The sequence below is a fragment of the Polaribacter sp. genome (assembly GCF_965660385.1).
Lineage (GTDB): Bacteria > Bacteroidota > Bacteroidia > Flavobacteriales > Flavobacteriaceae > Polaribacter.
On sequence record NZ_CBFHZT010000007.1, the window covers coordinates 57672 to 103119 of the forward strand.

Annotated in this window: 54 protein-coding genes (1 of these 54 running past the window's edge); 23 read left to right on the forward strand and 31 right to left on the reverse strand. The window is 29.6% G+C overall.

The genetic code is table 11. The features are described from left to right. Together ACTG3V_RS03805 and aspS are read right to left on the reverse strand one after the other, a co-directional pair. Positions 1-198, reverse strand: the 5' portion of a protein-coding gene (locus ACTG3V_RS03805) for a DUF6503 family protein (RefSeq protein WP_439130806.1). It extends 510 nt beyond the left edge of the window; 198 of the gene's 708 nt are visible here — the first part of the coding sequence; the start codon lies at positions 196-198; its stop codon lies off the left edge, out of view. Positions 199-283: 85 nt separating this feature from the next. Then, positions 284-2038 (reverse strand): aspartate--tRNA ligase, encoded by a 1755-nt coding sequence (gene aspS / locus ACTG3V_RS03810; RefSeq protein WP_439130807.1) that lies wholly within the window; start codon positions 2036-2038, stop codon positions 284-286. 166 nt (positions 2039-2204) lie between these two features. Here aspS and ACTG3V_RS03815 point away from each other — a divergent pair, with 166 nt between their 5' ends. The 3 genes from ACTG3V_RS03815 (at position 2205) to ACTG3V_RS03825 (ending at position 3832) form a co-directional block, all read left to right on the forward strand. Continuing rightward, positions 2205-2564, forward strand: a complete 360-nt coding sequence (locus ACTG3V_RS03815; protein WP_439130808.1) for a cupin domain-containing protein — start codon at positions 2205-2207, stop codon at positions 2562-2564. A 91-nt stretch (positions 2565-2655) separates the two neighbouring features. After that, entirely contained in the window at positions 2656-3327 is a 672-nt protein-coding gene (gene rsmI, locus ACTG3V_RS03820) for a 16S rRNA (cytidine(1402)-2'-O)-methyltransferase (protein WP_439130809.1), read from the forward strand. Positions 3328-3358: 31 nt separating this feature from the next. Then, positions 3359-3832: a regulatory protein RecX gene (locus ACTG3V_RS03825; RefSeq protein WP_439130810.1), complete on the forward strand. Its 474-nt coding sequence runs from the start codon at positions 3359-3361 to the stop codon at positions 3830-3832. A gap of 17 nt (positions 3833-3849) precedes the next feature. Here the strand turns inward: ACTG3V_RS03825 and ACTG3V_RS03830 are convergent, their stop codons facing one another. Continuing rightward, positions 3850-4554, reverse strand: coding sequence for a TIGR04283 family arsenosugar biosynthesis glycosyltransferase (locus ACTG3V_RS03830; protein ID WP_439130811.1), 705 nt, complete (start codon positions 4552-4554; stop codon positions 3850-3852). A 22-nt stretch (positions 4555-4576) separates the two neighbouring features. Here ACTG3V_RS03830 and ACTG3V_RS03835 point away from each other — a divergent pair, with 22 nt between their 5' ends. Then, positions 4577-5341, forward strand: a complete 765-nt coding sequence (locus tag ACTG3V_RS03835) for a DUF547 domain-containing protein (RefSeq protein ID WP_439130812.1) — start codon at positions 4577-4579, stop codon at positions 5339-5341. Between the two features lies 1 nt (position 5342). On the opposite strand, the gene ACTG3V_RS03840 is transcribed toward ACTG3V_RS03835, so the two are convergent. The 3 genes from ACTG3V_RS03840 to ACTG3V_RS03850 are packed head-to-tail and all read right to left on the reverse strand — an operon-like array spanning position 5343 to position 8310. Beyond that, positions 5343-6611: an MFS transporter gene (locus ACTG3V_RS03840; RefSeq protein ID WP_439130813.1), complete on the reverse strand. Its 1269-nt coding sequence runs from the start codon at positions 6609-6611 to the stop codon at positions 5343-5345. Further along, complete coding sequence (locus tag ACTG3V_RS03845; RefSeq protein ID WP_439130814.1) at positions 6612-7271, reverse strand: hypothetical protein; 660 nt, start codon at positions 7269-7271, stop codon at positions 6612-6614. A 43-nt stretch (positions 7272-7314) separates the two neighbouring features. Further along, positions 7315-8310 (reverse strand): NAD(P)H-dependent glycerol-3-phosphate dehydrogenase, encoded by a 996-nt coding sequence (locus tag ACTG3V_RS03850; protein WP_439130815.1) that lies wholly within the window; start codon positions 8308-8310, stop codon positions 7315-7317. 94 nt (positions 8311-8404) lie between these two features. On the opposite strand from ACTG3V_RS03850, the gene ACTG3V_RS03855 reads away from it, so the two are divergent. The 4 genes from ACTG3V_RS03855 to ACTG3V_RS03870 are packed head-to-tail and all read left to right on the forward strand — an operon-like array spanning position 8405 to position 10252. After that, positions 8405-9280: an alpha/beta hydrolase gene (locus ACTG3V_RS03855; protein WP_439130816.1), complete on the forward strand. Its 876-nt coding sequence runs from the start codon at positions 8405-8407 to the stop codon at positions 9278-9280. Continuing rightward, positions 9277-9708 carry a dUTP diphosphatase gene (gene dut / locus ACTG3V_RS03860; RefSeq protein WP_439130817.1) on the forward strand — a complete coding sequence of 144 codons (432 nt, stop codon included), beginning with the start codon at positions 9277-9279 and terminating at the stop codon, positions 9706-9708. Before ACTG3V_RS03855 ends, dut begins: the two co-directional genes overlap by 4 nt. Positions 9709-9710: 2 nt before the next feature. Then, the gene (locus tag ACTG3V_RS03865; protein ID WP_439130818.1) at positions 9711-10076 is read left to right on the forward strand and encodes a hypothetical protein; all 366 of its coding nucleotides are present in this window, start codon (positions 9711-9713) and stop codon (positions 10074-10076) included. Positions 10077-10099: 23 nt separating this feature from the next. After that, a complete protein-coding gene (locus ACTG3V_RS03870) occupies positions 10100-10252 on the forward strand; it encodes a PspC domain-containing protein (protein ID WP_439130819.1) in 153 nt (50 codons plus the stop codon). 1 nt (position 10253) lies between these two features. Here ACTG3V_RS03870 and ACTG3V_RS03875 read toward each other — a convergent pair whose 3' ends face one another. Then, positions 10254-10793 (reverse strand): GNAT family N-acetyltransferase, encoded by a 540-nt coding sequence (locus tag ACTG3V_RS03875; RefSeq protein WP_439130820.1) that lies wholly within the window; start codon positions 10791-10793, stop codon positions 10254-10256. Between the two features lie 72 nt (positions 10794-10865). Then, positions 10866-11873: a recombinase RecA gene (recA, locus tag ACTG3V_RS03880; RefSeq protein ID WP_439130821.1), complete on the reverse strand. Its 1008-nt coding sequence runs from the start codon at positions 11871-11873 to the stop codon at positions 10866-10868. A gap of 114 nt (positions 11874-11987) precedes the next feature. Between recA and ACTG3V_RS03885 the strand changes: the two genes are divergently transcribed. From ACTG3V_RS03885 to ACTG3V_RS03895, 3 genes are read left to right on the forward strand one after another with little or no spacing between them, the layout of a single operon-like run. Beyond that, complete coding sequence (locus ACTG3V_RS03885) at positions 11988-12779, forward strand: aldose 1-epimerase (protein WP_439130822.1); 792 nt, start codon at positions 11988-11990, stop codon at positions 12777-12779. A 2-nt stretch (positions 12780-12781) separates the two neighbouring features. Then, the gene (locus tag ACTG3V_RS03890) at positions 12782-13354 is read left to right on the forward strand and encodes a pseudouridine synthase (protein WP_439130823.1); all 573 of its coding nucleotides are present in this window, start codon (positions 12782-12784) and stop codon (positions 13352-13354) included. Between the two features lie 29 nt (positions 13355-13383). Beyond that, the gene (locus tag ACTG3V_RS03895; RefSeq protein WP_439130824.1) at positions 13384-13737 is read left to right on the forward strand and encodes a hypothetical protein; all 354 of its coding nucleotides are present in this window, start codon (positions 13384-13386) and stop codon (positions 13735-13737) included. A gap of 160 nt (positions 13738-13897) precedes the next feature. Here the strand turns inward: ACTG3V_RS03895 and ACTG3V_RS03900 are convergent, their stop codons facing one another. The 4 genes from ACTG3V_RS03900 to ACTG3V_RS03915 all read right to left on the reverse strand — a co-directional run bounded on the left by ACTG3V_RS03900 (position 13898) and on the right by ACTG3V_RS03915 (position 16690). Further along, entirely contained in the window at positions 13898-14338 is a 441-nt protein-coding gene (locus ACTG3V_RS03900) for a GNAT family N-acetyltransferase (RefSeq protein WP_439130825.1), read from the reverse strand. A gap of 73 nt (positions 14339-14411) precedes the next feature. Further along, positions 14412-14846: a ribose 5-phosphate isomerase B gene (gene rpiB / locus ACTG3V_RS03905; RefSeq protein ID WP_439130826.1), complete on the reverse strand. Its 435-nt coding sequence runs from the start codon at positions 14844-14846 to the stop codon at positions 14412-14414. Between the two features lie 660 nt (positions 14847-15506). Then, positions 15507-15686: a hypothetical protein gene (locus ACTG3V_RS03910; protein WP_439130827.1), complete on the reverse strand. Its 180-nt coding sequence runs from the start codon at positions 15684-15686 to the stop codon at positions 15507-15509. 71 nt (positions 15687-15757) lie between these two features. Further along, on the reverse strand, positions 15758-16690 hold the full coding sequence (locus ACTG3V_RS03915) for a diacylglycerol/lipid kinase family protein (RefSeq protein ID WP_439130828.1): 933 nt from the start codon (positions 16688-16690) through the stop codon (positions 15758-15760). A gap of 112 nt (positions 16691-16802) precedes the next feature. On the opposite strand from ACTG3V_RS03915, the gene ACTG3V_RS03920 reads away from it, so the two are divergent. The 4 genes from ACTG3V_RS03920 (at position 16803) to ACTG3V_RS03935 (ending at position 20634) form a co-directional block, all read left to right on the forward strand. Continuing rightward, entirely contained in the window at positions 16803-19118 is a 2316-nt protein-coding gene (locus tag ACTG3V_RS03920) for a ribonuclease R family protein (RefSeq protein ID WP_439130829.1), read from the forward strand. A 137-nt stretch (positions 19119-19255) separates the two neighbouring features. Next, entirely contained in the window at positions 19256-19579 is a 324-nt protein-coding gene (locus tag ACTG3V_RS03925) for a YbjQ family protein (protein WP_439130830.1), read from the forward strand. 129 nt (positions 19580-19708) lie between these two features. Next, a complete protein-coding gene (locus ACTG3V_RS03930) occupies positions 19709-20398 on the forward strand; it encodes a head GIN domain-containing protein (RefSeq protein WP_439130831.1) in 690 nt (229 codons plus the stop codon). A gap of 44 nt (positions 20399-20442) precedes the next feature. Next, complete coding sequence (locus ACTG3V_RS03935; RefSeq protein ID WP_439130832.1) at positions 20443-20634, forward strand: Sec-independent protein translocase subunit TatA/TatB; 192 nt, start codon at positions 20443-20445, stop codon at positions 20632-20634. A gap of 206 nt (positions 20635-20840) precedes the next feature. Here the strand turns inward: ACTG3V_RS03935 and ACTG3V_RS03940 are convergent, their stop codons facing one another. The 5 genes from ACTG3V_RS03940 to ACTG3V_RS03960 all read right to left on the reverse strand — a co-directional run bounded on the left by ACTG3V_RS03940 (position 20841) and on the right by ACTG3V_RS03960 (position 26000). Further along, complete coding sequence (locus ACTG3V_RS03940; protein ID WP_439130833.1) at positions 20841-21722, reverse strand: LytR/AlgR family response regulator transcription factor; 882 nt, start codon at positions 21720-21722, stop codon at positions 20841-20843. Positions 21723-21859: 137 nt separating this feature from the next. Then, positions 21860-22780 (reverse strand): SPFH domain-containing protein, encoded by a 921-nt coding sequence (locus tag ACTG3V_RS03945; RefSeq protein ID WP_439130834.1) that lies wholly within the window; start codon positions 22778-22780, stop codon positions 21860-21862. Positions 22781-22917: 137 nt separating this feature from the next. Then, positions 22918-23469 (reverse strand): hypothetical protein, encoded by a 552-nt coding sequence (locus ACTG3V_RS03950; RefSeq protein ID WP_439130835.1) that lies wholly within the window; start codon positions 23467-23469, stop codon positions 22918-22920. Positions 23470-23473: 4 nt separating this feature from the next. Next, positions 23474-24994: a glutamate--tRNA ligase gene (gene gltX / locus ACTG3V_RS03955; protein ID WP_439130861.1), complete on the reverse strand. Its 1521-nt coding sequence runs from the start codon at positions 24992-24994 to the stop codon at positions 23474-23476. A 163-nt stretch (positions 24995-25157) separates the two neighbouring features. Further along, entirely contained in the window at positions 25158-26000 is an 843-nt protein-coding gene (locus tag ACTG3V_RS03960; protein WP_439130836.1) for a transporter, read from the reverse strand. Positions 26001-26110: 110 nt separating this feature from the next. Here ACTG3V_RS03960 and ACTG3V_RS03965 point away from each other — a divergent pair, with 110 nt between their 5' ends. The 4 genes from ACTG3V_RS03965 to ACTG3V_RS03980 all read left to right on the forward strand — a co-directional run bounded on the left by ACTG3V_RS03965 (position 26111) and on the right by ACTG3V_RS03980 (position 32773). Next, on the forward strand, positions 26111-29476 hold the full coding sequence (locus tag ACTG3V_RS03965) for a DUF4175 family protein (protein ID WP_439130837.1): 3366 nt from the start codon (positions 26111-26113) through the stop codon (positions 29474-29476). Beyond that, positions 29477-29890: an rRNA maturation RNase YbeY gene (gene ybeY / locus ACTG3V_RS03970; RefSeq protein WP_439130838.1), complete on the forward strand. Its 414-nt coding sequence runs from the start codon at positions 29477-29479 to the stop codon at positions 29888-29890. 36 nt (positions 29891-29926) lie between these two features. Then, positions 29927-31804 (forward strand): tRNA uridine-5-carboxymethylaminomethyl(34) synthesis enzyme MnmG, encoded by a 1878-nt coding sequence (gene mnmG, locus ACTG3V_RS03975; RefSeq protein ID WP_439130839.1) that lies wholly within the window; start codon positions 29927-29929, stop codon positions 31802-31804. 111 nt (positions 31805-31915) lie between these two features. Then, positions 31916-32773: a class I SAM-dependent methyltransferase gene (locus ACTG3V_RS03980; RefSeq protein WP_439130840.1), complete on the forward strand. Its 858-nt coding sequence runs from the start codon at positions 31916-31918 to the stop codon at positions 32771-32773. Between the two features lie 144 nt (positions 32774-32917). Here the strand turns inward: ACTG3V_RS03980 and ACTG3V_RS03985 are convergent, their stop codons facing one another. The 6 genes from ACTG3V_RS03985 to panB all read right to left on the reverse strand — a co-directional run bounded on the left by ACTG3V_RS03985 (position 32918) and on the right by panB (position 36509). Beyond that, positions 32918-33316 (reverse strand): DoxX family protein, encoded by a 399-nt coding sequence (locus tag ACTG3V_RS03985; protein ID WP_439130841.1) that lies wholly within the window; start codon positions 33314-33316, stop codon positions 32918-32920. An 8-nt stretch (positions 33317-33324) separates the two neighbouring features. Further along, positions 33325-33711 (reverse strand): VOC family protein, encoded by a 387-nt coding sequence (locus tag ACTG3V_RS03990; RefSeq protein ID WP_439130842.1) that lies wholly within the window; start codon positions 33709-33711, stop codon positions 33325-33327. 4 nt (positions 33712-33715) lie between these two features. Next, on the reverse strand, positions 33716-34174 hold the full coding sequence (locus ACTG3V_RS03995; protein ID WP_439130843.1) for a DUF1801 domain-containing protein: 459 nt from the start codon (positions 34172-34174) through the stop codon (positions 33716-33718). 32 nt (positions 34175-34206) lie between these two features. Continuing rightward, on the reverse strand, positions 34207-35163 hold the full coding sequence (locus tag ACTG3V_RS04000; protein WP_439130844.1) for a 2-hydroxyacid dehydrogenase: 957 nt from the start codon (positions 35161-35163) through the stop codon (positions 34207-34209). A gap of 65 nt (positions 35164-35228) precedes the next feature. Further along, on the reverse strand, positions 35229-35582 hold the full coding sequence (locus tag ACTG3V_RS04005; RefSeq protein WP_439130845.1) for a four helix bundle protein: 354 nt from the start codon (positions 35580-35582) through the stop codon (positions 35229-35231). 108 nt (positions 35583-35690) lie between these two features. Further along, positions 35691-36509 (reverse strand): 3-methyl-2-oxobutanoate hydroxymethyltransferase, encoded by an 819-nt coding sequence (gene panB, locus ACTG3V_RS04010; RefSeq protein ID WP_439130846.1) that lies wholly within the window; start codon positions 36507-36509, stop codon positions 35691-35693. Between the two features lie 139 nt (positions 36510-36648). Here panB and ACTG3V_RS04015 point away from each other — a divergent pair, with 139 nt between their 5' ends. The 4 genes from ACTG3V_RS04015 to ACTG3V_RS04030 all read left to right on the forward strand — a co-directional run bounded on the left by ACTG3V_RS04015 (position 36649) and on the right by ACTG3V_RS04030 (position 38810). Next, positions 36649-37128, forward strand: coding sequence for a nuclear transport factor 2 family protein (locus ACTG3V_RS04015; RefSeq protein WP_439130847.1), 480 nt, complete (start codon positions 36649-36651; stop codon positions 37126-37128). A gap of 28 nt (positions 37129-37156) precedes the next feature. Further along, a complete protein-coding gene (locus tag ACTG3V_RS04020; RefSeq protein WP_439130848.1) occupies positions 37157-37723 on the forward strand; it encodes a sigma-70 family RNA polymerase sigma factor in 567 nt (188 codons plus the stop codon). Between the two features lie 3 nt (positions 37724-37726). Next, on the forward strand, positions 37727-37990 hold the full coding sequence (locus ACTG3V_RS04025; protein ID WP_439130849.1) for a hypothetical protein: 264 nt from the start codon (positions 37727-37729) through the stop codon (positions 37988-37990). A 178-nt stretch (positions 37991-38168) separates the two neighbouring features. Further along, on the forward strand, positions 38169-38810 hold the full coding sequence (locus ACTG3V_RS04030; protein WP_439130850.1) for an O-methyltransferase: 642 nt from the start codon (positions 38169-38171) through the stop codon (positions 38808-38810). 59 nt (positions 38811-38869) lie between these two features. Here ACTG3V_RS04030 and ACTG3V_RS04035 read toward each other — a convergent pair whose 3' ends face one another. The 8 genes from ACTG3V_RS04035 to ACTG3V_RS04070 form a co-directional block, all read right to left on the reverse strand. Beyond that, the gene (locus tag ACTG3V_RS04035) at positions 38870-39925 is read right to left on the reverse strand and encodes an NAD(P)/FAD-dependent oxidoreductase (RefSeq protein WP_439130851.1); all 1056 of its coding nucleotides are present in this window, start codon (positions 39923-39925) and stop codon (positions 38870-38872) included. 68 nt (positions 39926-39993) lie between these two features. After that, entirely contained in the window at positions 39994-40230 is a 237-nt protein-coding gene (locus ACTG3V_RS04040; RefSeq protein ID WP_397444856.1) for a NifU family protein, read from the reverse strand. A gap of 60 nt (positions 40231-40290) precedes the next feature. Beyond that, positions 40291-41430, reverse strand: coding sequence for an Mrp/NBP35 family ATP-binding protein (locus ACTG3V_RS04045; protein WP_439130852.1), 1140 nt, complete (start codon positions 41428-41430; stop codon positions 40291-40293). Positions 41431-41659: 229 nt separating this feature from the next. After that, positions 41660-42523: a hypothetical protein gene (locus ACTG3V_RS04050; protein ID WP_439130853.1), complete on the reverse strand. Its 864-nt coding sequence runs from the start codon at positions 42521-42523 to the stop codon at positions 41660-41662. 19 nt (positions 42524-42542) lie between these two features. Continuing rightward, the gene (locus ACTG3V_RS04055; RefSeq protein ID WP_439130854.1) at positions 42543-42884 is read right to left on the reverse strand and encodes an MGMT family protein; all 342 of its coding nucleotides are present in this window, start codon (positions 42882-42884) and stop codon (positions 42543-42545) included. A 5-nt stretch (positions 42885-42889) separates the two neighbouring features. Next, complete coding sequence (locus ACTG3V_RS04060) at positions 42890-44617, reverse strand: M28 family peptidase (protein WP_439130855.1); 1728 nt, start codon at positions 44615-44617, stop codon at positions 42890-42892. Then, a complete protein-coding gene (locus ACTG3V_RS04065) occupies positions 44610-44957 on the reverse strand; it encodes a HopJ type III effector protein (RefSeq protein WP_439130856.1) in 348 nt (115 codons plus the stop codon). Before ACTG3V_RS04065 ends, ACTG3V_RS04060 begins: the two co-directional genes overlap by 8 nt. Before the next feature lie 35 nt (positions 44958-44992). After that, the coding region (locus ACTG3V_RS04070; RefSeq protein WP_439130857.1) for an aldo/keto reductase at positions 44993-45448 on the reverse strand (456 nt) is incomplete at its 5' end.

The window sequence follows — 45448 nt, forward strand, 5'->3', positions numbered from 1 at the left end:
ATTAATTTTGATAGTACTTACCCTATTTGCACTTTTGGGCGTTTCCATAGTTACCAAAAGTTCTCCTTTAAAAGTTGCCCAATTTCCATTAGGATCGTGAAATTGTATGGCTTTTTCTAATAATTGATTTCCTGTTAATTCTTGTGAAAATGAAGATATTGATATAAATAATAATAGAAACGAGAGTAAGTTTTTCATAGTTTAAATGTAAGAAAAATTGTTATACAAAAAGACCTCACAGGTTTTAAAAACCTGTGAGGTCTGAATATTATATTAAACTCATTTACTCTCGAATATCAAGTTTTAAACTCAATTCTTTTAATTGGTCATCATCTATAAATGCAGGTGCATCTATCATAACGTCTCTACCAGAATTATTTTTTGGAAAAGCAATAAAATCACGAATAGTTTCTTGACCTCCTAAAATAGCAACCAATCTATCTAAACCAAAAGCCAAACCTCCATGAGGTGGTGCTCCATATTCAAAAGCATCCATTAAAAAACCAAATTGTGCTTTAGCTTCTTCTTCAGAAAAACCTAAATGTTTTAACATTGTAGCTTGCGTAGCTTTATCGTGAATTCTTATAGAACCTCCACCAATTTCATTTCCGTTCAACACTAAATCGTAAGCATTTGCTTTTACTTCTCCTGGTTTAGAATCTAACAATTCTAATTGACCAGGTTTTGGTGATGTAAAAGGATGATGCATTGCATGATAATGCCCAGTTTCTTCATCTAATTCTAATAATGGAAAATCAATTACCCAAAGTGGCGCAAATTCGTTTGGCTTACGTAAACCTAACTCTTCTGCTAAATGCATCCTTAAAGCAGATAATTGTGCTCTTACTTTATTGGTTTCACCAGATAAAATACAGATTAAATCTCCTGGTTTTGCATGGGTAACCTCTGCCCATTTTGCTAAATCTTCTTGGTCGTAAAATTTGTCTACAGAAGATTTAAAAGTACCATCTTCATTAACTCTACAATAAACCATACCCAAAGCACCCACTTGAGGACGTTTTACCCATTTTATGAGGTTATCAATTTGTTTTCTCGTGTAAGAATTTCCACCAGGCACTGCAATACCCACTACTAATTCTGAGTTGTTAAAAACACCAAAATCTTTGTGTTGCGCAACTTCATTTAACTCGCCAAACTCCATTCCAAAACGAATGTCTGGTTTGTCATTTCCATACAAACGCATGGCATCATCAAACAACATTCTTGGAAATTTATCAACCTCTACTCCATTAATTTCTTTTAATAAATGACGCGTTAATCCTTCAAAAATATTTAAAATATCTTCTTGCTCTACAAACGCCATTTCACAATCTATTTGTGTAAATTCGGGTTGCCTATCTGCACGTAAATCCTCGTCTCTAAAACATTTTACAATCTGAAAATATTTATCCATTCCACCAACCATTAACAATTGTTTAAAGGTTTGAGGAGATTGTGGTAGTGCATAAAATTGCCCTTCATTCATTCTACTTGGCACCACAAAATCTCTTGCGCCTTCTGGCGTAGATTTTATTAAATATGGCGTTTCTACTTCAATAAATTCTTGGTCAGACAAGTATTTACGAACTTCCATAGTTACTTTATGACGGAAAATTAAACTGTCTTTTACAGGATTTCTTCTGATATCAAGATATCGATATTTCATTCTAATATCTTCTCCACCATCAGTTTTATCTTCAATGGTAAAAGGTGGTAGTTTCGATTCGTTTAAAATTTCTAATTCAGAAACCAACACTTCGATTTCACCTGTAGCCATATTTTTATTTTTAGACTCGCGCTCAATAACGGTTCCTGTAACTTGAATTACAAATTCGCGTCCTAAAGATTTTGCTTTTTCCATCATAGCTTTAGGTGTGCGCTCTTCATCAAAAATAAGTTGCGTAATTCCATATCTGTCGCGTAAATCGACCCAAATCATAAAACCTTTATCACGACTTTTCTGCACCCAACCTGCTAAGGTTACTTTTGTATTGATGTGTGATGCTTGTAACTCACCACAAGAATGACTTCTGTACATTGTAAATTTAAATTTACAATTCTGAATATTTTTCAGAATCTTTGTTATATATGTTATGCTTCTGAACTTGTTTCAGAATAAGACCACAAATTTAATCATTTCGTAAGAAAAACATCAGGTTTTATAATTTCATTTATTCCCAGAAAAACTTTGTAAATTTGGGGCTATGAGCGTTGTAAATATTCAAGAAAAATTCAATTTGTTTGAAGACCAATGGTCGCCTAAAAAAATAGGAGAATTAAATGGACAACAAATTTTATTGGCAAAAATTAAAGGAGAATTTGTTTTTCATAAACATGACAATGAAGACGAGCTTTTTATGGTAAAAAAAGGTGTTTTAGAAATGCATTTGCGCAATGAAATCATCACCATAAACGAAGGCGAATTTTATATTGTACCAAAAGGTGTTGAGCATAAGCCTGTTGCCAAAGAAGAGGTTTATATTTTGTTGTTTGAGCCACTTTCTACCAAACATACAGGAGATGTAAAAGCTGATATTACTGTAGAAAATTATGAAGAAATTTAAAAATGGTTGTTGGTTTTTGGTTTATGGTTATTGATCAAATCAGTACTAAATTAACAAAAAACAATCAACCAAAAACTAAAAACCAATATAAATGAGTAAACTTTATTTAGTACCCACACCAATTGGTAATTTAGAAGACATTACATTTAGAGCCATTCGTGTTTTAAAAGAAGTCGATTTTATTTTGGCGGAAGACACACGAACAAGTGGAAAATTGCTAAAACATTTTGAAATTTCTACGCAAATGCATAGCCATCATATGCACAACGAACACAAATCTATTGAAGGTATTTTACAACGTATAAAAAGCGGTGAAACTTGTGCCGTAATTTCGGATGCTGGAACTCCTGCGATTTCTGATCCTGGATTTTTATTGACCAGAGCATGTGTTGAAAATGATATTGAAGTAGAATGTTTGCCTGGTGCAACTGCTTTTGTACCAGCTTTGGTAAATTCTGGTTTGCCAAATGATAAATTTGTTTTTGAAGGTTTTTTACCGGTAAAAAAAGGAAGACAAACACGTTTAAAGATATTAGCTGAAGAAACTAGAACTATGATTTTTTATGAATCGCCTCATAAATTATTAAAGACTTTAGGGCATTTTGCAGCATATTTTGGTGCTGATAGAAAAGTATCCGTTTCAAGAGAATTAACAAAACTCTTTGAAGAAACTGTAAGAGGAACTGCTACTGAAGTTTTAACGTATTACACCAATAAACCCCCAAAAGGCGAAATAGTTATTGTTGTTGAAGGGAAGAAATAATCTGAATAAAACTATTTTAGAGTATAATTTGATGCAAAAAAAAGTCTTTACAGTTGATGAAATTAAGCGTAAGTTAGAGCAATATTGCGTTTACCAAGATCGATGTCATAAAGAAGTAGAACAGAAAATGCGAGAGTTTAACTTAATTCCTGAAGCAAAAGAGATGATTTTATTAAGCCTAATGCAAAATAATTTTTTAAATGAAGAACGTTTTGCTAAAAGTTTTGCCAGAGGAAAATTTAGAATAAAAAACTGGGGAAAACAACGAATTACTAGAGAGTTAAAATTTAAAAATATTTCTGCTTATAATATTAAAACTGCACTAAAGGAAATTGATGAAGAAGACTATATAAAAACCGTTTACAAAATTACAGAAAACAGAAATGCTGTAATTTATGAGCCCAACAACTACAAAAGAAAACAAAAACTTACCGGTTTTTTACTGCGAAAAGGGTTTGAAAACGAACTCATTTATAAAGTGATTGATGAAGTTGTATCGTCATAAAAATTACTTTTTTACATTTAAACAGATTCTCTTAACAAACTTTTATAGGTTTTTCTTAATTTAATAGGATGCACACCTAACTTGTATTTTAAAAAAACGTATCCATTAATTAAATTTACTTTTAACCAAGAATTTTTCTCGTACTTCCTTGCGCTTACTGTTGCTTTAGAGGGTATAATCGTAAAAGGTATTTTTTGTTTTCTAATTCTATCCATCATTTCAAAATCTTCCATGATACAAAAGTTTTCATTGTATCCTTTTAATTGTACAAAGGTTTCTTTTTCAAAAAAATGGCATTGATCTCCTCCTCCTGCAAAAAAACCATCTTTAGTAGTAAACCTACTATTAAAAGTTAAAAGCAGTGAATTTTTATCAAACTGATAGGCAAAAAAACCAAATTTTACGCCTTCTTGAGATGCTTTTGTAATTTGTGTATAAAAATCATTAGGTAAAATTACATCAGCATGTAAAAACAAAAGGAGTTCACCCTTAGCAACTTTAGCCCCAGCATTCATTTGAGCAGCTCTGCCTTTTGTTTTGCAATTTAAAAACGTAACTTTAGCAAATTGATGGCAAACTTTTGGCGTTTCGTCTGAAGTTTCAGGAGAATTTGCTACAATAATTTCTAAAGGGAATTTGTTAGCTTGTTCACATAAAGTCGACAAAGACTTTGCAAGATTTTCTTGTTCGTTATAAACAGGGATAATTATACTTATTAACATAGTTAAACATACGAAATTATATATGAAACAGTTTTTTTTAATGCTATTTTTTTTATCAGCTTTGGTATTAAATTCTCAAAATTCTATCAACTACAGTGAAGTTGCTCAAGATTTACTTGAAAATATTATGCATAAAAAAGCCTATGACAAAGAAGTTAAAATCTTAGCAGAAAGTAGTTTAAATAATTTAATTTCTGAGCTACAAACTGACCAAGAAAAAATTGCATTTTGGGTAAATGTTTACAATGCTTTTATTCAAATTTCTTTAACCGAAAACCCAAAGGAATATGAAAACAGAGGAGATTTTTTTAAAAAAGAACGTGTAAAAATTGCAGGAGAAATGTTGTCTTTTGATGATATTGAGCATGGCATCATTAGAAAATCTAGAATGAAAATTAGCTTGGGATATCTCAGAAAATGGTTTAGGCCAAAATGGGAACGTAAATTACGAATTGATGGTGATATTGATTGGAGAATACATTTTGCTTTAAATTGTGGTGCAAAAAGCTGTCCTCCAGTTGCCATTTACTCAGCCAAAAACTTGGATAAAGAATTCGATTTTATGACAAAAAAGTATTTAACTGAACAAACAACTTACCAAAAAGAAACAAAAACCGCCAAAACTGTAGCATTATTTTCTTGGTTTAGAGGCGATTTTGGTGGTAAATGTGGTGCACGAAAAATACTTTTTAACTACAAAATAACTCCTGAAAAACCTAAAAAATTAGACTTTAAAAATTATGATTGGACCTTAAGTTTGGGTAATTTTAGAACTATACCTAAGTAAATTAAACCTCTTTTTCGTTCTCTTCAATATCTTGGGTTAAGTCTAAATTTCTAACTGTAGGGCTTACAGCAGCAGTTGTAATAACTGTTACAATAGTCATTGTTCCTCCAAAAACTACAGCAGCAACAGGCCCAATTAATTTTGCAGCCAAACCGCTTTCAAAAGCACCCAACTCGTTAGATGAACCTACAAACATAGAGTTAACAGAAGACACTCTTCCACGCATATCATCTGGTGTTTTTAATTGTAAAATGGTTTGCCTTATTACCATAGAAATACCATCTGCAGCACCACTTACAAATAACGCCAATAAACTTACCCAAAAGATATTTGATAAACCAAAAGCAATTATACTTAACCCAAAAACAAATACAGAAATCAACATTTTTTTACCCGTATTTTTGTTGATAGGAATATAAGTAGTTAACAACATTGTTACAATACTACCAATAGAAATAGATGCATTTAGTAAGCCAAAACCTTCTGGGCCAACTTTTAAAATATCTTGTGCAAAAACTGATAGAATAGCAACTGTACCACCAAATAAAACTGCAATCATATCTAACGTTAAAGCTCCTAAAATGGCTTTATTTTGAAAAACAAATTTTACCCCTGCTTTTAAACTTTCTGTTACTGGTTCTCCTATTTTTTTATTTAAAATAGGTTTCCTTTTAATGAAAAATGTACATAGTAAAGACAATATCACCAAAATAAAAACAAGTAATAGAGTGTTATCAACATCAATTAAACCAATTAAAAAACCGCCAAAAAGAGCTCCTGTAACTGATGCAGTTTTCCAAGTACTTGTACTCCATGTTGCAGCATTATGGTATATTTTTTTTGGAACCAAAAGTGCCACCAAAGAAAATATTGTTGGCCCAAAAAAGGAACGTAAAAAACCGCCAAAAAAGACTAATCCATAAATGCAATACAGTACTGAATTTGTGTGCCAATCTGCAATTATTGTTTCCGAAGTTAATAAGTACAAGCCTAAACTAATCAAAGAAAAGGCAGCTGTGCATAAAGCTAGTAAGTTTCTTTTTTCTTTTTGATCTACAATATGACCTGCAAATAATGCCATTGAAAAGGCAGGAATAATTTCCATTAAACCTATAATACCTAAAGAAAGTGGATTTTTTGTGATGGAATACACTTGCCATTCAATAACTATAAATTGCATAGACCAACCAAAAACTAAAAGAAATCTTACAAATAAGAAAATATTAAACTCTCTTATTCTTAGTGCTGCATAAGGATCCTGTTTTGGCATTTAGCTTAGTTTCATATCCATTAAAATGGCAAAAGTTTGGTTAATATCATGTTCTTTAACTACTATAGTCATTTCATTCGTTGTAGAAATAATTTCTTGTAGTGGAATATCTGCCCAAGCCAATTGCTTTAAAATAAAATAATAAATACCTGATTGTTCTAAGTTTTCTTTAGGTAGTTTTATAGTGATTGATGCTAATTCTAACATACTGTGTGTTAGTGTTTCATGTTCAAATATTTCTTGTACAAAAGGTCTTAAATTTTTACTTGTAACAATATTAGTTTCAAAAATACCTTGAGAAACCGTTAAAAAATAATCGGAATTTTCCGCAGATTTTGTTAAAATTTTTGCAATTTCTTTTAATAAAGAAGGTGTGTTTTTAAAGGTAAAATCACATAAGTCTGAACGTACAATTACATCACCTAAATTTAAAGCTAACCGTTTTATATTTTTTCTGATTCTTAATTCGCTTGCGGGTGAAAGCCTATTAATTGCCATCATTACTGCACCTACTTTTACCTCTTTCTTTAAAACTGTAGATACTTCTGGCAATATAATTCTAGCTAAAGAAGATACATTAATTAGTTTTTCATTTAATGCTTCTTCAACAAATGGAGTTTTTCTTATGGTACTTTCTACAACTTCCTGTATTGTTTTCATTTTAAAAGTTTAAAAATATAAATAATTGTTCAAAATTAAACAATTAATCTAATTTATTGGTCAACTTTTGAAATTCTTTTTTAGGATTTTTATTATCGTACAAAATATCATACACTGTTTTTATAATTGGTGTTTTTGCTCCATTTTCTTGAGTTATTTTGTAGGCACTTTTGGTTGCATAGTACCCCTCTGCAATCATACTCATTTCATGTTGTGCAGATCTTACAGTATACCCTTTGCCAATCATATTACCAAACATTCTGTTTCTACTAAAAGTAGAATAGCCTGTTACTAATAAATCACCCAAATATGCTGAGTTGTTAATGTTTCGTTTCATTTTGTGCACTTTTTTAATAAAGCGTTTCATTTCACGAATTGCATTACTCATTAATACCGACTGAAAATTATCTCCATATCCCAAACCATGTGCAATACCTGCAGCCACTGCGTAAATATTTTTTAACATTGCAGCATATTCTGTACCAATAATATCGTCAGAAATTTTAACATTGATGTACCAACTTTGAATTGCATTTGCCATATTTTGAGCTTTTACTTCATCAATACATGCAATTGTTAAATACGATAAACGTTCCATAGCCACTTCTTCTGCATGGCATGGGCCTGTAATAACTCCTATATTTTCTAGAGGTATATTATATTGTTGATTAAAATGCTCACCAACAATTAAACCTGTTTCAGGAACAATACCTTTTATTGCAGAAAAAATAATTTTATTTTTTAAAGATGTATTGAGTTTATCTAACTCTATCGTTAAAAATGCAGATGGTATTGCAAAAATTAAAATGTCGTATTTTTTAACAATGGTATTAATATCACTCGATAAATCTAACAAAGTGGCATCTAATTCTGCAGATCGTAAATAGTTTGGGTTATGGTCGTTTTCTAAAATATGTTCAATAGCTTGCTCATCTCTCAAATACCAACCAATGGTATCTAAATTTTCCATCAATATTTTTACAATGGCAGTTGCCCAACTTCCTCCTCCTAAAACTGCTATTTTTTGATGTTTATCCATTTTACTCTATTTTGGTTTCAAAAGTAAGAAAACTATTATCTTATTATGAAAGCATATCTTAATTATTATATTTGTGGTACTTCAAATTCATACTATGAAAGTTTCTATTTTACTTTTTTTGGGTTTTTTTCTTTTAATGATTTCGTGTACCCATAAAACAACCAAAAAAGTAAATCAAAAACCATTATCAACAGAAAAACAAAGTACGAAAGCAGATAATGTTGATATTTTAGAGAAAGAGTTTGTAATTAAGGGTTTGAATGCTATTTCTCACAAAATTTGGTTGTATTTGCCACCAAATTATAGAACCTCTAAAGAAAAATATCCTGTAATTTATATGCATGATGCTCAAAATTTGTTTGATGATTCAACTTCTTTTGTTGGAGAATGGGGTATTGACGAAACCTTAAATAAGCTTTATAAAAAAACTGGTAAAAGCTTTATTGTAGTTGGTATAGAAAATGGTGGACAAAAGAGAATTGAAGAATATACACCTTGGAAACACCAAAAATATGGTGGTGGAAAAGGGGCAATTTATATTGATTTTTTAGTTGATGAGCTTAAACCTTATATTGATACTAATTACAGAACTAAGCCTGAAGCAAAACACACCTCAATCATTGGAAGTTCTTTAGGTGGTTTAATTTCTTTTTATGGTGGTTTAAAATACCCTAAAGTATTTGGTAATATTGGTGCACTCTCTACATCTTTTTGGTTTTCTGATAAAGTTATTGATTTTGCTAAAGAAAATGGAAACCTAAAAAGCACAAAGTTGTATTTTTTGGTTGGTGGTAAAGAAGGCGATACTATGATACCTGATACTGAAAATATGACAAAACTACTGTTAAAAAAAGGGTTTCCAAATCAAAATATAAAAACTAAAATTGTTGCAGACGGAAAACATACAGAATCTTTTTGGAAATCAGAATTTTTAGAGGTAATTACTTTTTTATATCATATAGAACAATGAATGTACAAATCATAAATAAATCGAAACACGCTACACCAAATTACGAAACTGAAGGTGCTGCAGGAATGGATTTAAGAGCAAATATAGATACAGCAATCACATTAAAACCTTTAGAAAGAGCTATTGTTAAAACAGGTTTATTTATTGCTTTACCTATTGGTTTTGAGGCTCAAGTAAGACCAAGAAGTGGTTTAGCAGCTAAGAAAGGTATTACAGTTTTAAATAGCCCAGGAACCGTAGATGCTGATTATCGTGGAGAAATTGGTGTAATTTTAGTAAACCTTTCTAATGAAGATTTTATTATAAATGATGGTGAAAGAATTGCACAATTGGTGATAGCAAAACATGAAAGAGTTACTTGGAAAGTAGTTGAAGTTTTAAACGAAACTGAACGTGGTTCTGGAGGCTTTGGAAGCACAGGTGTTTAAAAATGGAAGCATCTAAATTACAGCCTTTAAGAATTACTGCTGGATGGCATGTAGAATGGAATCTTTTTTATGAAGTAAATCCATCAGAAAAAAATATGACGTATTTAGATTCTAGCTCACTGTTACACTTGAACAATCATCAGTTAAAGAGAGCAATAAATTTAGATTTTAGACCAGAAAACGATGTGAAGGGTTACTTTTACTTAAGAGTTATTAATTTAACAAAAGTAGAAAAACCTAAAACTAAAAGTTTTGACTATGTTGATGACTGGGAAAATTTATATTATGAGTTTACCTCTAAAAACAGGCTTGAAATAGTGGAAGAAATAGAGCGTTTGGTAATTCAAATTCCTCCATTTAAAAACTAATAAATTAACTTAAAAATAAAAATATGATTTTAGGCGTATGTGAATGGTTGGCAACAAAAACAAATTTTACAGCAAAAAACTATAGGATTTTATTTGTTTTAATGGTATTGTTGGCTGGTTTTGGTATTGGTGCTTATTTAATTCTTTGGTTAGTTAAACTAATATCAAAAGAATAGTTTAATTTATATTTTTATACAATTGGCTCATTTTTCTTACCTGATTATGCAATAATTTAAAAGTTAAAAAAGTATGAGAATAATAGTTGTAACCAAGTTTTTTATAAAATTGAAATGCCTGTGGTTGTGAATCCATAGCATCTAACCAAATTACTTTATATCCTTTTTCTTTGGCTGTCTTTTCTAACCAAATCATTAATTGTTTACCAACTCCTTTGCCATGTATTTTTTTATGCAAATAAACTCTGTGTAATTTTACTTGTTTTTGTACTGGTAAACCTTTCAATTTTTCATCCCAAATAATTCTAAAATTTCCCAAAATTTCATCATTATAAAGTATAAAATAATAATCTGTCTTTTCTTGAGATAATTCTCTTATAACATTTTCTTTTGCATATTGTGTATTTACATACCAGATACCAGCATCGCTCCAAAAATGATTATAGGCAAGCGGATAAATTTCGCTCATTAAATTATAAAGTGTATTATAATCTGAAATAGAAATCTCTTGTAATTTTATGTTTTTGGCTATTTTAATCATAGTATAAAATAAAAAACTGCTATTGGTTGATTACTCCAATAGCAGTTTAATAATAGTTAGAACTTTTAATACTTAATCTTGGTTTTCAATAGCTTCTTTTATTTTACTTTCTAACTCATCCATTAATTCTGGATTATCTTTTATAAGTCCTTTTACAGTATCTCTACCTTGCCCAAGTTTAGTATCTCCATAACTAAACCAAGAGCCACTTTTCTTAACTATACCTAATTCTACACCAATATCTAAAACTTCTCCAACTTTAGATATTCCTTGGCCATACATAATATCAAACTCAGCAACTTGAAATGGTGGTGCTACTTTATTCTTTACCACTTTAACTTTGGTGCTGTTTCCAATAACTCTATCTCCATCTTTAATTTGTGTACGTCTTCTAATATCCAAACGAACAGAAGCATAAAATTTTAATGCATTACCACCCGTTGTTGTTTCTGGATTTCCAAACATTACCCCAATTTTTTCACGTAATTGGTTAATAAAAATAACCGTACAATTTGTTTTAGAAATGGTACCTGTTAATTTACGTAAAGCCTGACTCATTAAACGAGCATGAAGCCCCATTTTAGAATCACCCATTTCACCTTCAATTTCAGATTTTGGTGTTAATGCTGCCACAGAGTCAATAACTACAATATCTATGGCTCCAGATCTTATTAAATTATCTGCAATTTCTAACGCTTGCTCTCCATGATCTGGTTGAGAAATGATTAAATTATCAATATCAACACCTAAATTTTCTGCATAAAATTTATCGAAAGCATGTTCTGCATCAATAAATGCGGCAATACCTCCTGCTTTTTGTGCTTCTGCAATTGCATGAATCGTTAATGTTGTTTTACCTGATGATTCTGGACCATAAATTTCAATAACTCTACCTCTTGGATAACCACCAACACCTAAAGCTAAATCTAAACCCAAAGAACCAGATGATATAGCATCTACATCTTCTGTAACTACATCACCCAATTTCATCACAGAACCTTTACCATACGTCTTATCTAACTTATCTAAAGTAAGTTGTAACGCTTTCAGTTTTGCTGCTTTTTCTTTATCTGCTGCCATATGTTTTTTATAAATTCCTTATTTTTAACGGTTGCACAAGTTACAAAAAACTAACATTATTTTCCTAATGTTTTAATTTCAATTTTATACTATTTTTACATAAATATTAAAGAAATGAATCCTAAAATTTTAATTAGTAATCTAAATTCTTCAGCTAGCATAGAAAATGGAGAATTGGTAAGTTTTGTAAATAATAACGAGGAGTATATCCATCAAAAAGGGAATAAAGGTTGGCGAAAATCTGATGATGAAATGTTCCCTGTAATTGGCCCAACTTCTAAAAATAATTTTAGAGTACACACCAAAAATGGAGATGCTATTCAAGACCAACATGGTTTGTTGCGTGAATTGAATTATGATTTGGTTTCTTATGATGAAAACAGTGCTAATTTTATTAAAAAATATAAAAAAGGAACTGCAATTAAGAATAGTAAATTTCCAGAAAAATCGTCTGAAGAATTTTTATATTGGACTTATGATTTTACTTTCGAAAAGAAATTTTTATTAAAAGATGATGTATTAACTATTGATTTTATCATCGATTCTGAAAAAAATATGCCTTTTATGTTGGGGTATCATCCTGCATTTTTATTGTCAAATACGGGTAAAGAAACTTTTGTTGCAAATGATAAAACATACAATTTAGATGATGTTTATAAAGCTGGTTCTAATGCTTTTCCGGTATTAAATTCAAATAAAATCATCTTGAAAAATATTGATAAAAACAACCTAGAAATTACAACTAAAGGTTTTGATAATTTTATGCTTTGGACAGAGGTAGATAATATGGTTTGTATAGAACCCATTACACAATATACTTCGTATACTGACCAAATATTTTCGGAAGAAAATATGCATTTATCTAAAGGAAAAAACTCTTTTTCTGTGGCCATAAAACCAATGTAGGCTTGAAAGAAAAACATCGTCATTTCATTATTCATAAACCTTGGGGATTTTTATCGCAATTTGTAAATAATCAAACCAAAAGAAAGAAAAAATTATTAGGTGAGTTGTATGATTTTCCTGAAGGAATTATGGCAATTGGTCGTTTAGATTATGCATCTGAAGGCTTGCTTTTTTTAACAACAGATGGCAAAGTATCTCAAGAAATTAGAAGTAGTAAATTTGAAAAAGAATACTATGTACAAGTAGATGGAATTATCACACAAAAAGAAATAGAACTCCTAAAAACCGGCGTAGAAATTGGTTTTGAAGGTAAAAAATACATTACAAAACCTGGTAAAGCCGCTATTATTGAAGATCCTAAATTTCCGTTAAGAAGTCAAAAAATTAGAGATGAAAGACATGGTCCAACAAGTTGGATTTCTATTTGTATTAGAGAAGGTAAATTTAGGCAAGTACGAAAAATGACAGCTGCTGTGGGTTACCCTACTTTACGATTAGTAAGAGTTAGAATTGGAGAAATTAAACTAGCAAAATTAGAAGTTGGTGGAGTTGTTGAGGTAAATAGTTTATTTTAAATTTTTATATTGCCATAAAAAATAATGTTATGAAAAAATTAATTATTTGTCTTTTACTAGTTGTATCTGCATGTGCAACATCAAAAAACACTACAAAAAAAGATGTAAAAATTACTACTATAGAAAACATTAGTTTTTCTGGTGGAGACGGTTCTAGCTTTAAAAATAGTGTTATTGTAAACGCTAAAAACTCAAGAGAAGGTATTGCTGCTGAATATAAATATTTAGCTAAAAAATATGGTAGAAGAGGTGTAGATTGGCAAATGATAAAACAAACATTATCTTATAATGATAAGAAGCCTTTTGATGTATTATCTATTAATTACAATAGTAAAAAGATGGAAGTATATTTTGAAATAAGTTCCTTTTTTGGTAAATATTAAAAGTAACTTTTATTACATATAAAACCTATTTATAGCTGTAATTTTGTGTTATGGGTAATTCTAACACTACTTTATATATTGTTGCTGCTGTAATTATTTTACACTTTTTAGTGGGTTTTGGTTTTTTAATTTACAAAATGACTAAAAAGAATGATAAAAATTAACTTTTATCCATCCTAATATGAGGTATACCATCTTCTAAGTACCCCTCTCCTACTTGTTTAAATTGATGAGATTCGTAGAATTTTTGTAAATATTTTTGAGCAGAAATGGTAATTTCATCAACTTTAAAATACTTTTTTATAGCATCTATAGAAACTTTCATTATTTGGTGCCCATAACCAAATTTTCTTTGATTTTCCTTTACCACTACCCTACCAATACTTGCTTTTTTAAAATAATCGCCGGGTTTAAAAATTCTTGTATACGCTACAATTTTATCATTTTTAATACCAAAAACATGCATTGCTTTTTGATCTTTAAAATCTACATCTTGGTATACACAATCTTGCTCAACTACAAAAACTTCAGAACGTAATTGTAGTATTTGATAGAGTTCTGTTAAGGTTAATTCAGTAAAAGATTTGGTGATGAAGTTCATTATTGAAAGAGATTTCTCGATACAAATTTTCTCATACTTCGATAATTCATATGAAATGACAACTTTTGTTTATTTACCCAGCACAAGAAATTTTATCAATTCTGTCTTGATGTCTTCCACCTTCAAATTCTGTTGTTAAAAAAAGATCTACAAAACCAATGGCTTGTTGTAAAGACACAAAACGAGCAGGAATTGTAAGTATATTAGCATTATTATGTTGTCTTGTTAAAGCAACCAACTCATTATTCCAACACAAAGCAGCTCTAATTCCTTGATGTTTGTTAGCGGTCATTTGTGCTCCATTTCCTGATCCACAAAGAATAATTCCTACTGCCGCTTTTCCACTTTCTACAGCATTTGCTGTTGGATGAATGGCATCAGGATAATCCATTGAATCGTTTGTATCTGTTCCAAAATTTAAAACTTTATATCCTTTATTTTCTAAATGTTTAATAATTTCGAACTTATATACAGTACCTGCGTGATCATTACCAATAGCAATTGTCATAATTTTATATTTATTGTCATTACAAAGAAAAATTACAAAGTAATCTTTTATAAATTTACAGATTGCTTCATTTCATTCGCAATGACGTAGTTATCAGCACAAAAATATAGAAATTAACGGTTATCAACAGTTATTAACAATCAAAATTTATCAATTTTTAATAACTCCTTATTTTTTAAGGAATTAACAATTTTATCTAAATGTTAAGAACTTATGATTAAAAACTCGAAAGTTTTTTTGGTAATTTTATTTTTTATTACAATACAGTGCTTAACTTGATATATGCAACTTTTATTTTGCTTTTTTAATAAAAGTTTATCAACATAAAATTTACAATTTATTTACATTACTAACTGAATTATTTATCAATAATAATAAGTGAATTACTGTTTATAACTTTTGTTAATAACTCTAAATTTAGATTGATTTTTAAGCTTTTAAATTACTCATAACTTGTCAATATTATTTAATAAGTGATAAAAAGAAATAAATGAATCATTTTTTACTGTAGCTATTCACATACTATTATAAACATCATTGTTTTTTAAAAATTTATAAAAGAAAAATAATAATACTATAGAATGTTGATAACTGTTAAAGTTTATTTTAAAATTAGAATTTTCTAAACTTTAGTTATTCTTCTCTAAAAAAAATAGAAACTTAAACTGTTTTTATTTTCTTTTTAGCTTTTAAAAGATTTGTAGTGTCTTTTTGAATTTCTACGGTTTCCTTAGGAGTTTCAATCTTATTCAAAGAAGTATTTACCGTTCTTATCGTTAAATAAATACCGATAACAAAGATAAATGCGAATAAAGCGATTATTTTACGTAGATTTTTCATCTTAATAAGTTGACCTTCTTATTATAAAGACGTAATACTTTAGAAAACGTTACAATAATTTTAAGATTTTTTTAACTTATTACAAATCGAATGGCCTTTGTTATAATTTTAACAGATACAGAACCTTTAGCAATCAATTCACCATCAGCTTGAATAAATGGTTTTGAATTTAAAGGATTTATAGTAATTTGTTTTGTTTTATAAGTGGCTACTTTTTGATGCTGTACAATTTTACCAGAATATAACTTTGGTAAATTAAATAAGACTTCTAAAAAACTAAAATTTTTAACAACACTAACATCTAACAAACCATCTGAAGGATTTACATCTTTCGTAAACCGCATACCACCTCCAGAATATTTACAAACACCAATAATTGTCATTAAACATTTGGTTTCTATAGGTTTATCATTCAAAAATATTTTAAAAATTGATTTTTTGTAAAGTAAAATTCCAGCTAAACCAGCTAATAGATAGCCAATACTACCTAACATTTTTAACCTTTTTAATTTATGAACTACATACCCATCAAAACCTAAACCAGCTACATTATTAAAATAAGTAAGGGGTGCATTAGCTGTTTTTAAAACGCCAATATCTTGTAAAATAGTTTTTTTTTGCTGAATGATTTCAATGGATTTTTTGATATTTAAAGGAATATTATAGGTTTTAATCCAATCGTTTCCTGTACCTAAAGGAATCACACCAATAGTTATATCCGAAGATTTTGTATACCTTTGCATCATAATTCCGTTAACTACGTGATGTAGTGTTCCATCTCCACCTACAATTATAAAGTTTCTAAAACCGTTTTGAATGGCAGTTTCCACCAGTTCAATTTCGTGTTTAGAGAATTGTGTAAAAGCATAAGAATACGCGATGTTTTTTGCGTTTAAAAGTTTTTTAACCAACTTCCAATTTTTAGAAAAATTACCTTTTCCTGATGTTGGATTTGCAATAATAAACCAAGAATTTTCATCACTTTTAGTAACGAATTGAGACATATATAAAAAATAAAGGATTGGCAAAATACAAAATCGAATCATAACAGTTAATTAATAATATTAAAAGTTAAATAGTTGTATTTTGGTAATCAAATAATATAAGAACGAATTAATGACAAGAAAAAAGAAAAAAATATATAAAAAGAAAGGTAAAGTTATTAAAGACTTAACAAGAAATATATTTAAAATTTTAAATGAAAACAGCGATAAATTTTACAATTATAAACAAATTGCTGGTAAATTAGGTATCGCAGATACCGATGGTAAAACACAAGTTTTAAAGAAGTTAGCAGAGTTAACAGCTACTAAAAAAATTAAAGAAGTAGATAGAGGTAAGTTTCAAATAAATGAAGACAGAAAGTATTCTTTAGGAACTTTAGACATTACCTCTAATGGAAATGGATATTTTATTTCTGATGATTATGAGCACGACATTTTTATACCCAATATTAATCTTGGTAAAGGTTTACAGGGTGATATTGTAAGAGCTTATGTTTATAAAAAAAGAACATCTAATAAACAAGAGGCCGATGTTGTAGAAGTTGTTGAACGTGCCAAAAAGGAGTTTGTAGGTGTTTTGCAAATGAGTAAAAATTTTGGGTTTGTATTACCAGATAGCAATAAAATGTATGCTGATATTTTTATATCACAAAACAAAATGAATGGTGCTGAACATGGAGACAAAGTGCAAGCAACGATTATAGATTGGCCAGAGAAATCTAAAAATCCGTTTGGAAAAATAACCAAAGTTTTAGGGAAACCAGGAGATCATAATACAGAAATGCATTCTATTTTATTAGAGTATGATTTGCCTTACGAATTTCCAACAGAAGTGGAGGAGGAAGCATCAACATTACCAATAGAAATTACAAAAGAAGAAATTGCCAAACGTAGAGATATGAGAGGTGATTTAACCTTTACGATTGATCCAAAAGATGCTAAAGATTTTGATGATGCTTTGTCTTTTAAAAAATTAGAGAACGGAAATTATGAAATAGGAATTCATATTGCAGATGTTTCGCATTACGTACAACCAAAAACCATTTTAGATCATGAGGCTTATGAAAGAGCAACATCGGTTTATTTAGTAGATAGAGTAGTACCTATGTTACCAGAAATGTTAAGTAATGGAGTTTGTTCATTAAGGCCTAATGAAGAAAAACTGACATTTTCTGCGGTTTTTGAAATCAATGAAAAAGCGCAAATTATTAATCAATGGTTTGGGAGAACAGTAACGTATTCAGACAAACGTTTTGCGTATGAAGAAGCACAAGCTCTGATTGATAGTAATAGAAAACAGAATCAAGAATTAGGAAACAAGAAAAAAGACGAATCTGTCATTTCGAGTGAATTTTCGAAGGATGAGAAAATTAGTATCGAGAAATCTCATAAAAACAACAATTACAATAATAAAATCCCATCAAATGTTTCTTTAACAGGTCAAGAATATACTGTGGATAATGCTATTGTTGAAGCTACTTTAAAATTAGATGAACTGGCTAAAATCTTACGAAAAAAGCGCATGAAACAAGGTGCTATTTCTTTTGATAGAGTAGAGGTGAAGTTTAATTTAGATGAAGAAGCAAATCCTGTTGGTGTATATTTTAAAGAAGCCAAGGATGCTAATAAATTAATAGAAGAATTTATGTTACTTGCTAATAGAAAAGTAGCAGAATTTATTGGAAAAGCAAAAGGAGGGAAGCCATCTAATAAAACTTTTGTATACAGAGTGCATGATGAACCTGATGTTGAAAAGTTAGCGTCTTTACAAAACATCATCAGTAAATTTGGATATAAAATTGATACGAATACAAGAGAATCTACTTCAGATTCTTTAAACCAATTGTTGAGTGATGTGCATGGAAAAGCAGAATCGAATATGATTGAGACTTTAACCATTAGAACAATGTCTAAAGCAGTATATACTACTCAAAATATTGGTCACTATGGATTAGCTTTCGAGTATTACAGCCATTTTACATCACCTATAAGACGTTATCCAGATGTAATGACACATAGATTACTGCAACATTATTTAGATGGCGGAAATAGCGCAAAACAAGATATTTATGAAGAAAAGTGTAAACATTCTTCAAAACGCGAAGAATTAGCCAGCAAAGCAGAACGAGATTCTATTAAATACATGCAAGTAAAATACATGCAAGATCATAAAAATGAAGTGTTTGATGGCGTAATTACTGGTGTTACTGAATGGGGAGTTTATGTAGAAATTACCAAAAATAAATGTGAAGGAATGGTACGTATCAGAGATATTAAAAGTGATTATTATATTTTTGATGAAGAGCAGTATGCAGTAGTTGGGCAATCTACCAAACAAATGTATCAGTTAGGAGATAATGTAAAAGTACAAGTAAAAAAGACCGATTTAGAACGTAAACATTTAGATTTTAATTTAATTGAAGACTAATCTTAAATTTATTTCAGAATCTTTTTAATGATTTTAGCTATTATTTGGATTTTGTAGAGAAATCTAATTTCTGTTAAAGATTTTTCGATTTCATCTCATTTGGCTCAAAAAAACATCATATTAAAAAAAATTAAAAAATGATTTTAACTACAACAAACAATATAGAAGGTTTTAAAATAGTAGATTATTTAGGTATTGTTACAGGTACAGCTTACGATTCTAGTTATTCTTCTAATGGAAGAAAAATGTCTTTTAAAGATATGTTTAGCATGACGAAATATAAAGAAATGTATACACTAGGATTAGAAAGCATTAAAGAAAATGCCTTTCAAAATTTAAAAGATAATGCTACAAAATTAGGGGCAAATGCTGTAGTTGGTATTCAAATAGATGTAGAACCTTTGGCAAATTCGACAACGTTATTAGTCTCTATTACAGGTACAGCTGTTAAAGTAGCTTAGTTGTAAATTTTAGTTGATATTTTTATTCTTTTTGCTGTTAATTTTTCATATTTGTTACAATAAAATCAACAAAAAAGCTTTATAGTGGTATACTTTTTGATTAAAGTATACAATTAAACCAAAAAAATGATGAAAAAAATAATTTACCTATTTCTATTATTTAGTAGTTTAACGGTTATGTCTCAAAGTAAAGTTACCAAAAATTTAGGTGATTTTTCTATTTTAAAAGTTTATAATGGTATTGAGTTAGAGTTGATAAAATCTACCGAACAAAAGCTAGAAATTACAGGAAAAAAATCTGAAATTGTAAAAATTAAAAATGTAGATAATACTTTAAAAATTTCGTTGCCCTTTTCTTTAAAACCAGAAAATAATCTGGCGAATGGAGAAGTTTTGGTAAAATTATATTACAAAAATACTATAGCTGTAATTGATGGTAATGAAGGCGCAACCATTACAGGTAAAGAGATTAAGCAAGATAAATTAGAAGTAAAATCTCAAGAACGAGCGTTTATAAATATGGTAGTAAATGTAAAACATTTAGAAGTTAAGGCTATTTCTGGAGGAATTATAAAATTATCTGGTAATGTAAAAAACCAAAATGTGGATGTAGATTTGTATGGAATTTATAATGGTTTTGATTTAAAAGCTAAAAATAATTCTACAGTAAAAGCAGGTACAGGTGCCAAAGCAGAAATTTTAGCAGGCGAAACCTTAAATGCAAAAGTAAGTTTTGGAGGATCAATTTTTTACAAAGGAAACCCTGAAGTGTTAAAAGACAAGAAAGTAGTAGGAGGTATCATTCAAAAAAGAGATTAATACAATCCTTTTTTATATCTTTGTACTATTAAATTTTAGAACAAATGAATACTTTAAATATATTTTTATTAGGAATGCCAAGTGGAGGATCGTGGTTAATTATTGCGATAGCTATTTTATTGCTATTTGGTGGTAAAAAAATACCAGAGTTAATGAAAGGTTTAGGAGGTGGTATTAAAGAGTTTAAAAAGGCTTCTAAAGAAGAAAACGAAGAAAAGTTAGAAGAGAAGAAATAAAACTAAAAGTTAAGTATAAATTTAAAGCTCTGTTTGCAACGCAAACAGAGCTTTTTGTTTAAAATTAAAAAATCCCCCAATATTTTAATTTAATGAGGTACAAATATAATTATTATTTTATTAATTTATAATCCTATTATTTAAAAAGACTTAAAATGTTGCAAATGGGAAGGTTTTTGTCTTTTTTGGGACAAATGGGAAGGTTTTTAATCTAAAAAACTCATTAAAGATTGCTTGCTAAAACTTCTTGAAACAGGAATATCAAAAGAAATAATATCAGATTTTAACAAATATCCTCTTGCATTACCACTAATATCATTTACAAAAATTGTATTGATAATATAAGATTTATGGCAACGTATTATTTTAGAATACGGTTCTAACTCTTTATCTATTTTAGATAAAGTAACTCTTAAAATTTTTTCTTTTAAGTGTTTCTTTTCATCTTTTAAAAAGAAACTAACATAATTACCTTGAGAAGTAGCATAAACTAAATCGTTTATATTAAAGTGAAGCTTTTCTTTTTTATTATCAGAATAAATGGTGATATCATTTTTTAAAGCCTTTTTGTATTCTATTTCCTTTTTTGTTCTAAACAGCTTAATTTCTTCAATCTTTTTTACTCTATTTCTTCTTAAATTTCTTTCATTTAAATATACTGAGAAAAAAATTGGAATCGTTCCAACTAAAAATGTATAGGTTAAAAAAAGGGGTAAGCCTACAACAGGTAATTCTTTACCATCTTTGTAGAGGTTTGAAGCATACCACAAAAGATATCCAATTAAAAAAGTTGCTAAAAATAAGTAAAGTGTATTCTTACCAATCGTCCACTTATCCTCATTAAAAAAATCAGGAAAAATTAATGGTGGAATAGATAACATAAAAAAAGAACCTAAAAAAGTAAAAATTCCTATAGCAGCTGTGTACTGTAAAAAATAATTACCAAATAAAGATAAAGAAAAGGGTTTAAAAACGTACAAAAAAATAAAAACAGAAAATCCAAAAATAACACTCGTTTTAAATTTAAAACTAAGAGATGGATTAAAATAATAAGGCGTATTAAACCAAGCTAATACTTTTTTTTTCATACCCTTTTAAAATTAATAAAATTCAATAAACTATATATTGCTTTAAATAATTTTTGATAGAAATCGTAAATCTTCTTTTGCCTCAGGTTTACTATTGATAACAAAAGAAGATTTATAAAATACTTAAAACTTTTTATTTACTCTTTTTTAGATTTTGCATTTTTCATAGCTTCACCAATTTGATTACTTGCTGTAAAACTTGCAACCATATCGTTTAGCATTTGGCTACCAGCTTGTGGAGAATTTGGTAATAAAATTAAGTTACTATTGGTTTCTTGGCCAATAGATTGTAAGGTGTCATAATGTTGTGTAACCACAATTAGCGCTGAAGCTTCTTGGCTATTAATACCAACTTTGTTTAAAACTTCTACAGATTCTTCTAAACCACGTGCAATTTCGCGTCTTTGATCTGCAATACCTTGCCCTTGTAAACGTTTACTTTCTGCTTCAGCTTTAGCACGTTCTACAATTAAAATACGTTGTGCATCACCTTCAAATTGAGCAGCAGTTTTTTCTCTATCTGCTGCATTAATTCTATTCATAGCAGCTTTTACTTGGGCATCTGGATCAATATCAGTAACTAAAGTTTTAATAATATCATATCCATATTCTGTCATATATTCTTGTAATTCTCTTTTTACAGCTATGGCAATATCGTCTTTTTTTACAAAAACATCATCTAATTTCATTTTTGGAACTTCAGCTCTTACCACATCAAAAACAAATGACGTAATTTGATCATGAGGATAATCTAACTTATAAAAGGCATCATACACCTTCTCTGTAATTACTTTGTATTGTACAGAAACTTTTAACTTTACAAATACATCATCTAAGGTTTTTGTTTCTATAATTACATCTAATTGCTGAATTTTTAAACTTAGTTTACCAGCAATTCTATCCACTAAAGGAATTTTCATTTGCAAACCAGAATGTCGAATACTTTGAAATCTGCCAAATCGTTCAACTATGGCTGCAGTTTGTTGTTTTACCATAAAAAATGCAGCAAAAAGGATAACTGCACCAAGTACTAAAAAAATAATAAAAGTAGGATTCATATTTTGTTTTTAGGGTTTATAATTGATCTCTTGTAAAGATAGTGAATTTCAAGAGGTACATAAATAGGACGTTTTTTTTATAAAATGTTACAATATGGCATAAAAAAACCGAGCAATGAATACTCGGTTTTTAAAACTTATTCTTGATCTATTAATTCTGGATCAGGAAAAACCTTATACAGTCTTTTATTATACTTTATCCATTTTTTATATTGTTTTTTAGAGAGTAAAGTTCTAATCTTTTTATCTAAAGCAATATCTTCTTTTTTAAGTGTTTCCGTTATTGGCTTTAAATTTTCCATCATCTGTTTATCGATTTTAGCTTTGTTAGAAAAGTCACCAGTTTTTTGAACATTTTTTTGAAAATTTTCTACCATTTCTTTAGTACTCTTTAAAGTAAAGCTATTTATTCTACTAATATCACTAATTTTTCTGTTGTATTTTTTTAGGATGTAAGAGAAATCTTTACCAATTTTAGAGGAAGGTTTTATGCTTGATTTTTTCATTGCTTTTTCAATGTCATAAATAACAATTCCTATATATTTTTCTATTTGAAAATTAGGTTCCGGAGCTTTTTGTTGGGTTTGTGGCATTTGCATTTGTCTTTGGCGTTGATTTCTCATACCACCAAATTGACTATGCACCAAAGAGCTTGTTAAAACAAAAAGTAAAAAAATATAATTTTTCATAATTTTAAATGTTTTTAATGGCGTTTTCAATTCTGTGTATCGTTTCTTTTTTACCAATCATGGCAATAATATCAAATAGATGAGGACCCGCTAATTTACCTACTAAACTTAAACGTAAAGGTTGCATTACTTTACCAAAACCAATTTCTTTGCCAGAAATCCATTCTTTGATAATTTTTTCTGTATTTGTTGATGAAAAATCTTCAATTGATGCAATGACAACAACTAATTCTTGCATTAATTCTGGAGTTTCTTGTTTCCAGTTTTTCTTTACATTTTTTGGATCATAGGTTGTTGGAGTAACAAAAAAGAACGATGATAAACCAAAAAAATCATCAACAAAAATAGCTCTTTCTTTTATGGATGAGACTACTTGTTTAACATAACTTTTTTCACTTGTAATTCCTTTTTCGGCTAATATAGGTAGAAATAAATCTGTTAATTCTTCGTCAGATTTTGTTTGCATATACTGCTGTTGGAACCATTTTGTTTTATCAGGATTAAATTTTGCCCCAGATTTCGATACTCGTTTTAAATCAAATTCTTGAACCAATTCCTCTAATAAAAATATTTCTTGTTCTGTTCCAGGATTCCATCCTAAAAAAGCTAACATATTTATAAAAGCATCGCTAAAATATCCATCTTCTTTATAACCACGTGAAACATCACCTGTTATTTCATTCGTATACGCTAAAGGAAATACTGGAAAACCTAATTTATCTCCATCACGTTTACTCAATTTTCCTTTACCAACTGGTTTTAAAATTAAAGGTAAATGGGCAAATTTTGGAGATTTCCAGCCAAAAGCTGTATATAAAAGTGAGTGGAGTGGGAAAGAAGGCAACCATTCTTCCCCACGAATTACATGAGAGATTTCCATTAAATGGTCGTCTACAATGTTTGCTAAATGATAGGTTGGCATGCCATCACTTTTAAATAAAATTTTATCATCTAACGTATTCGTATCAATTTTAATAGTTCCACGAATTTCATCTTCTAAAATTAAAGTTTCATGTTGTGGACTTTTAAAACGGATTACATATTTATCTCCAGAATGTATTCTTTGCTGAACTTCATCATCAGATAAAACCAAAGAGTTTACCAATCGTCCTTTTTCGCGATTATGCCAGTTGTAAATAAATGTTTTACCTTCTATTTCATGGCCTTTTCTATGTGCATCTAATTGTTCTGCAGTATCAAATGCATAATATGCCCAACCTTTCTCTAAAAGAATATCTGCATATTTTTTGTACAAATGTTTACGCTCTGATTGTTTGTATGGGCCAAATTTTTCATTTTTTTGTGGTCCTTCATCAAATGGAATATTGCACCAATGTAAAGCATCAATAATATATTGTTCAGCATTTGCAACATAACGTGTTTGGTCTGTATCTTCTATTCTTAAAATAAAAGTTCCTTTATGTTTTTTTGCAAATAAATAGTTATATAAGGCAGTTCTTACACCGCCAATATGTAAAGGTCCTGTTGGACTTGGTGCAAAACGAACACGAACATTAGATTCCATTTTTCTTTTGATTTTGATTCCCATTTTTACAGGAAAGACATTTATAGTTTACCTTAAGATTAAATAAGGTGATTTTTTTGTGTAGCAAAGATACTTTTCTATAAGCATAAAAAAAAGCCTTTAAAAAAGGCTTTTTGAAGATAATATATTTTTGGTTTTTTACTTAAAATTTTTGATAAACTCCAAATGTTAAAGCAGCTTTTTTGGCAACATTGTTTCCAAAAAATGCACCACCAAATCCGGCTGTAATTCCAAAATTTCTACTGATTTCTCCAATACCTTTAAGTCCAAATGAACCATATTCTTGATCGTTTACGTATAAACTAGTAAATGTTTGTTGTACTGGTAATTCAACTTTTCCATTTTCTAAAGATTTAGAAATATCTAGAAAACCAATTAACCATATTTTTGTACCAATTTTTCTACCAATTTCACCACCAATTTTAACGTTAGCACTGTAATTGTTAGTTTTAATATCTGCACCTATAAAACCTTGTAAATAGGTCTTCCCAAATCCTCTACCAACTAAAAAAAGTGGTGTAAAAGACCAAGCATCATAACCTGTTCTAATTCCTGAAATAGCATCATAAGAACCTGTATTGGCTTCAACTAACAATTGTCCAGAAAGTAACCAATTTTTGTTATAAAAGTTATGCTTTAAACCAACAGAAATGTTTCCAAAATTATTGTTACTATAATCTTTGCCACAATCACCTGCACAATCTATTCTAGGATCTTCAAAATCTGCTACTGTAATTGATTTAAATGGAAGGTTTATGAGTAATGAGGTTTTATCAGATAAACCATATTCACTATATAATTGAACTGTATTATCAGAAAAAGTTCCGAAAATATTTTGATTTGAATCGCTAAAAATGGCATCATAATTAGCAATAGTAGTATAAGAAAGTTGTGTATATGCCTTACCTTTTTGTTGTGTCCAAGGACTTTGAGAAAAAGTAGAGATTGTTACGACTAAAGTAAAAAGTTGGATTAAATTCTTCATTTTTATCATTTATAAATCCTTAGTGGTTGTAATGCTAAATTACTTACAAAAGGTTTTAACAATTATTTTGTTGATGCTATTTTTAAAAGATGTATTTTTATTAGTTGATTATGAATGATTTCGAAAACATACAAAATAAACTACATCAGTTTACCAGAAAGTATTACACAAACGAATTAATAAAAGGATCTATTTTATTCTTTTCATTAGGTATTTTGTATTTATTCTTCACGTTGTTTTTAGAATATTTTCTATGGTTAAAACCTACAGCAAGAACTTTTTTGTTTTGGTTTTTTATTGGAGTTGAGGTTTTTTTGTTATTTAAATTTATAGCGTTTCCAATTTTTAAACTAATTGGTTTCAGAAAGGGAATTTCATTTGTTGAATCTTCAAAAATTATCGGAACTCATTTTCCAGAAGTAGGGGATAAGTTACTTAATGTTTTACAATTAAAAGAAAACGGAAATCAGTCTGATTTAATTTTAGCAAGTATTAATCAAAAATCATTAGAATTACAACCCATCCCTTTTGTAAAGGCAATTGATTTTAAAAAAAATATTTCCTATTTAAAATATGCATTTATACCATTTGTTATTTGGTTTATTGTATTACTTACAGGTCACACTAGTTTTTTTACAGACAGTTTTGAACGTGTTGTAAATTATAGAACAGCTTATAATCCTCCTGCACCTTTTTCTTTTGTATTAGCAAATCAAAATTTACAAGTTATTCAAGGAAATACTATTACAATTGATGTTAAATCCGTGGGCGATGTAATTCCTGATGAAGCAAAAATCATATTTGATGGACAAGAGTATTTTTTAGAAAATAATGGAAATGGTTCTTTTTTATACACTTTTTCTGATGTGCAAGAACCTATTGACTTTTATATCGAGGCAAATGGTATTCAATCTCAAAATTACCGAGTTAAATTAATTGGTACACCAACTATTACTAATATCGTATTAGATATAAATTATCCAAAATATTTAAGAAGAAAAGGCGAGACCCTTCAAAATTCAGGAAATTTAATTGTACCTGAAGGCACAAAGATTACTTGGAAAGCTACCACTAACCAAACAGATTCATTGTCATTTATTAATAAAAATAAAAGGGTATATTTTGATAAGCTATCAGATGCAAAATTTGAGTATTCAAAAAAAATTGTTAGTGGCTTAAACTATCAGATTTCATCTTCAAATCAAAATTTACAAGATTATGAATCTCTACAATTTTCAGTTGATGTTATAAAAGATGAATTTCCTACGATTTCAGTTTCATCTAATATTGATAGTATTTTACGTGGTACAGCCCAATTCGCTGGACAAATTTCTGACGATTATGGTTTAGAAAAGTTACAATTGGCATATTACAAAGAAGATGATCCAAATAGAACACAACGTATTGATATTCAAATAAATAAAGAGAACATTCAAACTTTTTTCTATCAATTCCCTAATGGATTGAATCTTGCAACTGGATCAAATTACGAATTGTATTTCGAAGTATTTGATAATGATGGAGTTAACGGAAATAAAAAGTCAAAAAGTGCTGTTTTTAAGTATCGTCAAAAAACTGATGATGAAATAGAGGAGGAGTTATTACAAGAACAACGTAACACTATCAATGATATAGAGAATTCAATTCAAAAACAAAAACAACAACAAGAAAATTTAGAAAATATTCAACGAGATCTTCAGAATAAAAAAAGTATTAATTGGAATGATCAAAAGAAAGTGGAGAGCTTTATAAAACGTCAAGAGCAGTATAAACAAATGATGCAAAGACAAACTGATCAACTGCAAGAAAATCTTGATGAAATAAAGGACGAAGACAAATCATTAAAAGAAAAAAAGGAGGATTTAAAAGAACGCATTAAAGAGTTAAAAAAACTTGATAAACAACAAAAGCTATTGGATGAAATTCAGAAAATGGCAGCTAAATTAAATAAGGAAGATTTAGTACATAAGGCAAAGGAGTTAGCACAGCAAAACAAACAACAGCAGCGTAGTTTAGAAAAGACCTTAGAAATGGTAAAACGTTTTTATGTTGAACAAAAGGCAATGCAAATTGCGAACAAAATTGAAGAATTATCGAAAAAGCAAGCTGACTTAATAAAGACTAAAGAGGACAGTTTAGGAGCTCAAAAAGAAATTAGTAAGGCTTTTCAAGATATCAAAAAGGAGTTAGGTGAATTAGAAGGTGATAATGAAAAATTAAAAGAACCAATGGAGTTGCCTGATGTGGAAAACGAAAAAGATGACATAGATAAAGTCCTGAATGAAGCTGAAGAAAACTTAAAAAAACAACAAAGTCAAAAAGCAAAACAGAGTCAAAAGGAATCTTCTAAAAAAATGAAAGAGATGAGTGCTAAAATGCAAGCACAAATGATGCAAATGCAAGGAGAATCTTTAGAAGAAAATATAGATGATTTACGTAAAATTTTAGAAAATTTAGTGCTATTTTCTTTTGAACAAGAACAGTTGATGAATAAGTTTTCTGAAACGTCTACATCACATCCAGACTTTGGTAAAGATCTTAAACATCAAAATCAAATAAAAACGTATTTTGAACATATAGATGATAGCTTATATGTTTTGGCTATGCGTTTACCAAAAATTTCTACTAAGATTCAAGATGATTTGTCTTCAGCACATTATAATTTAGATCAATCTTTGGAAAACTTTTCAGAGAATAGATTTAATAACGGTATATCTAATCAACGATATGTAATGACTGCAAGCAATAATTTGGCAGATTATTTAAGTACTATTTTAAACAATATGCAAAATAGTATGTCAATGCAAAGTGGTGAAGGTAAGATAGGAAAAGGTCAAGGTTTCAGTCTGCCAGATTTGATTAAAAAGCAACAAGGCTTATCTAAAAAGATGAAAGATGGTATGCAAAAAGGAGATAAACAAGGAGAAGGCAAAGAAGGAAAAAAAGCTGGAGAACAAGGTAAGTCAGGAGATAAAGGTAAAAACGGTAAAGGTGGAAAATCTGGTAAGAATGGGAAACAAGGAGGTAACTCAGAAGGCTCTAATGATTTAGATGGTGAATTGTATGAGATATTTAAACAACAATCTCAATTAAGACAAGAATTACAAAACGCAATTAAGGAAGGAGAAAATGGAAATGCTGGCGGAAAAGGAAATGCTAAGAAAGCATTAAAAACCATGGAGGAGTTGGAAAATGAAATTTTAGAAAAAGGGTTTAATTCAGGAACGTTTCAAAAAATGCAAAACTTAAATTACGAGCTCCTTAAACTTGAAAAGGCAGCTTTAGAACAAGGTAAAGATAAAAAGCGTAAATCTATAGCAAACCAAAAAGTCAATCAAAGAAATAAAGCAAAGACGATACAATTTAAGAAGCAGTTTTATAATCAAATTGAAATATTAAATAGACAATCCTTACCTTTGCAGCAAAATTATAAAGATAAGGTTAGACTTTATTTTTCTGATAAAAAAATAGATTAAATGATTGAGTTTAATTATGAAACAGATTTTAAATTAAGTAATGAAAACCAACTTGAAAATTGGATAGAACAGCTGGTTTACAATAATGGTTTCGAGCTTGGAGAAATCAATTATATTTTTTGTGACGATGTCTATTTGCATAAGTTGAATGTTGAGTTTTTGCAACACGATACCTTAACTGATATCATTAGTTTTGATAATTCTATTGGTAAATTATTATCTGGTGACATCTTTATATCTATAGAGAGAGTTGAGGAAAATGCAAATGATTATCATACACCTTTTAAAGAAGAATTACATCGAGTTATGATTCACGGTATTCTTCATTATATGGGTTATAAAGATAAATCTGTTGAAGAAAAACTTAAGATGAGACAAGCAGAAAACAATGCCTTACAATCTTTAAATGGTTAAATTAAATAAAATAGTTTCACGTGGAACGTTTATAATATGAGTCTTATTTCAACAAACTTTGACGTAATTGTAGTAGGTGGTGGTCATGCTGGTAGTGAAGCTGCTGCAGCTGCTGCAAATATGGGTGCACATACTTTACTAATAACAATGAATTTGCAAAATATTGCTCAGATGAGTTGTAACCCTGCTATGGGTGGAATTGCTAAAGGGCAAATTGTAAGAGAAATTGATGCGCTTGGTGGTTATAGTGGTATAGTAACAGATAAAACTGCTATTCAGTTTAAAATGCTCAACAAATCTAAAGGACCAGCCATGTGGAGTCCAAGAGCACAATCTGACAGAATGCAGTTTGCAGAATGTTGGAGAAACATGCTTGAGCAAACAAAAAATTTAGACTTTTATCAAGATTCAGTGAATGGTTTGTTGTTTGAGGGCGATACAATTATTGGTGTAAAAACGGCTCTTGGTTTACAGATTAAATCGAAAACGGTAATTGTAACTGCAGGTACTTTTTTAAATGGTTTGATACATATTGGGGATAAAAGTTTTGGTGGAGGTAGAGCAGGAGAAGGAGCTTCTAGAGGTATAACAGAAGATTTAGTTGCGAAAGGTTTTGAAGCTGGTAGAATGAAAACAGGAACACCTCCAAGAGTGGATGGACGCTCTTTAGATTATTCTAAAATGATAGAACAACCTGGAGATGAAAACACCGAAAAATTTTCTTATTTGCCAATTACAAACAACTTAACTAAACAAAGATCGTGTTGGTTAACGTATACGAATCCAGAGGTTCATAATTTATTGCGTGAAGGTTTTGATCGGTCACCAATGTTTAATGGTAGAATCAAATCTACAGGACCTAGATATTGCCCTTCTGTAGAGGATAAGGTTGATCGTTTTGCCACTAAAGAAAGACATCAAATTTTCGTTGAGCCAGAAGGTTGGACAACTTGTGAAATGTATGTAAATGGATTTTCTACTTCATTGCCAGAAGATATTCAAGATAAAGCAATTCGTGCTGTTGCTGGTTTTGAAAATGTAAAGTTTTTTAGATATGGTTATGCAATTGAGTATGATTATTTCCCGCCAACACAATTAACGCACTCTTTAGAAACAAAGCTTATTAGGAACTTATTTTTTGCTGGTCAAATTAACGGAACTACAGGATATGAAGAGGCTGCATCTCAAGGATTAATGGCTGGTGTAAACGCAGCATTAAAAGTACAAGGAAAAGATCCCTTTATCTTAAAAAGAAATGAGGCTTATATAGGTGTTTTAGTAGATGATTTAATTACAAAAGGTACAGAAGAACCTTATAGAATGTTTACGTCTAGAGCAGAATACAGAACGCTATTAAGACAAGATAATGCTGATTTAAGATTAACACCTAAAGCTTTTAAATTAGGTTTGGCATCACAAGAACGCATGAACCGTGTTTTAGAAAAGCAAAGAAAAACAGATTTGTTAATAGATTTTCTCGAAAAAACGAGTGTTAAGCAAGAGGAAATAAACCCGATATTAGAATCTAAAAACTTGGCTTTGGTGAATCAATCTATGAAATTATTTAAGATCGCTGCAAGACCTCAATTAAGTTTTTCTGATTTTAAAACTGTTCGTAAATTAAGTACATTTTTAGATGAAAACGATATTGATCAAGAAGTAATTGAGCAAGCGGAAATCCATTTAAAATATTCAGGTTATATCGCAAAAGAAAAAAATAACGCAGATAAATTAAATAGATTAGAGAATGTTATGATTCCTGCTAGCTTCAATTATCAAAAAGTAAAATCTTTATCTTTTGAAGCAAGAGAGAAATTAACCAAAATACAACCAACATCAATTTCTCAAGCTAGTAGAATTAGCGGAGTTTCTCCTTCAGATATTTCTGTTCTTTTGGTTTATATGGGAAGATAATTTTATAAAAAAGTAAAGATGTTCCTCGTGGAACAAATTAATTTTATCAATAAAAAATACAACATTAAATTCCTGCTTTTTGCAGGAATTTAAATTTTAAGATGCATAGAAATGAATACAAAAATCAATTTTGATAAAAACTTAATTCCTTTTTTAGAGTGTAAAGATTTTACAGTTTCTGGAGAAGTTTATCAAGTGCAAAGAAATTTAGATTTTGATATGCTTGTTACAACACCTGTTCCAAAAAATTTGGGAGACTATTACAAAAGTGAAGACTATATTTCTCATACAGATTCAAAAAAAACAGTATTTGATAAAGTTTATCAAGGTGTAAAAAATATCACTTTAAAAAGAAAATTAAAACTGATAAACTCTTTTAAAACTAAAGAAAAAAACATCTTAGATGTTGGGGCTGGTACAGGAGATTTTTTAAAAGTTTGTAAAAATAATTCTTGGAATGTTTTTGGAACGGAACCCAATTTAGAAGCTAGAAATATTGCTCAAAAAAAAGGAGTTATTTTACTAGAGGATTTATCAGAATTTAAAACACAAAAATTCGATGTTATTACACTTTGGCACGTTTTAGAACATGTTGAGAATTTAGAAGAATATATCACAACCCTTCATACTTTGCTTGCTGAAAAAGGTAGATTAATAATTGCTGTACCTAATTATAAAAGTTACGATGCAAAATATTATAAGGAGTTTTGGGCTGCTTTTGATGTACCAAGGCACTTATGGCACTTTAGTCAAAAATCGATTTTAAAATTATTTTCTACAGTGCATCTAAAAGTTGATAAAACTTTGCCCATGAAGTTTGATGCTTATTATGTTTCTTTATTAAGCGAGAAATATAAAACAGGAAAAATGAATCCCATAAAATCATTTTACAGAGGTTTCGTATCAAACAGGAAGGCAAAAACAACAAAAGAATATTCTTCGTTAATTTATGTGCTCAAAAAGCAATAAATATTAATTTTTAGCGTGTTTATTTTAGTTAATTTTCTAAAAACTTACAAATACCTTACTAAAAATAGAAAAGCTCTTAAAACGAAAGTTTTAAGAGCTTTTTTAATAGTTTCTTCTTATAACTAAATTAAAAAATAATAGTTTTTAGTTATTTAACAAAAACACCCCAAAAACGGTAATGATAAAATAAACACCTAAACTCATTGCACCAGGATAATCTTTTGCTAAACGTTGACCTATGAGTAAAAATAATAAAGTAATCGCTGATAGTTCTACACCCCATAAAGCAAATTCTTTTGCTCCAGTTGTGTATAATTGAAATACACCAAAAACCATGAAAACCACAGCAATTATTTCTATAATTAAAATAATGCCTAGTAAAAATGATACATTATTTTTTAAAGGAGAATTTTTAAAATGATGTGTTATAAAACCTACATTACCTTTCCAATCTTGCATTTTTTCTATTGCTGAAAGTACAAAAGTGATGATTAAAAATAAAAGTAGTAAAACTTCTGTAGGGTAGTTAGATAAGAATTTCATTAATAAATCTATTTAAAAGCGGCATCAATTGGTTCCCAAAGTTCAATTTTATTGCCTTCATTATCAAGAACCCAAGCAAATTTTCCATATTCAAACTCTTGAATTTCACCAACAATAGTAACCCCTTCTTTTTTTAATTCAGCTAATAGTTCAACTAAATTTTCAACTCTATAGTTAAGCATAAACTCTTTTTTAGAAGGCTCAAAATAATCGGTTTCTTTAGCAAAAGGACTCCATTGTGTAGAACATTCTTTATCATTTTTATCTTTCCACCAAAAAGTGCAACCCCAATCATCTGTATTAAAACCTAGGTGTTTTTTATACCAATCTTTTGATGCTTTAGGATCATCACTTTTAAAAAATAACCCTCCAATTCCGGTAACTCTATTTTTCATTTTTTTATTGCTTTTTAATTGCAGTTTCGTAAACTGTAATCCATTCATTAACAGACATTTTAGTGCATAACTCTGCAATTAAATCGTAAGGAATATCATCGATTTTTTTAAAACGAATACAACTTTTACCCATATCTAATTTGCGTTTGCAATGCTTTGGATATTCTGTAACAAACCAATCTAGCAATTCTTTTTTTGCATAAATACCATTATGATATAAGTTGATAGAATTTTTCTGAGAGGCCACATTTAAAAAAGGCAAAGGATCTTTTGGGTTACAATGATACCCATTTGGATAAATAGTGTGAGGCACATAATAGCCTAACATTTTATAATTGATACCCTCTTCAAAACCTTTAGGTAAATTTTGTTTGATGATGGCTCTTAATTTTTCAACAACTGGTTGTCTTTCTTCAGGTAATTGACTAATGTATTCTTCTGGTGAGTTGGCTTCGTAAGTCATTTTTAATTTGGTTGATGATTGCAACTCACAAGTTAGCAAAATTTTTCTTTAATTTTATCTACAATAGTTTGTGCCAATTTTTCTTTACTTTCAATTGTCCAACCAGCTACATGAGGCGATAAAATTACATTTTCAGCATTAATTAAATATTGCAAAGCCAAGGGCATTGCTTCAGACTTTTTATTATTATCATTAGAAAATAAGTTTTCAAAAGATGATTTTTCATATTCTAAAACATCTAAACCAGCGCCTAAAATTTTTCCAGATCGCAAAGCATCAACTAAATCTTTAGTTACCACAGAGGTTCCACGTGCAGTGTTTATCAACCAAAAAGGTTTTTTAAAGTTATTGATAAAATCAGTATTTATCATGTTTTTGGTAAGCGCTGTTTGTGGAGTATGTAAGCTTAAAACATCACTTTTTTCTTGCAATTCTTGTAAAGAAACTTGTTTGCAATTAGCGTCACCAACATTGGGTTTTAGATCATAGCAAAGCACTTCAACATCAAAACCACGTAGTTTTTTTGCGAAAGATTTACCCATATTTCCATAACCAATTAAACCAATGGTTTTTCCATCGAGTTCCATTCCTCGGTTTTCCTCACGCAACCATTTGCCATTTCTAACCTCATTATCAGCCTTGTTGAGCTTATTAAAAAGCGATAATAACATGGCCAAAGAATGTTCTCCAACTGCATTTCTATTTCCTTCAGGAGCCGCAATTAATGCAATGTTTTTTGATGTTGCATAATCACAATCAATATTTTCTAAACCAGCACCAACTCTTCCTATAAATTTTAGGTTGGTGGCTTTATTTAAAAAATGTTTATCAATTTTAAAACGACTTCTAATAATAAAACCATCATAGAGATGAATTTTTGCTTCAATTTCTTGTTTAGATGACGTATCATCTTCATCATTAGTAAACCCTAAGTTGTTTAGTTGATTTACTAAAAGAGGGTGATTGGTGTCTAGGTGTAGGATTTTCAAAATAGATTTTTAGATTGTTGGATAGTTAGATTCTTGATATTTTAGATAATTAGATTGTTGGATTATTAGATTTTTAGTGAGTAACTAAATTTTGACATCATTTTAATAATCTGACTTAAGGTATTATTTAGTTTTTCTAATTCTGGCTTATTAATAAACTCCAAATCAAAAGAAAGTAATAATTGAGTTTCAATTTCATAACAAGATCCTAATGCGATTATTAGAAACCGTTTAAAGTCTTTATTAGAACTTCTAGACGCGCCTTCTGCAATATTTGATGGAATAGAAACAGAGGCCCTTCTTAATTGAGAAACTAAACCAAACTTTTCAGAATCAGGAAACTGATTAGTAACTAGGTAAATATCTTTACAAAAAGTTCTGCTTAACTGCCAAAATTTTAAATCTTTATAACGATGCATAGTTTAAATATTTAGACTGTTTGGTATTTAGATTTATTGAAGCATCAATTGTTACATAAATTTTAAAATATGCTATCTAACAATCTAATAATCTAATAATCTAACTACTTAATACTGCTCCTTTTCACTAGGAAAATCACCAGATTTTACGTCATCAACATAACTTTCAAAAGCAGTGGTCATATCAGCAAATAAATCTAAATATCTGCGCAAAAATCGTGGGTTGAATTCGTGGGTCATTCCAATCATATCATGAGTCACTAGTACTTGACCATCAACTCCGTTTCCAGCTCCAATTCCTATAACTGGAATCGTTAAGGCTTTTGCTACTTTTTGCGCTAATTTTGCAGGTACCTTTTCTAGAACAAGTGCAAAACACCCAATTCTTTCTAACATTAAAGCATCCTCCATCAATTTTTCAGCTTCAGCTTCTTCTTTAGCTCTTACTGTGTACGTACCGAATTTATAAATAGATTGTGGCGTTAAACCTAAGTGCCCCATAACAGGAATTCCGGCGTTTAAAATTCGTTTTATAGATTCTTTTACCTCTTTTCCTCCTTCTAATTTTATAGAATGTCCTCCACTTTCTTTCATAATTCTTATGGCAGAACGTAAAGCTTCTTTTGGGTCTGATTGATAACTACCAAAAGGTAAATCTACCACAACCAAACAACGATCTATAGCTCTAACCACTGAACTTGCGTGATAAATCATTTGATCTAAGGTGATAGGCAATGTAGTTTCATGACCGGCCATAACATTACTAGCAGAATCACCAACTAAAAGCACATCTAAACCAGCACTATCTAGAATCTTAGCCATCGTATAATCGTAAGCAGTTAACATGGATATTTTTTCTCCATTTGCTTTCATTTCTACCAAAGATTTTACGGTAATTCTTTTGTACTGTTTTTTTGCTGCAGACATATTTTTTTAAATTTTTTGCTTTGGTAAAAGTAAGAAATTATTGCAGATATAATCGGAGTTAATATTTAGTTAATTAGGTTTCAAATTTTATTGAGAATCAATTTTTTACTTAGATTTATCACTTTAAAATCAATTTATTATGCAAAAAACTATTACTTTTTTACTCGTTTTTATTACAACACTAACACTAACAGCTCAAGAAAAAAACAAGAAAATAGAAATAAAACAAGTAATTGAAACTTTTTTTGAAGGTTTACATAAAGGTGATAGTACCACTATGAAAACCACACTTCATAAAGATGTAAAGATTCAAACTACATCTACCAATAAAGAAGGTATAAACATTTTACAAACAGAGTCTAAAGAACAATTGTTAACATCTATTGCCAATAAAAAACCAGAACATATTTATTTAGAAAAATTACTTTCTTACGATATTAAAGTTGATGGAAATTTGGCTTCAGTTTGGACCCCTTATGAGTTTTATTTTAATGGAAAATTTAGTCATTGTGGAGCAAACTCTTTTCAACTTTTTAATAACAACGGAAAATGGGAAATTACCTATATAGTTGATATGAGAAGAAGAGAAAATTGTAAAGCATTAAAAGAAAAAAAATAGCATTATATTTGATTATTCAAAAAGTAAGATGCTTCAAAAAGAAATCATTTTAAACCCTAACAAATGGATAGATAATTATGCAGATTATTTGTATAATTATGCTGTTGTACGCGTTAATAATAGTGATTTAGCGAAAGATTTAGTACAAGAAACTTTTTTTGCTGGTTTAAAATCTGCTAAAAATTTTCAAGGAAAATCTACAGAAAGAACTTGGTTAATTTCAATCTTAAAAAGAAAAGTAATTGATCATTATAGAAAAATAAATTCTAAAAAAGGACAGGCAGAGGTTAGAATGAATTTTTATACTGATGGTGAAAATGAAGGAAATTGGCTAGAAGAACGAGTACCACAAAGTTGGGACAATGCATCAGAAAAAACCATAGAAAACGAAGAGTTAAGAAGCCAGATTGATGTTTGTATAGATAATTTGCCAGAGAAATATGGAATGGTTTTTAGAATGAAAACGATTCAAGAATTTGAAACAGAAGAAATTTGTAAGGAGTTAGATATAACAGCGTCAAATTTATGGGTTATCATCCACAGAGCCAGAACTCAACTAAGAAAGTGTATGGAAGATAATTGGTTTAATAATTAAAAGATGTTTAAAAAATTTATAATTAATTGTGATGAAGCCACAACTATTTGTGATAAAAATCAATATGGAGAGGCTACATTTTTAGAAAAAATTAAACTAAACATTCATTTTATACGTTGTAGGATTTGTATGAAATATACAAAACAAAATGTAACGTTAACTAAAATTTATAAAGGTCATGCAAAAAATTGTAAAAGCATTTTACATTGTATGCCAAAAAAGGATAAAGAAGCCTTAAAGAGACAGTTAAATAATTACAAAGGATAAAAATTTTTTTCGGTTTTTTAAAACCGTATTTTTGATTTTTTGTTAGATTGACGGAATTTATAGCAATATAGATTCCGTTTTTTTATTTTTGATGAAAAAAGACACTTTCTCGAGCGCAGGCGAGAAGATTTTATAAGAATTTAATTTTGGTCTAGACTGCGTTAAACCTGACATAAATATGCACTTTTTACCAGAAAAAATAGACGATTATATTGTTGAACATTCACAACAAGAACCGCAATTATTACAAGAATTGAATAGAGAAACTTGGCAAAAAGTTTTAAACCCTAGAATGTTAAGTGGTGCTTTTCAAGGAAGAGTTTTAGCAATGATATCAAAATTAGTACACCCAAAAACCATTTTAGAAATTGGTACTTATACAGGGTATTCTGCAATCTGTTTGGCAGAGGGTTTATCAAAAAATGGTAAAATCATCACTTTGGATAAAAACGAAGAATTAGAAACTTTGCAGAATAAGTATTTTGAAAAATCTGGATACAGAGATCAAATTGTACAAAAAGTAGGTAATGCTTTAGATATAATTCCTGAAATTAATGAAACCTTTGATTTGGTTTTTATTGATGCTGATAAATCTAACTACGTAAATTATTTTCATCAAATAATTGATAAAATGAATTCAGGTGGAATTATTTTGTCCGATAATGTATTGTGGAGTGGTAAAATTGTAGAACCTTTAGATGCTAAAGATAAGGACACAAAAGTGCTTTTAGAGTACAATAAGTTATTAAACACAGATAAGCGCGTAGAAACGGTTTTATTGCCTATTAGAGATGGTTTAACAGTAAGTAGAGTAATATGATTTATATAATTGATATCTTTTCTGATTTTCAAAACCAGAAAAGATATTTAATTATTGTACTATTCAATCTTTTTAATAACGGCTTTTGGCGCCTCTTTTTTTGTACCATCAAAACCTTCTACACCACCAACAGTAGTATATTTCATTACATATTTCTTATCAGGAAAAATACGTTGATAGGCACTTTGACACATTAATGTTGCTTCGTGAAAACCACATAAAATCAACTTTAATTTTCCTGGATAGGTATTTACATCTCCAATGGCATAAATTCCTGGAATATTGGTTTGATAATCTAAAGCGTTATTCACTTTTATGGCATTTTTCTCAATTTCTAATCCCCAATTGGCAATTGGACCTAATTTGGGAGACAAACCAAAAAGTGGAATAAAATGATCAGTTTCAATAGTAAAAGGTTCTTCGCCTTTTTTTACTACAGAAACGCCTTCCACTTTATCTGTTCCTACAATTCCTTTTACTTCTGCAGGAGTAATTAATCTTATTTTGCCAGCATCTTTTAATTCTTGTACTTTATCAACAGAATCTAAAGCCCCTCTAAATTCGTTTCTTCTATGAACTAAAGTTACTTCTGAGGCAACATCGGTTAAGAAAATAGACCAGTCTAAGGCTGAATCTCCACCACCAGAAATGACTACTTTTTTATTTCTATAAACTTCAGGATCTCTAATAATATACGCAACTCCATGATCTTCAAAATTGGCAATGTTTGGAATAGGGGGTTTTCTTGGTTCAAAACTTCCTAGACCTCCTGCAATTGCAACTATTTTTGCATGGTGTTTGGTGCCTTTATTTGTAGTCACAATAAACGAACCATCTTCTTGTTTATCAATGGTATCAGCACGTTCTCCTAAGGTAAAACCAGGTTCAAATTGTTTAATTTGTTCCATCAGTTTATCTGTTAAATCACCAGCTAAAATTTCTGGATAGGCAGGTATATCGTAAATCGGTTTTTTGGGATATATTTCAGAGCATTGACCACCTGCTTGTGGCAAAGCATCTATTAAATGACAGTGAAGTTTTAGTAAACCTGCTTCAAAAACTGTGAATAAACCTGTTGGCCCTGCACCTATAATAAGTATGTCTGTTGAAATCATTTTCTTTGTATAATTTGACAAAAATAGGTTTTCAAAATTTTATAGAATGTGATAAAAGTCACATAAGATTATGCTACATTAATGACTTCTTGTATTTGTGGTGCGTATTTTTTTATGGTAGCTTCTACACCGTTTTTTAAGGTCATTTGGTTTACAGAACAACCTGTACAAGCACCCTCTAACTGTACTTTTACAATAGCGTCTTCTATAGAAAGTAGTTTAATATTTCCACCATCGCTCATTAAAAAAGGACGAATCTCGTCTAACGCTTTTTCTACGTTATTATGTGTTTCTTCTGCTGTCATAATTAATTCCCTTTTAAATTTCCCTAAAGGGAAAAAACTCATTCTGGGAAAAGAGTTTTATTATTTTTTTACTGCACTACAACCACTCATTGTTGTAATTCTAACCACTTCTGTTGGTGGTAAATTTGCATTTCTGTCTAATAATTGCGCTACCATTTCTTTGGTTATGTCTTGAAATGCTTTTTCTAAAACAGTACCTTCTTGTAAAGCTACTGGATGACCAACATCACCAGCCTCACGAATACTTTGTACTAAAGGAACTTCTCCTAAAAACGTTGTGTTGATATCGTTTGCTAAGTTTTTTGCACCATCTTTACCAAAGATGTAATATTTATTATCTGGCAATTCTTCTGGCGTAAAGTACGCCATATTTTCAACGATTCCTAAAACAGGCACCTTTATACTATCTTGTTGAAACATAGCCACACCTTTTTTAGCGTCTGCTAAGGCAATGTTTTGCGGAGTTGATACTACAACTGCTCCATTTATTGGTAAGGCTTGTACTATAGATAAATGCACATCTCCTGTACCTGGAGGTAAATCGATTAATAAGAAATCTAAATCTCCCCAAGCACCATCAAAAATTAATTGCTTTAAAGCTTTAGACGCCATTGGCCCTCGCCAAATTACAGCTTGATCTGGATTTGTAAAAAAACCAAGAGACAATAATTTTACACCATAATTTTCGATAGGTTTCATTTTAGAGCGTCCATCTACTTGAACAGAAAGTGGTTTTTCTTTTTCTACATCAAACATAATATGTTGCGATGGTCCATAAATATCAGCATCTAAAACACCAACATTAAACCCCATTTTGGCTAAAGAAACAGCCAAATTTGCGGTTATGGTAGATTTACCAACACCACCTTTACCTGAAGCCACTGCAATGATATTTTTAATATTCGGAATTGGTTTTCCTTTAATTAAATTGGGATCTTGTTTTGGTGCAGGTTTCTCAACTTTTAAGTTTATTTTTACCTCTATAGCTTCATCAATCTTAGTTTTGATAGCTTTGGTAATTTCTGATTCAATTTTCTTTTTGGCTTGCAGTGTTGGGTTACTAATGGTAACGTCTACATTTACTTCGTTTCCAAAAATAACTACATTTTTAACATTATTATTTTCTATTAAACTTTTACCCTCTCCAGGCTCAGTAATAGTTTCTAATGCTTGGTATATATCTTGCTTTTTAAAACTCATTATTTGCTTTTTACGCATTACTTTACGATATAAAGTAATGGCTTATTTTTATTTAATCTACATTACAAAGATACAGCTTACAAGTTATAAAATAAAGCGAATAAATTAGGTTTGTTTATGGTTGGATAAGGGGAAATTATTTTCTAATTTTTAGTATCGAATTGAACTAATCTTATTAATTATTTGAGTTACGTTGTGATTTGATAAGTACATTTTAAACGATGTTTTATTAATGGTTTAAAAACATATTTTTTTCTCTATAATTAGGTTCTTTTTTATCACGATAATTAAATCTGTTTTTTAATTTTTCAACAATATCTTTTGAATGAAATTGACTGTAATTCATTTTACCTTGAAATTCGTTAGAATAGAATATTTTATCAAAAGATCTAAGTTTTATGCGCATTATTGTTTCATAATTTCCATCATATTTTTTTATTGCTCCTATGATATAATGATTTGGTTTTAGGATATAATTTTGATGCCCAGTTCCACATAAAAATCCAAATTGTTCAAAGTATTCGATAGGTTTCCACAAACCCTTCTCATCTTTGGCTTCTAAAATCATAAATAAATCTCCGCCAGCTATCGGTTTTAAAATTTCTTGGGTATTTTTTGATGTATTATAAATATAAAAAGGATATGCTTTGTAATGAGTGTTTAATTCTTTTAATAGTCTTTTTTGATGCGCTTTTTGCAAATTGTTGATTTCTACAGAATCAATTTCAACATCTGATGGAGGAGGAGGTATTGATAAACTAAAATATGAAGCGATAAAATTTGTGTGAAAATTAGGGTTATCAACATCAACATACAAAACGATACTGTCTGTCTTTTTATGTTCTGAATACTTATTAAACGAGAAAACTTCATCTTGATGTAAATACTTATTCTGATTTCTTTCATTTAGCGTTAACGTATCTCTATTAAAACCAATACTATAAACAATATTTTTTGCTATTTGAATCGAGTCAAAGTTGTTTTCGAGTATTGTATCGTAGCTTGAAGGGATGATTACAGGGTATTTTCTTTCTTTTGTAATACAGCTTGATATGCTTAAAACAAACAATAAATAAAATAGAATTTTTTTCATTTTTTATAGTGCCCAAAAACTATTCCAAAAGCTCTTCTGAAGGATTCCAAAAAACGGTTTCTAAATCTTGAATTTGGTTATCAATTACAATAATGCCTTCACTTTCTAACAATTGTTGCATTAAGTTGGTGCCATCAAAATGATGTTTTCCTGTGAGCAAGCCTTTTTTATTAACCACCCTGTGAGCTGGCACTTCTTCTTTTTGTGTATGAGAATTATTCATTGCCCAACCCACCATTCTTGCAGATCTTGCTGCACCTAAATAGGTTGCAATGGCACCATAACTAGTTACTCTGCCAAAAGGAATTTTTCGAGCCACAACATAAACTCTTTCAAAAAAGTTATCACTTTCTTTTGCCATAATTTTTATTGTTGTGGTTGCAATTCTTTTTTTATTGTTGATGCAATAGAGTCAATTAATTTATGGGATTCTTCTATTTTTAATTCTATTATTTTTTTGTCAGAAACCATATCTAAAGTGGTTAAAAAAGACTCCTTGTACCAATTTTTCCAAGCGTCTATAATTTCAATTTGTGTTGTTAAAGCATCACCTTTATTTAATGCAATTTTGCTCTGTTTTAATTCTTCATTTAATCGATTTACAGCAGCTTTTTCCAAATTTTCTAAAATGGAAATTGCTGTTTTTTCATCAGCATTTAATAAAGTATAGGCAGCAATTAAAGCTGTAGTTCCCACATTTTTTAACGTGGTTTTAGATACTTTATCGATTCTGTCATTATCTGTGTGGTAAAACTGATCAGTAAAATGCCAAAACAATACACTTGGAATATCTGCTCTTAAAAAAGGCACATGATCACTTCCACCTTCAAATGGGTTTGTAGCCACTGTCCAGTTGGCTCTTTTGCCTTGCGCTTTGAATTTATCAATTAAAAAATCATTTAGATAATGAGGTTTCATTTGGTCTAATTTCATTTTAGAACCTCCCCACTCTGTGTGTTTGTCATTGCCACGTGTCCAAATTGCACTGGGGTCTGGCATTTTTTCGATTAAAAAAGTGCCGCCAGTTTTTTCTGTGTTTTCTCCAACCATGTCTAAAGAAATTCCCCATTTTATATTTTTTGCTCTTATGGAATCTTCTTGCACATATCTTCTGGTAGACACAATTTCATCTCCCCATAAAAAACTTAACGATCTTTTGGGCTGGTATTTTTTTTGTTCGATAAATTTTGCGGTTAAGGCAGCCATTTCTAACGCTACTCCAACACCAGTTGCATTGTCATTGGCTCCAGGTTCTTGAACATGTGCACTAAAAACCAAACGCTCTTTTGGGTTTGTATTTCCTTTAACATCAGCAATAATGGTTAATTCTTCTGATTTATAAATATTTGTTTCAATCTTTACATTCAACGTTACTTTCCCTTTTTTGAGTGCTTTTTTTAACCGTTCTTTTGCTGCATAAGACATGGCAATTGCCCAAGGTTTACGAACAGAATCCTGTGGAATAGAACGAAACTGAATCGAAGTTGTGTTTTTTGCTGGCTGTAAATAATCTGGATTGCTATAAGTTAAAATTCCGGCTGCTTTTCCATCAATAATGGCAGATTTATAAATTCTATATGGACTTGCTTCTGCAAAAACAATTTTTCCTTTTACATCTGCTTTATTTATATTTTTCAAATCTGTAATATGAACAACTTCAGCAGTAACTCCTTCTTTAGGGGTGCTGTAAGAGTTTAAAGCAATCATATTTCTGTTGGTAGCATGTGAAAGTAAAGGTTCTTTTTCACGATTGATGGTAATGAATGCGTCAACAGATTCCCAAGTGGGTTTTTGTAGTGGTCGTTTTTCAATTCTGTAGGTTAAAATGTCTTTTTCTGTGGCATTTTCCTCTAGAACATAACCCGATTTTATCAACTCTTCTTCAATTCTGTAAATACTTTTATCAAACCCAGTATTTCCAACAACGCGCCAATATTTCTCTACGAAAGCAGTGGTTTCATAAGCTAAATCTCCTGTAAATTTTTGGTTGATAACCTCAGCATAATTATTAGTATCTAGTTTTTGAAGTTTATCGTTTTTACAGTTGATAAAGAAAAATGATATTAATAAATAGTATCTTGTTTTTTTAAACATATCTTGTTATTAAAGCTTCATTTTCAAAAGACAAACCTTCAAAACCAGTTTTCATAAAATTTCTGATATTTTGGTGTGATGTTCCATTTTTATCCTCTAAAACAGATTGATAATGCTCTCCAAAACAAGCTAAGGTTTCTTGTTTTGTTAATTCTTGAAGAATTGCAAAGGCAAACAACTTGCAAGAGCCCGAATTTTCTCCTGCTTTATTTTCGACTGTTCCGTTTTTAAAAGCTGTTGGTGTAAAAGTGTAATTGTTTTCAATTATCTGCATTGTTTCTGCAAATAAATTTGATTTTGGATTATCTTTAAGCTTGGTTTTGAATTCTTGGATTGTCATTTATATTTATTTTGATAAGTAAGTTTTGAATAGTTTTACCATAAATCATGCACTTCAGATTTAATATACTTATCGTATATCGCTTTCGTATTTTTTTTTTCTTGATTAGAAATTGGCCTTGCTTTTAATGTGTTTAAGTTAGCCAATAGCTGTTCTGTACTTGAAGCTCCAGGAATCACACAGCTAATTTCATTAAAAGATAAAATCCACTGTAATGCTTTATGTACTAGGTTTTCATCTCTATTAAAAACTTTTTTTAATTCTTCTACAGCTTGCAAGCCTAGATGATAATCTATTCCAGAAAAAGTTTCTCCTTTGTCAAAAGCTTCTCCATTTCTGTTAAAAAATCGATGATCATCTTTGTTAAAAGTGGTTGTTTTATTAAATTTTCCGGTTAACAAACCACTTGCTAATGGAACTCTAGCAATAATACCTACATTCTTTTTTTTAGCTTCTTTAAAAAATAATTCATTTGGTTTTTGACGAAACAT

Coding starts and splice junctions, on each gene's coding strand:
- aspS (WP_439130807.1), bottom strand. CDS start 2,038: ATGTACAGAAGTCATTCTTGTGGTGAGTTACAAGCATCACACATCAAT.
- ACTG3V_RS03815 (WP_439130808.1), top strand. CDS start 2,205: ATGAGCGTTGTAAATATTCAAGAAAAATTCAATTTGTTTGAAGACCAA.
- rsmI (WP_439130809.1), top strand. CDS start 2,656: ATGAGTAAACTTTATTTAGTACCCACACCAATTGGTAATTTAGAAGAC.
- ACTG3V_RS03825 (WP_439130810.1), top strand. CDS start 3,359: ATGCAAAAAAAAGTCTTTACAGTTGATGAAATTAAGCGTAAGTTAGAG.
- ACTG3V_RS03830 (WP_439130811.1), bottom strand. CDS start 4,554: ATGTTAATAAGTATAATTATCCCTGTTTATAACGAACAAGAAAATCTT.
- ACTG3V_RS03835 (WP_439130812.1), top strand. CDS start 4,577: ATGAAACAGTTTTTTTTAATGCTATTTTTTTTATCAGCTTTGGTATTA.
- ACTG3V_RS03840 (WP_439130813.1), bottom strand. CDS start 6,611: ATGCCAAAACAGGATCCTTATGCAGCACTAAGAATAAGAGAGTTTAAT.
- ACTG3V_RS03845 (WP_439130814.1), bottom strand. CDS start 7,271: ATGAAAACAATACAGGAAGTTGTAGAAAGTACCATAAGAAAAACTCCA.
- ACTG3V_RS03850 (WP_439130815.1), bottom strand. CDS start 8,310: ATGGATAAACATCAAAAAATAGCAGTTTTAGGAGGAGGAAGTTGGGCA.
- ACTG3V_RS03855 (WP_439130816.1), top strand. CDS start 8,405: ATGAAAGTTTCTATTTTACTTTTTTTGGGTTTTTTTCTTTTAATGATT.
- dut (WP_439130817.1), top strand. CDS start 9,277: ATGAATGTACAAATCATAAATAAATCGAAACACGCTACACCAAATTAC.
- ACTG3V_RS03865 (WP_439130818.1), top strand. CDS start 9,711: ATGGAAGCATCTAAATTACAGCCTTTAAGAATTACTGCTGGATGGCAT.
- ACTG3V_RS03870 (WP_439130819.1), top strand. CDS start 10,100: ATGATTTTAGGCGTATGTGAATGGTTGGCAACAAAAACAAATTTTACA.
- ACTG3V_RS03875 (WP_439130820.1), bottom strand. CDS start 10,793: ATGATTAAAATAGCCAAAAACATAAAATTACAAGAGATTTCTATTTCA.
- recA (WP_439130821.1), bottom strand. CDS start 11,873: ATGGCAGCAGATAAAGAAAAAGCAGCAAAACTGAAAGCGTTACAACTT.
- ACTG3V_RS03885 (WP_439130822.1), top strand. CDS start 11,988: ATGAATCCTAAAATTTTAATTAGTAATCTAAATTCTTCAGCTAGCATA.
- ACTG3V_RS03895 (WP_439130824.1), top strand. CDS start 13,384: ATGAAAAAATTAATTATTTGTCTTTTACTAGTTGTATCTGCATGTGCA.
- ACTG3V_RS03900 (WP_439130825.1), bottom strand. CDS start 14,338: ATGAACTTCATCACCAAATCTTTTACTGAATTAACCTTAACAGAACTC.
- rpiB (WP_439130826.1), bottom strand. CDS start 14,846: ATGACAATTGCTATTGGTAATGATCACGCAGGTACTGTATATAAGTTC.
- ACTG3V_RS03910 (WP_439130827.1), bottom strand. CDS start 15,686: ATGAAAAATCTACGTAAAATAATCGCTTTATTCGCATTTATCTTTGTT.
- ACTG3V_RS03915 (WP_439130828.1), bottom strand. CDS start 16,690: ATGTCTCAATTCGTTACTAAAAGTGATGAAAATTCTTGGTTTATTATT.
- ACTG3V_RS03920 (WP_439130829.1), top strand. CDS start 16,803: ATGACAAGAAAAAAGAAAAAAATATATAAAAAGAAAGGTAAAGTTATT.
- ACTG3V_RS03925 (WP_439130830.1), top strand. CDS start 19,256: ATGATTTTAACTACAACAAACAATATAGAAGGTTTTAAAATAGTAGAT.
- ACTG3V_RS03930 (WP_439130831.1), top strand. CDS start 19,709: ATGAAAAAAATAATTTACCTATTTCTATTATTTAGTAGTTTAACGGTT.
- ACTG3V_RS03935 (WP_439130832.1), top strand. CDS start 20,443: ATGAATACTTTAAATATATTTTTATTAGGAATGCCAAGTGGAGGATCG.
- ACTG3V_RS03940 (WP_439130833.1), bottom strand. CDS start 21,722: ATGAAAAAAAAAGTATTAGCTTGGTTTAATACGCCTTATTATTTTAAT.
- ACTG3V_RS03945 (WP_439130834.1), bottom strand. CDS start 22,780: ATGAATCCTACTTTTATTATTTTTTTAGTACTTGGTGCAGTTATCCTT.
- ACTG3V_RS03950 (WP_439130835.1), bottom strand. CDS start 23,469: ATGAAAAATTATATTTTTTTACTTTTTGTTTTAACAAGCTCTTTGGTG.
- gltX (WP_439130861.1), bottom strand. CDS start 24,994: ATGGAATCTAATGTTCGTGTTCGTTTTGCACCAAGTCCAACAGGACCT.
- ACTG3V_RS03960 (WP_439130836.1), bottom strand. CDS start 26,000: ATGAAGAATTTAATCCAACTTTTTACTTTAGTCGTAACAATCTCTACT.
- ACTG3V_RS03965 (WP_439130837.1), top strand. CDS start 26,111: ATGAATGATTTCGAAAACATACAAAATAAACTACATCAGTTTACCAGA.
- ybeY (WP_439130838.1), top strand. CDS start 29,477: ATGATTGAGTTTAATTATGAAACAGATTTTAAATTAAGTAATGAAAAC.
- mnmG (WP_439130839.1), top strand. CDS start 29,927: ATGAGTCTTATTTCAACAAACTTTGACGTAATTGTAGTAGGTGGTGGT.
- ACTG3V_RS03980 (WP_439130840.1), top strand. CDS start 31,916: ATGAATACAAAAATCAATTTTGATAAAAACTTAATTCCTTTTTTAGAG.
- ACTG3V_RS03985 (WP_439130841.1), bottom strand. CDS start 33,316: ATGAAATTCTTATCTAACTACCCTACAGAAGTTTTACTACTTTTATTT.
- ACTG3V_RS03990 (WP_439130842.1), bottom strand. CDS start 33,711: ATGAAAAATAGAGTTACCGGAATTGGAGGGTTATTTTTTAAAAGTGAT.
- ACTG3V_RS03995 (WP_439130843.1), bottom strand. CDS start 34,174: ATGACTTACGAAGCCAACTCACCAGAAGAATACATTAGTCAATTACCT.
- ACTG3V_RS04005 (WP_439130845.1), bottom strand. CDS start 35,582: ATGCATCGTTATAAAGATTTAAAATTTTGGCAGTTAAGCAGAACTTTT.
- panB (WP_439130846.1), bottom strand. CDS start 36,509: ATGTCTGCAGCAAAAAAACAGTACAAAAGAATTACCGTAAAATCTTTG.
- ACTG3V_RS04015 (WP_439130847.1), top strand. CDS start 36,649: ATGCAAAAAACTATTACTTTTTTACTCGTTTTTATTACAACACTAACA.
- ACTG3V_RS04020 (WP_439130848.1), top strand. CDS start 37,157: ATGCTTCAAAAAGAAATCATTTTAAACCCTAACAAATGGATAGATAAT.
- ACTG3V_RS04025 (WP_439130849.1), top strand. CDS start 37,727: ATGTTTAAAAAATTTATAATTAATTGTGATGAAGCCACAACTATTTGT.
- ACTG3V_RS04030 (WP_439130850.1), top strand. CDS start 38,169: ATGCACTTTTTACCAGAAAAAATAGACGATTATATTGTTGAACATTCA.
- ACTG3V_RS04035 (WP_439130851.1), bottom strand. CDS start 39,925: ATGATTTCAACAGACATACTTATTATAGGTGCAGGGCCAACAGGTTTA.
- ACTG3V_RS04040 (WP_397444856.1), bottom strand. CDS start 40,230: ATGACAGCAGAAGAAACACATAATAACGTAGAAAAAGCGTTAGACGAG.
- ACTG3V_RS04045 (WP_439130852.1), bottom strand. CDS start 41,430: ATGAGTTTTAAAAAGCAAGATATATACCAAGCATTAGAAACTATTACT.
- ACTG3V_RS04050 (WP_439130853.1), bottom strand. CDS start 42,523: ATGAAAAAAATTCTATTTTATTTATTGTTTGTTTTAAGCATATCAAGC.
- ACTG3V_RS04055 (WP_439130854.1), bottom strand. CDS start 42,884: ATGGCAAAAGAAAGTGATAACTTTTTTGAAAGAGTTTATGTTGTGGCT.
- ACTG3V_RS04060 (WP_439130855.1), bottom strand. CDS start 44,617: ATGTTTAAAAAAACAAGATACTATTTATTAATATCATTTTTCTTTATC.
- ACTG3V_RS04065 (WP_439130856.1), bottom strand. CDS start 44,957: ATGACAATCCAAGAATTCAAAACCAAGCTTAAAGATAATCCAAAATCA.